Below are 57,671 nucleotides of genomic sequence, written 5' to 3' on the forward strand. Positions count from 1 at the left end.
CGCTTTCATTTATTTATTAACTTGTGGCCATATCACATTCATTTTTATATAACAGAGCTTCTTGCGCCCTTAATCATTAATAATTTCACATGATAGTTCATTAAATATTCTATACCCTCTAGCCATTTTTTCGCTTCTTCTGGCGTTTTTCCCCACACAATCATGCCGTAATTATGAACAAGAACTACTCCTCCACCTTCAATGAAATTCGGAACATTGCTTTCTAATAAATCAGCGAATTTTTTTTCATCTTCTACAATTGGAATGGTCATTTCTGTTATACCTTCTTTTCCGAAAACACGTTCCACACTGCGTTTATCGAACGTTACTTCTCCTTCTTCTCCATATAACTCTGATATTAAATGACTATCTACAGTCTGCACTTGTAAAATACATCCTGCACTACTTTTTTTATAAATATCCGCATGCATAAATGACTCTGCAGCTGGTTTTTCTTCATTTTCAAATACTGACTCGCACATGCAATTTACGACAATAAAATCTTCTTCCGAAAATAGCCCTTTATCTCTTCCCTCAACATTTACTAAAAATGTTAACGGCTCTTTTGACGTACATAGCGACAAACTAATTTTGGTACCATAAAACCAATCACGAAGTGCCAATTCAGATTTCACATCTTTTAATTCATTCCATTTCTTCAGAAAAAATAACATTTCGTCACCCCCGGCATAATATTCATATAAGGTTCGAATCCTTTCTATGTAAAAGGAATATTTTTTGATTATTCTAAAAATTTAATTGAATTATCACATGAGAATGCTTTTTTGTCAATATAGTTTCGCGGTTCTTCTTTAAAATAGGCTATTCATATGTCTATACTCCTATCTATTGCCTATTTCATTTTGTACATAAAAAAATGCACTATTCTTTAATTAAAGAATAGTGCATTTTCCTCACTTTTTATCCCGCTATTTGCTGGGCAGTAAGACCCCCACCTCAAAATGCAGCGAAAGCAAAGAAGTTAGGCGGGGATCGGGCTCTGCCCGTAAAAGCCCGATTGGTGAGGGCTAATAATCAGTGGGGGATAAACAAAACCCCCACTGATTAAAGTTTCATTTTATTTCTTTATTGCATTATATAAAAACTGTGCATATTGTTCACGTGTTACGAAATTATCTCCTAAAAAATTCCCTTCCCCGTCACCTTTTGATATTTTATTATCTACTAGAGCTTTCACATATCCTTTCGCCCAATGGCCATTTGGTATATCTTTGAAATTCTCTGCACTATTTTCATTTTCTTTTAACTGAAATACTCTTTGTAGTACTACTGACATTTCATATCGAGTTAATACTCCATCTGGACGGAATATATCATTTCCATACCCTGTCATAATACCAGCTTGAACCACTGCATCAATAGCCGTTTCATACATATTTCCTTTCGTATCTGTAAATGCCGTTTTTGGTTCTAGATTATTTTCTAATTTTAAATACCTTTGTATTAGAAGAGCTACTTGTCCACGAGTAATGTTATCACCAAATCCAAATTCACCATTTCCATAGCCTATAAATAACTTTTCTTTCGCTAAGTAATTAATTGCTTTTTCTGACCAATGTCCCTTTGGTACATCTTTAAATTCTACCACTTCTGTTTTCTCATCTTCTTTAGATGTATTACCGTCTTTACTTTCTACTACATTTTGAATAACAGACCCTGTAAAGAAGATTCCTGTATCCGCAAATGGATCTTTCACACCAAATTCATATACTTTCTCACCTGGTGTACTCCATTTCACTACACCATTACTATACGTACCGTTATCGCTCTTCAGACGAATTTTCGTAGAAATCTCACCATCTTTTTCATATATAGGTACTTTTACTTCTTTATTTACTTCTGTTTCCTCTAAAAATACTTTTTGGTTTTGGACATTGATATAAGCCGTCTTACTTAGTTCTATAACTGGTCGGACATCACGGATTTCATTTGCAACAAAACTTAGAAATACTAATTTTTTCAAATTGCTCACTGGTGATAAGTCTGTAATATAATTCGCTTCTAAATCAAGCTTTTGTAAGTTTACTAGACTTGATAATGGAGTAATATCTTTTAATTCATTATTAGGTAAATCTAATTCTGTAAGCTGAGTCATTTTAGCAAGTGGTGTCACATCTTTAATTTGATTTTTCCCGACAAATAATTTATTTAATTGATTCATTTGATCAATACCCGATAAATCTTTAACATTATTACGCGTTAATACTAAATCTTTTAAAGGTAATGAATATAACGGTCTAATATCTTCAATTTGATTACCTGCTAAAGTTAAGTATGTTACATTTTTTAAAGCACTTAATGGAGCAACGTTCTTAATTTTATTATTTGCTAAATTCAAGTAATCTAGTTGTTCCATTTTTGCTAATGCTGTTACATCTTCTATTTGGTTGCCTGATAGATATAAAGTTTTTACATTTTTCATTTCAGTTAGTGGTGCAACATTTGTAATTTTATTATTACTTAAATCAAGAGACTCTAAATTATTCATCTTAACAAGTGGCGTTACATCTGAAAATTCATTACCACGCAAAGCTAAATGATTTAATTGCTTTAGGTTCGCAAAGAACGACGGATCTTTTATCTTTGCATTCGCAACTGTTAAAGATTTTAAATTTGGCATATATTTTAATGCACTATAATCAAGTATCTCGTTTGTATTTAAAAACAAATCCTTTACTTGTAATAACTCTTCTTTCGTAATTGGTGTATTTAAATCTTTTCTATTAAATACTTTTTTATTAACAAGTTCTCTTAATTTGTTATCTGTTATCATGTTTTGATTATCAACTGGATTATCCGTTTCCGTATTGCCTGAATTAGAGTTATCATCTGGTTTCTCTGTTTCTTTGTTACCTACAGTTGGATCTTTAATTTCAAATTGAACTTGATATTTGTGATCATATCCAATAGCTGGAATAAGTATATGCATTTGCATATTGTGCTTCTTCTCAAACTCGCCAATTTCAAATTGAACTACTTTCGTTCCATTCTTCCTCTTATCTTCTGACAAAACTTTCACATCATGAAATACACCAGGCTGGTTTCTATCTTCTATTCTAAGATATTGAAAATAATCGCTATCTTGCATTGTTACAGTGACAATTTTTTTGCCAGCTGCAATTGTTACTTTAGGATCTTTTATATATTGAGAAACCATAGATGGCTCGTCTTTTTGATCCTTATATATTTTAATCTCAGTATCATACGTGCGATCACTCGCTGCTGCTACCGATTGATTTGCTTCAACTTTTAGTGCTGCTAATGCTGGAGTAGAGTACGTAGCAAATGGAATTGCTAATGTTGTCGCTACTACTAGCGCCTTCATATAATTTTTTTTCAAAATAATATCCCCTATCATATATAATTTTTATAATTGATAATACTTATCAATTATCCACAAATAAATGATAATGAATCTCATTATCATTGTCAATGAGAATATTACATTAAATTTATATTTTTAAAGATAAATAATAAAAAGCCCTTTATTCAAAGGGCTTTTTTACCTATCGTATGAAGAATTTCACTTTTTTCCTTCTCATTGATGACACCGATTTTTTGCAAAATATTCGCGTACAATACAAGTTTATTATATATTCGTTCTGACATGTTCTCCCTTCTTTCCTTCGACCAACTTTTTTTGTATTGGTAAATTATATGAAAGAGATGAGAAAATGTGTCCACTTTTTGCATAAATGCAAATCTTTTATTTTACGATTTACAGACAATAAAACTCCCTCCTAAAAATTAGGCGGGAGTTTAGGTACTTTCACTGTATTTAACAAACTGTCCACTGAATATTATGCTTCATAAGTTCTTCTTCAAAACTATATGGCATTTTTTTATCACAAATTACATGTTGAATACGTGAAAATGCTGCTATACGATAATTCCCTTTCACGCCTACCTTCGTATGATCACATAAAATATATGTTTTCTCAGCTAATTTCATCATCGCCTCTGACAATTTCGCTTTCTCTAATTCAAAGCTGGAAACTCCAAAACTAGGTAATAGCCCATCAATCGAAACGAACGCTTTATGAAAATGGAATTGCTGTATTACTTGCTGAGAAATAGACCCTGATACACGCGAATGCTTTGGAGATACTTTTCCACCTATAAATAAAACTTCACCGTGAAACATCTTTTTATTAATAGAAGAAATTAATTGTGTTGCGACTGGAAATGAACTTGTTACAATCGTTAAGTTTTTACGATGAACAAGGTATGGAACCATTTGAAGCGGTGTACTTCCATCATCAATTGCAATGACATCACCATCTTCTACAAATGTCGCTGCTTTATAACCAATTCTTTTCTTCTCTTCTATATGTAGCATTTCTCTTTCTAACATTGGTGCCTCTACCCCAGCGCCTGGAAGTTGAACAGCTCCACCATACACTTTTTTCAACTTCTTTTCACGATCTAATTCTTCTAAATATCGACGAATCGTTTCTGTTGATACAGCAAATTCTCTCGCTAATTCTGAAACCTTTACTTTCCCTTTAAATTCTACCTTTTCAAGAATGGTTCGCTTTCTTTCTTCTCCTACTACAGACATAGCTTCACCTCATTTATATCTCCCTCATAAACTTCCTTATTTATACAAGGTTGTAATTTTCTTTATAAGCAGAAACTTTTTCATGAATATGAATACCGCGCTTTGCTAGCTCATCAAAAATCAATTGTGGATTTTCAAAAGCTTCTTCAGGCGTAACAACACCCACCCTATTTACATTTCCATTTGCAATTAACTCTGCAGCAATCCCAAATGGAATACCGACGTTTCTCGTATAAGCTCTTAATTTTTCCCATCCTACAACAGAGCCATCAGATAACGGATGTGTATGATATAATACATGTCTTTGCTTCTCATTATTTTTCATACCTATTACTTCTACATGAAGTGCATAACCATAAACCTCTGTTTCTTGTCCTTCTTTCGATTGTAATAAATACTGCGAAATACAATCCATAATACCAATTTCTTTCCCATTTATTTCAATCTGATCATTACGCAATATGCCGTAATCATATAAAGCATGTACAAGTTGCATATTTTGCTTTGGCCAAGTTCCTCTCGTCTCTATCAGTTTGATACCTTTATTTTCTAGTGCCTTTGCTAACGTAATTGTTTCAGAATGCGGGATTATATACTGCGTTGTCTTACCATAAGGCGCTGGCAATTCTATTTCTCTTGGACGCGCAAACGGAAGTACTTGCTTAAATTCACCATCTTCATACACTGTACGCGATGGTAAATGTGGATCATATTCATATGTCGTTGTCTCTGTAATTGATGCAGAAAAAGCAATCGGACGATACGAACCGTGACTTACGCGGATCGTATCTACAGTATCCAGTTGATTTGCTGCATGCATTGCCATCATTTGCGTTACACCTGGCGTCATGCCAAATCCAGGTAAACATGTTTTTTCGTTTTGAACAAATATAGCATGCGATTCATTTTCTTCACCAAATCCATTTAAGTTCACACCGTGACACCCTGCTTCTGCAATACAGCGGGTCGACAATCCGTTTAGCTTTATCGTCGTACCGTCCATTACAATGTCATAACCAATCATTTTTGCAACCGTATCCTCATGATTCGTTACATCTACTTTTACAAAATCAACACGAGGATCGTTGAGCCATTCTACTACTTTACGGCCCTCTTCCTCGTTAAAATCAGCTACTGTAATCGTCTCAAAAGATGAAAATTGAACTAAATCCAAAATAGCTTCACGACAAATTTTACCTGCTCCACCTAAGCAAAATACTTTCATCCAATAACAGCTCCTTTAGCAATACTATCAACTAAGCGATTAATATCTTCTTCATGTACATCACCGATATTTCCAATGCGAAACGTATCTACTTTCGAAATTTTTCCAGGGTAAATAACAAATCCATAACGCTTTAATTCGTTATATAACTGTTGAAACTCGAACCCCTCTTTTGGATAAATGAAAGATGTAATAATAGGAGATTGATATTTCTCATCTACTAGTGGCTTAAATCCGATTTCTCCCATTCTATTCACTAGTAGTTTTTGATTGTTGTAATATCGATTGTAACGCGCTCTCACTCCCCCCTCTTTTTCTAGTTCAAGTAGTGCTTGATAAAAAGCATGTACAACATGTGTAGGTGAAGTAAAACGCCATTTCCCATTTTGTTTTTCCATCGTTTCCCATTGATCATATAAATCAAGAGATAAAGAACGTCCTTTTCCTTTACACTTCAATAATTCATCACGTTTTGCGATTACAAATCCGAATCCAGGAACCCCTTGAATACACTTATTTGCACTACTAATTAAAAAATCAATTTGTAAATCAGCAATGTCTATTTCAATCCCGCCGAAACTACTCATCGCATCAACAATTGTAACCTTTCCATACTGCTTTCCTAATTTACATACATCTACAATTGGATTTATAATACCTGTCGTTGTTTCACAATGAACAACTGCAATATGCGTAATCTCTTTATCTTCTTGCAATAACTTTTCTACTTCTACAATATTAGTAGGTTCCCACTCTTCTGTTTGACTGACCACTACATCAATCTGTAACATCTCTGCCATTTGCACGATGCGCTTACCGTACGCACCATTTGTACAAACGAGAAGCTTCCCATTTGCCGGAATAACAGAACCAATTACTGCTTCAACTGAAAACGTACCGCTTCCTTGCATTAACACTGTTGTATATTTCTCTTCTTCCTTCGTCGCTAACGATACAAGTTTAGCTCTTACTTCTTGCACCATCGTATTATATTCAACATCCCACGTACACCAATCGTATAGCATAACTTCTTTTACTGATTTTGTTGTCGTTAATGGTCCTGGTGTTAATAATAAATAGTGATTTTCATTCATGATCCAGTGCCCCTTTTATGAAATAATTAGTTCTTGTTTCTCGATATGTTCTATTATATTTTCGAGCTCCTGCATCGTTTCAATCGTAAAATGAGCCCCATTTTCAACAAACCGATTACGAACTACTTCTATTTTTTCACGAAGCTCTACCGAATCCATACTCTCCACTTCCTCTTCCGTTAAACCGAGCTCACTACTTCCAAGAATTACACCAACTGTCCACATTCCAGCATTTCTACCTTCTTTCATATCTGATACTGTGTCCCCTACTTTTATCATATGATTCATCGGATACACATCAAGTTCCATTGCATTTTTATAGCACATCCATGGATATGGACGGCCTGCTGGAACATCATCTGGCGTAACAAGAAAATCAGGTTTATATCCTTGTAACGCTGCTTCCTTTGCAACAATATCCATCATTTCTCTCGTATAACCAGTTGTTGAACCGATTTTAATGCCTCTCTCACGTAAAGAAGCGATTACTTCTTTTACCCCCTCAATCGGCGTAGCATAACTTGGCAAAATAGAAAAGAGAATTTCTTCAAACTCTTCATACATCTCATGAATGTCTACTTCTGTTGGTAATTGACCGAAGACACGCTTCCACTCATCCGCAATACGAGGCATTTCTGTTAGTGCCCTTACATGATCTATTTTTAATAATCCCATTGGCTTACGTGCTTCTTCTACTGTAATTTCAACGCCGCGTTTATGAAAAATCTTCATGAATACTTCTAGTGGTGCAAAACATCCGTAATCAACTGTCGTACCTGCCCAATCAAAAATAACTGCTTCAATTTTCATTCTGTCCATCACCCTTCTTATTTATCTTTTTTGCCATTGCGAAGTTCGGTTACGAAGTGTTTTCGTTCCCCATTCATATACAACTCTCACTACAATATTTGTAATAACAATAAGTACACTCATTGCAGCTGCTGGCGCTACATTTCCTGCATCATCCATATTTACGATTGATACGGCAGCTAGTTTAAAATCAGCTGCATATAAGAATACAACTGCTGACACAGTTACCATCGAATTTACGAAGTAGTACATCACCATTTCTAAAATTGCTGGTAAACACATTGGTACTGTTACTCTAAAGAATGTTTTATAAAACGGAATACCCATTGACTGCGAAACAAGCTCAAACTCTCGGTCTAATTTCTTTAAGGCAGTCATTGCCGTGACAAATGTTACAGAATAAAAATGAATGATATTTACTAGTACTAACACAGCGATTGTTCCGTATAAAGAATGAAACGGATTCGTTACTGATAGTCCCAGAATTTGAATCGTTGGTTGACTAAAGAAAAAGACATATCCTAATCCGAGTACTAAACCTGGTATCGCTAACGGCACTATAGAGAAAAAGTAACCTGTTTTTCTAAAAAATTGTAGCTGGTCTATTTTCTCAATTGCATATGCGAATACAAATGTTAAAATCGCCCCAATAACTGCTGTAACTGCTGAAACAATTACGCTATTTTTAAATGCTTCAAGTCCATCTCCTGTTAAACTCGAAAAATTAAAATGCTCAAATGTAAAACTCATATTATATGGCCATACTTTCACACTTGCAGCAATACCAACTGCAACAAATAATAGAATGATCATAAGTGTAATTACACTACAATATATGAATGAGATTACATCTCTTTTCTTATTAGCTATTATTCTGTATGGTACTGCTTTTGAAGATAAGAAATTCGCCTGCTTTCTTTGCGTAATACGATCAACTACAAATGCGAATATAGCTGGGATTAATAAAATCATTCCGACAGTTGCACCCATCGGCATATTTTGCTGTCCAATTACTTGTTTGTATACGTCAGTAGCAAGCACATTATATTGCCCACCAACAATTTTTGGTGCCCCAAAATCAGTAAAACTAAGTGTAAACACAACAAACATTGCACTAATTAATCCGTACTTTACACTAGGTAAAGTAACCGTGAAAAATTGCTTTGTTTTACTCGCCCCTAACATATTAGAAGCTTCATATAATCGATAATCAGATCCTTGAAAGGCAATTAGCAATATAAGAAATGCTTGCGGAAATGTATACATAACTTCAGCTATTACAATTCCTACTGGTCCATATAAAGGGATTTGTATACCTTCAAATAACCCAAACATCCCTTTCGTTACTAGCCCTTGATTACCAAATAAATATGTAAGTGCTATACCGTGCATCATCGTTGGTGCGAACAATGGTAATAACGCTACATACTGAAATACACGCTTTCCAAAAACATTCGTACGGGCAATTGCATATGCGTAAACGAATGCGATTGCAACTGAAATAATTGTTGTTGCGCCCGAAATCCATACTGTATTTTGTAAAGACTGAACTAAAGTTGGTGTTGTGGAATATTTACTGAAATTCGCTAAACCAATGAAAACTCCATCTTTATTATAAAAAGCTTGTGTAAATATTTGTAATAGCGGCAATACAAGTATGATAAGGAAGGAAAGGATCATACCGATAATTACGAGCCTTTGGATCCATTCCTCTTTCCCAATACTTCTCTTAATCTTTTTTTTCGTACTTTCTACCTTATAGTTTTCTAACATCTCCATCTATACAATGACCTTCTTTCCATATGACAACATATGATTTTCTGAGAAAGAGATTTGAATCGGCTTTCCTTTTCTAATAGCGGTTGCTTCTACTTCTGATGCTAATATATCCACTACAATTTTCTCATTATAAAGGTGTGTGTTTTCTTCTATGACTCGCACTTCCGTCCGATATACGGATCCGCGAAATTCCATACTTTCCACAACTGTTTTAATACCTTCCTTTTGTACAATTGTTACATGTTCAGGACGAATTGCATGTTCTTCGTTATTTTTCGAAAAGAAATTAATAGAACCAATAAAATCTGCCACAAACGGATTGGCTGGTCTTTGATAAATCTCCTCTGGTGTTCCAATCTGCATAATTTCCGCATGATTCATTACAACAATTTTATCAGCCATCGTTAATGCCTCTTCTTGATCATGCGTTACCATAATCGTCGTTATTCCTATTTCCTCTTGCAAATCACGCATTTCTCTACGTAATTTTTCACGCACTTTTGCATCTAAAGCTGATAACGGCTCATCGAGTAACAAAATATCTGGAGACAGAGCGAGCGCACGTGCAAGTGCTACTCGCTGCTGTTGTCCACCAGACATTTGAGCAGGATATTTATCTTTTACATTCAGCAAATCTACAAGTTTTAACGCATCTAGCGCTTTCTCTTTCACTTCTGCTTTCCCATATTTTTTTGTCTTTAAGCCGTATTCAATATTTTCAAGTGCTGTTAAATTCGGAAATAAAGCATACGATTGGAAAACCATTCCGAAGTTTCTCTTTCCAGGAGGCAATGCTGTAATATCTTTTCCATTCACAGCTATACTGCCAGTCGTTGGTTCCTCTAGTCCCGCTAAAATGCGAAGCAACGTCGTTTTCCCACAACCACTTGGGCCTAATAAACAAACAAACTCATTTTTGTTCACAGTAAAAGAAATATCTTTTAACGCTGTAAATGCATCAAACTGTTTTTGAATGTGTTGAATTGATAAATATTCGCTCATTTTTCTCTCTCCCACTCACTTACTTTTTCGGTTCTGCTTTTTGGCCAAACTCTTTTTCCCATTTTTCTAAAATTTTGTCACGATTTTCTGCTGCCCATTTAAAGTCATTCTTTTTATATAATTTTTCAGTAACATCTTTCGGGAATCCCTCTGGAAGTTTATAGTCATTTTTAATTGTCGCAAATCCATTTTTCTCAAAGTATAACTTCATTACATCATCAGTAATTGCCCAATCTAAAAATGCTTGCGCTAATTTATCATTTTTCGCATTATCTTTCTTAATAAGTGCGTTCGCTTCTACTTCCCATCCTAATCCTTCTTTCGGCAGTACAACTTCAACTGGGGCACCTTTTTGTTTTTCTTTTAAAGCACTATAAACCATTGATACACCGACTGGATATTCACCTGCTCCTGCTAATTTTGCTGGTTTTGATCCTGAATGCGTATAACTTGCCATATTATCATGAAGTTTCTTCATGTAATCCCAGCCTTTATCTTCACCCATGATTTGTAGCCATGCAGAAACTGTTAAAAACCCTGTTCCAGATGATGCTGGATGTGGCATAACAAGTGTTCCTTTATACTCTGGTTTCGTTAAATCTTCATATGATTCTGGCATCGGTAAATTTTTCTTCTTTAATTCTTCTTTATTTACAGCAATCCCCGTCATAAATGCAGTATTTCCTACCCATTTTTCAGGTTGCTTATCATCTTTAAATTGCGGAAGAACACGATCTGTTCCTTTTGGAGAGTATCCTTTTAACATATCTTTTTTATCTAAAGCTAATAGACTTGATGCCGCAGTTCCCCATACAACATCTGCTTGTGTATTTTTCCCTTCAGCTAGCAATTTCGCAGTAATAACTCCTGTTGAATCACGTACAATGTTTAATTTCACATCAGGATATTTCTTTTTAAAGGAATCAAGATAAATTGGTACAAGCTCTTCTTCAATTGCTGTGTAAACAGTTAATGATCCAGATAATTTTTCATCTTTCACTTTCGCTCCAGCACTTTCTTCCTTCTTTGCACCACACCCCATTAATAACGAAAATACCATTCCAGTCGCTACAGCTTTAAAGATTGTTTTTTTCACTGTTTCTCTCTCCTTTTACAAATCTTATGTACAACTCAAATATAAACAACTAGTGTAAAAGCAGTATTAAACCAACATTAATCTTTTGTTTGTTGTTTGTTTTTGTGTAATACGTTGCTACTTCTATGTTTTTTCGCATTTTTCTGCTAATAGAAAACACTAAATTTACAAATAATTAAAAAAACCTTTATAATCCCACAAAAAAATGAGGCGTTTGTAAAAACGCCTCATTTTTGTTTCCCTTTTTTTGAATTACGATTAGCATACTTTGCGCTATTTTCTCCTTCATACTCTAATGCAAATTCTGCATCCGGTAAGCTTTCTTTCGGAGTTTTATTATTATTGATTGCCGCATTTTGTTTTACTTTTCTTTTTACCAATACATTCACCTGCTCTCAAGAAATCACTTTCTACTCTAGTTTGAAACAATTTAAAATAATTATTACTGGCAAGTGTTAACAAGTACATAAGAGGCGTTCGATGGAAATACTACGTATGAAGAAATCATTATAAAAAGGAGCGATGATTTTGAAGAAAAAAGAAAAGATTCAATCACCAATTTTAGACGAAACGCTCCCGCATCAAATGAATTTTCCATCTTTTAAAGGAACAGGAAAAACGATGCAACAACCTTTTGTGAATCCATATGATGTTGTAATTGGAGACAGTAAATATAATTCCGAGAACAGTCCACTTAACAATTGGAGTGATGAAGTAGATCCTGCCATTATGGCTGGTGATGAGTGGATCCATCCTACAAATGATATTGGGTGGATTTCAGAAGAAAATCAAGAGTTGCTAAAAAACGAATCAGATAATAAAAATGAAGCTTTTATGCATCCACAATTTGGCATTAACGACTAAAAAACCATTCTACCTAACATAGGTAGAATGGTTTCATACTATCCAATAATAATCCGTTCTTTCGGGTATTTATAGCGAGGTGGTTGTTCCCTTCCACCACTAGCTAAAATAAATGTTAAAATACCAACGCGTCCGATAAACATAAGCACAATGAGTACAAGTTTCCCAATAGTTGTTAAATCAGGCGTAACACCTGTTGATAGTCCTGTCGTTCCGAAAGCAGAACAAACCTCAACAATTAAGCTCATAAGCGGTACATTTTCCGTAATAGATAAAACGAATAGCGCAGTAGCACATAACAAAATCCCCATCGTCATAACGACAGATGCTTTCAGTACATCCTCTTCATGTAACTGACGTTTGAAGACTCTAACTGTTCTACCGCCCCTTGCAAAGGTGTATAGTGACAATATACTAACAGCAAATGTTGTTGTACGTATTCCGCCCCCAACCGAACTTGGAGATGCCCCTATAAACATTAATATACTCATAAATAAAAGCGTCGGTTGTGACAATTCACGTATATCCATTGTAGCCAGTCCACCACTTCGCGTCGTCACAGATTGGAATAATGTATAGAAAACTGTTTCATGCCATGACTTTCCTGCTAAAAACTGATTTCGTTCTAGTAGAAAAATCATAATTGTTCCAACGATAACGAGTGCAAAAAATGTCGTTGTCGTCAATTTTGTAAATAACGAAAAGCGGAATAGTTGCTGTCGCCTTTTACTAAAGAATTGTTTTACTTCCATTAACACCGGGAAGCCAATCGCTCCTAAAATAATAAGCAACATATGAATCATTTGCACAATATAATCTTTTTTGTACGGAATTAGTGATTGTCCAGTTAAATCAAATCCTCCGTTCGTAGTTGCACTAACAGCGGCAAAGAAACCGTGGAAATAAGCTTCTTGCCAAGTTGGAAAATAAAGTAGAAATCTTGTACCTAATAGTATTGCTCCAATAAGTTCTATCGAAATAATTACAATTAAAATAGAACGCATCAATTCTACAAGGCCTGATAAATTCCCTTGATTATGATCTGCCATAATGAGTCTTCTTCTCTGCAAACCGATTTTTTTCCCCGTTATAATCCAAACAAACGTACCAAGTGCCATAATCCCTAAGCCGCCTAATTGTAAAATAAGGGCTAAAACAATAATTCCTGCTGTAGTAAACGTATCTGAAATCGTAATAACAGACAGTCCCGTAACACTTACCGCACTAACCGATGTAAAGAGGGCATCTATAAATGTCCATTTCACACCAGCCTTCGTAACAAACGGTAAACTAAGCAATATTACCGATACAACTACCGCTAATAAATAAAACAAAACGATGAGTTGTACAGGACGTAATTTTTGTAAAAACTTTTTTATATCTCTCATTCCATCACTTCGCTACCTTTTTTCTATCGATTAAATAAAGAAAAATCTTTACTTTCTTTATTTGTAAATAACTGCTCAAATAATTTGGCAAAGACCATTCCATATACAGTTCCATTACCTCCATACGGCAATGCGTAAAACAAATTATGTATCTTTTCGTCTTCTTTTAAAATGGGGAGACCATCATGAGTACCACCAAATGCGGCTGCCCAATAGTAGTCTGCCTGTATATTTTTATACTGCGGGAACAGTTCTTTTACAATATTAATAAGGATATCACGCTTATGCAATAATTTCGTATCACCGATTGTTTGAATTTGCATCGCTTCATCTAATCCGCCTACAATAATGCGGTTTCGATACGTTCGAAAATATAAGTAGGGCCGTGCCGTTTCCCAAATTAACGATCGCTCATGCCAGCCTTCAAACTGATCTATTTCATTTGTTACAATTGCATAAGAAGTTTCTACTGTTGTATTCTTTTCTTTCTTTCCAAAAAGCGCTTCATAACCTGTCGCCATAATAATATTCTTTGCTACAATTTGATTTCCTGTTTTCGTGTAACAAATTAAATCATTTTGGTGTTTTTTTATATGTATTGCCTCTGTATGTTCATATATATTAGCTCCCATTTGGTTTGCTTTATGCAAAAAACTATGCGCTAGTAAATACGGATTCACCTCAGCATCACCTTGCATATATAACGCTGCTTGTTTTGCAAAAGAATAACGTTTCTTAATATCAGCTTCTGTAAAATATTCAACTGGAAATCCATAATTCTGTAACGTATTATATTCCTCTTGTAAAAATGAGACATCCTCACTTTTACTTGCATAATATAAACTATTTCGCGGAATAAAATGGGGATCAATATCAAGAGTCGGTATAACCTCTTCCATTGTTCTTAGCGCTTCATAACAAAGCTTATATGCTCGTACCCCTTTTTCTTTACCAAATGTATGGATAAGAGAAGTTAACGATTTATCATGAAGAAATTGTAGTAAACCTGTATTAGCAGCTGTGCTACCACACGCAATTGCTCTTTTTTCAATAAGAGTAACACTCATACCAATTTTCGCTAACGAATGCGCTATATGAGCACCTGCTTCGCCACTTCCGACTACAAGTACATCACATATCATATCACTTTCTAACGGTGGATAACAAGGTACAGAAACTCCTGTATTCCAAAACAACTTACCGGTCATAAGTTTCATAATCATACTCCTAAAATATAAATTTCTCCTTTCTATGTTTTGTTATTTTCCATAAAAAAATCCAACTAACATAGGCTAGTTGGATTTTTTTATTTTTAATTAGAACGCTCTTCAAGCCAATTTCCAATCGTCGGATATGTTTGTTTTACAGCTGTTCCACCGTAAACAATAGACATATGCCCTGTCGGTAAACATACATATTGTTTATCTGTGCTAGAAATATGGTCTAGTAACGCTTCTACTTGACATGGCAAAGCGATATGATCACGTTTCCCGGAAATATTTAAGACATTCGCCTTAATATTTGCAAGGTCTACCTTTTGTCCGCGAATAACAAGTTCACCCTTAACCAGTTTATTATTTTGATAAAAATCACGAATCCACTGTCTGTATGATTCACCTGGGAACGGAATACCATCACCAACCCACTTTTGAACCAATCTCCAGCTTTCGACGAAGCGCTCATTCTCTGAACGATCTACTAAAGCAACATATGGACCAACAAAGTTCGTAATTGGTTTTAACATTTTGTTTCCGAAATCAATCATTTCTGGCGGAATATTTCCAAATGTATCAACCGCTTTATCTAAATTGAAGTATTTCTCATCTAATAAAGGACCATACAATCCTGTTTCAGAGAAATCAAAAGGACTTGTCATGAAAATTAAATTACGAATTGGCATGTGCGGATGAAGTGCTGCATAAATGGAAGTTAGCGTTCCACCCATGCAATAACCAAGTAAAGAAATCTCGTCCGCTTTTGCAGTTCGCATTACTTTTTTTACTGCTTTTGCAATATAATCAAACACGAAATCATCAAATTTCAAATGACTATCTTCTAAACCAAATGTGCCCCAATCAAGCATATACACATCAAAACCACGATCCACTAGATATTCCACTAAACTATTTCCAGGAGTTAAATCCATAATATATGGTTTATTAATAAGAGCATATATTAACAGAATTGGAACTCTTTGTGTTTTTTCTTGTTTTGGAATGTAGCGATAAAGCTTCGTCTTATTCTTCGTCCAAATAACCTCTTTCGGCGTTAATCCTACTTGCGGCTCTGGTTCACGTAATAAAATTTCACTCGCCCTTTTCACTCGGCGGTATGCTTTTCGGTACTCTTCTGGGTATAGCTCTAATTGCTTTTCCCATTCTGTTGCGAATGTAGTCATTTTCCTATCTCCTTTTTGGTCGATTTCCTTCTAAAAAAAGAAGTGCATTCCTGCTATGGATATGCACTTTTTTCTTACTTCATTACATATATAATCCGCCGTTAATGTTTAATTGCTGACCTGTGATATACGCACCGTCACGGCATAGGTATACTACACCTTTTGCAATTTCATCAGCTTGACCAAAACGTTTTTTCGGGATTTTTGCAACGATTTTTTGACGTACTTCTTCTGGTACTTCTGCTACCATTTCAGTATCAATAAATCCAGGGCAAATTGCATTTACAGTGACATTTGTTTTTGCAAGTTCTAACGCTAATGATTTTGTAAATCCTAACATACCCGCTTTTGCTGCTGAGTAGTTTGTTTGGCCAAATCCACCTGCTTGGCCAATAATAGAAGAAATGCTAATAATTCTTCCTTCTTCCGCTTCCGTTATGTATGGAAGAACCGCGCTTGTCGTATTAAATACGCTACTTAAATTCACGTCAATTACGCGCTCCCAATCTTCACGATTTAACTTTTTGAATGTACGATCTCTTGTAATACCAGCATTATTAACAAGAATATCAACTTTACCAAAATGATTCACAGCTTCTTCTACAAGTCGGTTTGCATCTTCTACTTTAGAAACATCCGCTTGCACTGCATAAACGTCATGTCCATCTTTTCCTAGTTCATTTACTAAATTTTCAGCTGCTTCTTTACTGCTATTATAGTTAATAACTACTTTCGCTCCCTCTTGTGCTAATGCTACTGTAATTGCTTTTCCAATCCCTTTTGCTCCACCTGTTACGATTGCTACTTTGCCATTTAATTGAACCATTTCTTTTCCCCCTTAAATGAATTTGTGAACGATTGTTATGAATCATTTTGGTACTCATACTGTAGAGTCCCTATATAATTATGTTTCGCCGTTTACACGTGAAAGAGATTCTCCCTCTCTCTTTTACCTGTTATAAACAAGCGCTTTTATCATTTTTTATTTTCCGGCTTATTCGCAGGCTTTATCTCTTCTTTTACAGGTACTTGTAGTTTAGCTAGTACTGCATTTTGCTTTTCTAGCAATTCTAAAATTTGATCTACTTTTGTTTCAAGCGTACGAATATCTTGTTTCACTTTCGTCACATCACGCTTTAATGTAGGAGCTTGTCCTAAAGAATCTACTTTCTCCTCTAGAAACTCCTCAATGTTATCTACTTTATTTTCTAAGTTAATAACAAGCGTAGCCACTCTTGCGATATCCTCTTTCGTCGGCACATTTACTTGTTCTAAATAGTTTTTTGTCGTATCATTTAATGCTTTTTGATAAAACAAATTCAAATCTAGAACGCTGCCCATCCAAGCAGAATATTCTTCTGTTTTAATTGTTTCATTGAGCGCTTTTCCCCAAAATGTTTCGGTTTGTTCATAAGCATTTTTCCATGCTTGTAGTGGATCGAATTTTTGATCAATCACTTTACCTACACTCCCTTTTTCGTTTTTGAAACAATTCAACCTATTCACTATTTTCTAATATTCTGAATAAAACTTCAAGTCTATATTTTATTTTTTTCTATTTTCTAACAAATGTGTTGACTTTAAAAACAGATAGGTGTAAATTGCACTTATAAGCAAAAAATTCCATCTAACTGATTCATGAGGTGATGCACAATCATGCTACAAAATGAACCAGAACAACGCGAAAGTTTGGAGAACAACCAAGCGAAACAACCAAACTCCATGCCAAAAAACTTCTTAGTTCCCTTCTTACTTCTCTGTCTAAAAGACTGGAGTCTTCATGGTTACAAACTTATTCAAATGCTAATGGATATCGGCTTTTCTTCTGTTGACCAAGGTAATGTTTATAGAACACTACGCAAATTAGAAAAAGAAAACCTTATTTCTTCTACTTGGGATACAAGCGATGGAGGGCCGGCAAAAAGAATTTATTCTTTAACTGAATATGGAGAGCAATATTTAACAACATGTGCGACTTCTTTTGAACATTATCAAAATATGTTGCGAACGTTTTTCACGTTATACACCAATGCATTCTTTCCATTTTCTACTTCTCCAGAAAAGGATGAAAAGGATTCTTCATCTTCACCTGGTGGTACAGCAGAGTAATCTGCGTTCACAATATGCAAAAAAACATTTGGGGGTCAAACAATGGAAACTAAACCATACGAATTAGTCGATGCATTTTGGAAAAACTGGTCTCAATCACTTTCCCTTTTCTCTTCAGCTGGGAAACAATTAGAGCAACTTACTTTAGAAACATTAAAACAACAACAAGACGCTTTGCATAAATTAACATCAGGAGTAGATGAACTAGAAAAAGAACTACAACAACTCACTGCTCAGTTCAATAACCAATATACAGATTACGTGAAACAATTAACTGGAAACTCCTTAAATGATCAAATTAACGAGTGGCAAGACAAGTGGAAGGAACTTTCTGCTCATATGCAGCAACTTACTGTTTCTCCTACAAAAACATCTTTGTCAATCCTTACACAAACAAGCGGTCAATTTGAAGAAACAACAAAACAATTTATTGAGCAACAACAATTACAACGTGAAGAGGCTCAAAAACAGTTAGAGGGTTTTTTGGAAGAGTTCAAGTCAAAACAGTTGGAACTCGCAAAAAAGTTCGAGGAAAATTCAAAAAATCTATTTACTTCCATCAAGTAAGAAAAATGTGGGAGCTAACTGCAGCACAAACAAAACTCTTTCTTCCTCCTACTACATCAAGATGGCTAGCATTTTTCGATATGGAAAAGAAGGAGGACAAAATGAATCCATTTCAAGAAGCACAAACTGTTCCGGAGCTTCGTTATGATGAGATTCAAGTCGGTGATCAAGCATCCCTTACAAAAACAATTACGGATGAAGATGTTATCAATTTTGCAAAATTGACTGGAGATGTGAATCCTATTCATATTTTAGATTCTTTTGCAAAAACAACAATGTTTAAAGAACGTATTGCTCACGGTATGCTCGTTTCGAGTTTTATTTCTACCATCCTTGGAACGAAACTCCCAGGCAAAAATACGATTTATTTATCCCAAAATGTTTCATTCCGTGCCCCTGTCAAAATCGGTGATACACTTCGTGTTGTGGCAGAGGTTATTAAGAAGCGTGACGATAAAAAAATCATTACGTTGCAAACAAACATATATAATCAATCAGATGATATTGTCGTGGAAGGAACAGCGACAATACTAAAAAAAGAGTAGCAAATTTGCTACTCTTTTTTCTATCCAAGAACTTCTAATCGCACCGATTACTTCCGCGTATGACTACGTCATTTCCACATAAAATAACGTTACCAGTTTAGATAAGAACTTAGCTGAACTGGACTACTCATAAGGATGTGTATCAACATGGTAAAAACAAACAAATTATTAGTTCCAGGTGCAGAGCAAGCGCTTGAACAATTTAAATATGAGATTGCACAAGAATTTGGTGTAAGCTTAGGGTCTAATACAGCATCTCGTTCTAACGGTTCAGTTGGCGGTGAAGTAACAAAACGTCTTGTTGCTTTAGCACAACAACAATTACGTGGATAATAATATAACATATGGCTTAGAGGCAGATATTCTCTGCCTCTTTCTATTTTCAACATACATAATAGTGCTTTTTCACATACTAATCAAAGCAAAATGAAAGGAGCGATATGTGAAATGAAACGGATTAATATTAGCATGAGCCCTCCCCGCGTTCTTACTTTATCTTTTCTTCTATTATCAGTTGTCGGCACATGCTTATTAAAACTGCCCATCGCTACGACAACGTCCATTTCATGGCTCGATGCCTTATTTACAACCGTTTCCGCTTGTACTGTTACTGGGCTTGGTGTTGTAGATACCGGAAAAATGTTTACTTTATTTGGACAATGTGTCATTTTAGCGCTTATACAAGTTGGCGGGCTTGGCATTATGAGCTTTGCTGTCTTAATTGCGATTATGCTCGGAAGAAAAATCGGTCTTCAAAACCGTATTTTATTACAACAAGCATTAAATCAAACGAATATCGGCGGCGTCATCCGTCTTGCCAAATCGTTATTTTTATTCTCTTTTACAGTCGAATGTATCGCTACTTTAATTCTTTCTTTTGAGTGGGTACCAAAATATGGGGTTACCAAAGGGATCTATTATAGTTTTTTCCATTCAATCTCAGCCTTTAACAATGCTGGTTTTTCTGTGTGGAGCGATAATTTAATGTCCCATTCTCATAGCATTCTTGTCAATTTCGTCATTTCCTCTCTCATCATTTTAGGTGGAATAGGTTTTACAGTAATCGTAGACATAAAAAGAAAGAAAAACTTTAAAAACCTTACACTACATTCAAAACTTATGCTTTCTTCTACTCTAATCGTCAACATTATTGCTACCCTTTTTATTTTTATATTCGAGTTCCATAACTCCCTTTCTATGAGAGGTTTTACCCCATTTGAAGAAGGAATAGCCTCTTATTTTCAAGCAATTTCAACGCGAACTGCCGGGTTTAATACAGTTGATATTTCTACATTGTCAAAACCTTCCCTCCTATTAATGATGCTCCTTATGTTTATTGGTGCTGGTAGCGCTTCAACGGGTGGTGGGATTAAGTTAACAACATTTTTAATCATATTTTTTGGCGTATTTAAATTTCTACAAGAACAAGAGGATATTGTCGTATTTAAAAAGTCCATTAAAGATACTCTCATTGTCAAATCATTAACTATTACTATTATTTCCATTTCATTTATCTTTTTTGCTATTTTAATTTTGAGTATTACTGAGCGAGTTCCTCTATTGATGAGTGCTTTCGAAGTATTTTCAGCATTTGGGACTGTTGGCCTCAGTATGAACTTAACACCCCACTTAACTATAATCGGAAAAGCTATTATTATCTTTATGATGTTTTTTGGGAAAATGGGTCCTTTAACATTGGCTTTTTCATTTGCTCGTAAAAAGAACCGGAAAATAAAATATCCGAATGAAGATATTTTAACAGGTTGACAACCGTAGAAATTATCCATATAATGAGAATACAATAGCATATCTCCAAAGGGGAGTAGCGTCCAAGAAAATTTCTTGGAAACAAAGTCGTCATTACGTAGAACTTAGTTCTTCCGGCTTTGTTGGCATTTTCATTACATATGTCTAGCAAGACCTTTGCCTATTAACGGCAGAGGTCTTTTTTGTATTCATTTCCAGATTCTTCCAAAGTTAATAGGCAGGAGTATGGGGAAACTAAATAGTGGGGAAATTCTTCACTTATTTAGAACTTATAGAAATGAGAGGAGAATGTACATGGATGTATCATTATTATTGGAGTATGGTTGGGTATTACTCATCCTAATTGCACTTGAAGGAATTTTAGCGGCTGATAACGCTCTTGTTCTTGCAATTATGGTAAAACATTTACCAGAAGAAAAACGAAAGAAAGCACTATTTTATGGATTAGCGGGGGCATTTGTTTTCCGATTCGGATCGTTATTTATGATTTCGTTCTTAGTCGATGTATGGCAAGTGCAAGCAATCGGTGCCATCTACCTTATGTTTATCGCTGGTAATCACTTATTTAAAACGTATGTTAAAAAGAATACGGATGAAGAAACTGAAGAAAAAGAAGCAAAGAAAAAACAAGAGAACTTTTGGTGGACTGTATTTAAAGTTGAGGTTGCTGATATCGCCTTCGCAGTTGATTCAATTTTAGCTGCTGTTGCACTAGCAATGACTTTACCAAAAACAGGATTAGGTACAATTGGTAGTCTTGATACTGGGCAATTCGTTGTTATCTTTGTGGGTGGACTTATCGGATTAATCATTATGCGATTTGCAGCAACTGCTTTCGTACAAATCTTAAAACGTAAACCAGGACTTGAAACTGCAGCATTCTTAATTGTAGGTTGGGTTGGTGTAAAGCTAGCAGTTTATACATTAGCACACCCTGCATTAAATGTAATTCCACATTCATTCCCAGAATCCACTCCGTGGAAGCTTACATTCTGGATTGTATTAGTCGGAATCGCAGTTGGTGGTTGGTTCTTCTCAAAAGAAGTAGAAGTAAAAGTAGAAAAGAATTTAGACGAAAAAGCGCTGTAATTACAGCGCTTTTTCTTTTTGCTTTCTTCCTCTCAATATCCAGAAAAAATTCCATTATACTATCTTTTGCAAACGCTTTCTCAATATATGTATGTCCTTTTTGTGAAACATTGCACAAACTTATTGAAAGTGAGAACAATTCCATGTACTTTATTCATATAAGGAGTATTTATAGAAGATTTACTAAAGGAGCGTATTACTCATGCTAGAACAAGGACTAGATTATGTTGTCAAACTGGCTAAAAGCAAAAAGAAAATGCTAGATATAAACCCAATGCAATATTTCATTCGTGCTGCACTTGCGGGTATTTATATCGGTTTTATTATTGTACTATGTTTTAAATTAGGTAATTTTTTTCACATTGCAGATTCACCAGCAACTTATTTAGCTGCTTCTATGTTTTTCGGGATTGCTCTCGTACTTATTATATATGGTGGTGCTGAATTGTTTACTGGAAACACAATGTACTTTACTGTAGCAACTTTAAGAAAGGAAACAACGATTTCTGATACACTGCGTAACTGGGTTGCTTGTTACGCAGGTAACTTAGGTGGCGCGTTATTCTTTGCCTTACTATTTTACGCAACTGGAATTTTTGAAGCAATTGATCACGGTCACTTAATGAGTAAAGTCGTTGAAGGAAAGATGAACACACCTACAATGCAGTTATTCTTTAAAGCCATTTTATGTAACTGGCTCGTATGTCTTGCTTGCTTCTTACCTTCTCAGGTCAAAGGTGACACAGCAAAAATAATGGTCATGATGCTACTTGTTTTCACATTCTTCTTATCTGGTTACGAACATAGTATTGCAAACTTATCACTCTTTGCTTTATCTTTAGTTTCACCGCATCCTGAGACAATTTCTTTTTCAGGTGCTATTCATAACTTAATTCCTGTTACAATCGGTAACATTATTGGCGGATCAGTATTTGTCGGTATGGTATACCACTACTTAACTAAGAAAACACCTGACGTTCAACAGGAAGAAACTGAAATCGCAGCAGCTCAACAAGAAGAGATTATTCCTTTACAAGCACATATGAAACATTAAAAACTCCAAAGTTTTACTTTGGAGTTTTTAGCTTCCCACATATTTAACAACAAGGTGAGGATTAATTTCTCCTTCTTCCTTTCCCTTATCCAATCTTTGTTTCATCTTATGCATACCGATGATATCATTCGTATGAAGGTGAATTTCATTTACATATAACCCTTCTGTACAAAAGGCTTCTACAAAATCTAGTCCACTTTTTTCTCCCCATCCCATATTAAAATCAAGGGAAAGAATATTCACACCATAATCCCGAACCATTTGTAAGGTACATTCTACTGTAGTTGCCGGCACATACCCGAACGGACAACTTCTTTGATCATCCATATATACGTTCATTTTCTATTCCCTCTCTACTTTGAATATGCGACCAATACATAACATATTGCCCCAAGGCTAATAAAAGGACCAAATGGAATGGGCTTTCGTACTTCTATACGCTTTAATACGATCCCAATCCCGAAAAAACAAAGACTAAAACAAGATGCTAAAAATAAAATGATAAAAACTCCCTTCACTCCTACTATAAACCCAAGCAACGAAAGTAGTTTTATATCTCCACCGCCAAGCCCTTCTGGATACATCTTTTGCATGCAATATAACAAAATGAATATAACACCACTACCAACTATACTATCTGTCCAAGTAACTAATTGTACAAAAACACTTTCGAGAATGAGTAAAACGGCAAATGAAATTAAAATACAATCAGGAATTAACATATATAAGTAATCTGTAAGTGAAATAATAAGAAGTAGCGAAAAAAGGGATAAAATGATAATAAGCTCTCGTTCTATTCCAATCATATACACGGTAAGAAGAAATATACTTCCTGTTATACATTCAAATGCTACATACATAATCGGAATTTGCCTCTTACAATTCGTACAACAGCCTCTTTGTATATAAAATGAAATGATGGGGATTAGTTCTTTTGGCCTTAGCACATATTTACAATAATGACAATGTGAACGCGGGGTAATGATAGACTCCCCTAATGGAACCCTCATCGCAACTAACATAAAAAATGAACCAAACACCATCCCTGCTAACAGTGCATATAAATAAGTGAACATCCCTTCCTCTCCTTTCCCAAAAAACATAGCAAAAAAAGGAGAGAACTTCTACTTCATATTATCCATTATTCTACTAAAAAAGCAGGCCATTTTCTGGCCTGCTTTCCCCTCTTTTATACGATGAAATATATTGCTTTTAATGGTCCATGTACTCCGACAACAAGATTCATCTCAATGTCAGCCGAGTTACTTGGTCCTGTAATAAAGTTAATACAAGATGCCGCTGTCTCGCCATCTTCTACACGTGAGTTCATATCCTGAACTGCTTGTGTAATACGAGGCACAAGTGTTTCACGTGGAATAATAGCTAAATATACAGTCGGTAAAAAATGTAAAGAACGTCCTTGTCCTTTATGACTTTGTACAACAATTGTACCAGATTCAGCTAATGTATAATCACTAAATGCAATACCAATATTCGCTTTTTCAGCTAAACGCATATTTCCGTCTTTTCTCTCTGGATCCCATACGTTTACTTCAACGTCTCGCTTTGGAAGTTCTTCTTTAAATAAAGATGTTAAACCATATGCATCAAAACGCTCATCCGCTGATAATAAAATAGGTCCTCCGCCGTTTTCCATGATTACTTGTTGAAGGTCTTCACGTAAACGTTCATTTGTCGTTTCTACTACAGTTGTATGAATGTTTGTACATTGATTTTTAAACACTTCTAGTAATTCTTCTTGTGAATAATCTTTTAACGTTTCTATATTCACATTACTTTTCCATACTGGACGCTCTACACCTTCTGTTTTACGCGCGCGCCCAAGTTCTTTTGCAATGTTATCTAGAAAGGCATCACGGTTTTGAATTAATCCTGTCATTATTTATCCCCGCCTTTCTTATGATCTTTATACCAATCACGGAATCGTTCTTTACTTGGAGCTGGGAATTCACGAATATCCGTCCAGTTTTTAAGTGGCCCAACACCTTTTGATACACGATTACCAGATGTAAATGGACTCATTGCCGCTGGTGCCATTTTTGAACCCATTTTATATAAAGCAGCTGAAGAAGCACCCATACTAAACATTTTCATCGCTAGTTTTTCTGCAAGTGGTGCACGACCTTCTTGCTCAACGATGACTTGACGATGTTTTAATAATAAATCATGCAATGGAATTTTTACTGGACAAGCTTCTGTACATGCTCCGCATAAACTAGATGCATAAGGAAGCTCTTTATAATCATCATATCCACCTAGAAGCGGTGTTAATACCGCGCCGATTGGTCCTGAATAAATCGATCCATATGAATGTCCACCAACGTGACGATATACAGGACATACGTTAACACAAGCAGCGCAACGAATACATTGTAATACTGAACGGAATTCAGATCCAAGAATTTGAGAGCGACCATTATCAACAACAACTAAATGGAATTCTTCAGGTCCATCAACTTCCTCTTCTTGAATTGGTCCTGCTACTGTTACATAACTTGTTAATTTTTGACCTACTGCACTACGACATAGTAAACCAACTAAAACATCTAATTCTTCCATTGTCGGAACCATACGTTCCATACCCATTACTGCAATTTGTGTTTTCGGAATTGACATAACAAGATCTGCATTACCTTCATTCGTTACTAAACAAAGGGAGCCCGTATTTGCAACAGCAAAGTTACAACCAGTTACACCAATTTCTGCATCCATAAATTTCTCACGAAGTTGTTTACGAACAAACTTTGTCATTTCATACGGGTCATCAGAATTTTCATAGCCTAGCTTTTCTTTAAATACATCGCGAATTTGCGTTCTATTTTTATGAAGTGCAGGTGCAATAATATGTGAAGGTGGATCGTTATCTACTTGCAAGATATACTCTCCTAAATCACTCTCTAACACTTCACAGCCAATCTCTTCAAGCGCATGGTTCATACTGATTTCTTCTGTTACCATCGACTTTGATTTTACTACTTTTTTCGCTTGTTTCTTTTTGGCGACGTCTTGAATATACTTTGCTGCTTCCTCTTTCGTCTTCGCAAAGTACACGTGTCCGCCTCTTTTTGATACATTTTCACTTAACTGCATTAAGTAATAATCAAGATTTTCTAACGTATGTTGACGGATTTGTTCACCTAGTTCACGCCACTCTTCCCAGTTTCCTAATTCATCTGCGGCTTTTAAGCGATTCGTATATAAGCGCGTTTGTGCCGAAGATACTGCTCCGCGCATAAACGAATCTTGAATTCCATCACCAACGCGATCATTAAATTTTTTCTCACTGATTTTCATAGACATAGCTTATGTTCCCCCTTCATGAGCGACTATTCAGTACCTCAGCAATATGCATTACTTTTACTTCTTTTCCTAAACGCTCAATACGTCCGCCAATGTTTAACAAACACCCACAATCTGCACCGATTAAATAATCTGCACCTGTTTCCATTACACTATCTACTTTTTCATCTACCATTTGCTCAGAGATTGGAGTCATCTTAACTGAAAACGTTCCCCCAAACCCACAACAATTTTGCACGTTTGGCAAATCTCTCACAGTTAATCCTTTTACATTTGATAATAAAATCCCTGGTGCTTCTTTTACTCCGAGCATACGTGTCATATGACATGATTTATGAATAGTAGCTATCCCTGATAAACTTGCACCAACATCTGTAACTTTTAAAACATCTACAATAAACTGTGTAAATTCATAAGTTTTATCAGCAACTTTTTGTGCACGTTTAGCCCACTTTGGATCATCTTTGAAAACATGCGGATACTCATGAAACATTGTCGCACACGAGCCAGATGGTGTAACAATATATTCTGCATCTTCAAAAGTTTCAATCATATGTTTCATCGCTTCTTTTGCTGCTTCTACATGGCCGCTATTATAAGCAGGCTGACCACAACAAACTTGTGCTTCTGGAAATTCAATTTCACAACCTAAACGCTCCAACACTTCAACTGTTGCTTTACCGACATTTGTTTCAAACATATCGACTAAACAAGTAACAAATAAAGTAACTTTCATAACTATTACTCCCCCTTTTTACAACTTCGCCAACAAACATATGGTCATCAGATGACTGAGTAGAGAAGAAATAGGCTCAACCATGGCCTATCCTCTCCCTCTCCTAAAGAAAACGCTTACTTAATCTTTCTCTATTTTATCAGAAAATTAAATTTTTAAAAGATTAAATTACGAATTTATATCGTTTTTACCTGTGACAATATGTTCTACATTTGTTAAATGATCTAGCATTGCTTGCTGCGCTAATTCTACATCTTGTTTTAACACCGCATCATATATAACTTGATGCTCTTCTATAAGTCGTTCTGATGTCGTTTGTTCACCATATAAAATAATGCGTCTTGATTCACCAATTGTTTCAGCAATCATCTCTGAAACATGATTCATGAGTTCAAGCAAAATGTTATTATGCGAAGACTCTGCAATTCCCATATGAAATTGAAAATCAGCTTTTTCGCCAGCCTTTTCATCTCCAATGCTCTTTGCCATTTCATCTAACCAATGTTTCATATTTTGTAAATTATCTTCCGTACGTTTTGCCGCCGCTACTCGAACTGCCCCCACTTCAAGCACCTTTCGTACTTCTAATAAATTCAAAATATCTTCTTTCTTCATTAATAATCTATTGTTTAATGATTTTGTTAATGAAGAAGAATCGAAGTTCTTCACATATGTACCTTCTCCTTGTTTCATCTCAATTAAGCCCATCGCTCTTAGCGCACTTAGCGCTTCACGAACAGCAGATCTGCCAACTTGAAACTGCTCAGCTAATTGATGCACAGGGAGTAGTTTGTCACCAGGTTTTAACGTACCATTTTTAATCATTGTTAAAATAGCTTCAGATACTTCTTCGTAAATTTTTTTCGGTTTAATAGATTTGTACTCCAGTTAAATCACCTCAGTATCTTCCAAACAACAATTGAAACGATTTATAAGAACTTTGCATCATAACTATTTTAGACCGAATTGATAAGAAGTACAAATGTTTTGTTCATAAAATAGTCAAATTTCCGATATTTATTACATATTAATTTATATTTTTACGTATAAAGTGAAACTTTAATCAGTAGGTTTTTTTTCATCCCCCACCTAACTTCTTTGCTTCCGCTGAATTTTGAGGTGGGGGGCTTACTGCCCGGCAAATAGCGAGATAAATATTCCCTTCAATATAAAGAACATGTCCTAAAAATTAGAACATGCCCACCTCATCCTGTACATTCAGTTTAATAATAACCGTTGTTCCCTTATCTTTTTCACTTTTAATTTTCCACTGTCCACCATGTATATGAACAATTTGTCTCACAATAGCAAGGCCTAAACCTGTTCCACCATGTTGACGACTTCTCGCTTTATCAACTCGGTAAAAGCGCTCGCCAAGATTTTCTAAATGCTCTATATCAATGCCAATTCCTGTATCTTTTATTTTTAATTCACAGTAATCATCGATTTGCTCTAAAGTTATAACGATATTTCCTTTTTGATTTGTATATCGTATCGCATTATCTAACACATTATGAAGCACTTGTTGCATACGATCCTCATCAATCATGACAATGACCTCTGGATTTAAATTGGTTGAAATATGAATTTCCTTTTCTATAAACTTAATCTCATACGTATCTAATACGTCTTCAATCAGCTGTGAAAAAACGATAGGTTGCTTCTTTAACGGAAAGTGCTCACCTTCTAATTGTGCTAAGTCTAACAAGTCATGAACGAGACGCTGCATACGACCTGCTTCTTTATGAATTAGCTGGGTTACTTTTTCCTGCTGAGCTCCCTTTGCAACACCATCTAAAATAGCCTCGCTATACCCTTTTATATAACTAAGTGGTGTTCTAAGTTCATGCGAAACATTTGCTAAAAATTCCTTACGCTTTACATCTTCTGTTTCTAATGAATTTGCCATTTTATTAAATGCTTTTCCTAATCGTCCAATTTCATCCTCTGAAGAAACTGTAATCCGCTCCGAAAAATCTCCCGTAGCCAAATGATTTGCAACCCGCTCCATTTGCGAAAGTGGCTTCGTAATTGCAATTATAATTTTTCTTCCAACCCATATCGTAATTAAAATCATAGCAATTGCTAGTGGTGCTAAAATAAGACCCATATCATATATTAAGTCTTTTATACTTTTTAAAGGAATATAAGAATATACAATTCCGACTAATTTTTTATTTTCCAATACAGGGATGACAACCCCCATAATATTACGTTCAAAATGTTCTTCATATCCTATCTTTGTCACAGTTTTCCCATCTAATAGCGTTTGCCTATCTCCTTCACTTATAAGAGAATGATGATGCACATCAAAAGGTAAACATGCACTTAAATCACGCGGATTAGACACGAAAAGAACGTCTGAACTAGATATTTGATCAAATGATCTTACTTTCCCTTCAAAAATTGATATTCCTTCGCGCTTATCATACTGAGCAGCAAGATTTTTCCCTTCCATTACTAATGAACCTTTTAAATTATCAACGTATAGTTTTTCATATGAGTATAAAGATACGAAATAAAGAAAGGACACTGTTACACATACTGCACACACTACTGTAAGCCAAAGTTTTTGTACCATCGTAAACATACGTTACACCTCGAATTTATAGCCTACACCCCAAACAGTTTGAATGTAGTTTCCACTTTCTCCAAGCTTCAAGCGCATCGTTTTCACGTGCGTATCTACTGTTCTTGTACTTCCCGCATAATCATATCCCCATACCTTTTCAAGTAATTGTTCCCGGCTAAATACTTGTCCTGTATGCTGACAAAGAAAATATAGTAAATCAAACTCTTTTACTGTAAGAGAAATCGGCTCACCATCCGCCTCTATTCGTCTACTTTTTTCATTGATAAGAATTGGTCCAAATTGAATCTCTTCTTGCTGTTCTTGCTTTGTATATCTTCTTAACACAGCTTCCATACGGGCAACCAATTCACCAGGACTAAACGGTTTTACAATATAATCATCCGCTCCCATACGTAAGCCGTTCACCCTATTCCACTCTTCACCTTTTGCGGTTAAAAATATAATCGGCACATCTGACGTTTTTCTAATTTCTTTACAAACTGAAAGTCCATCCATTTCTGGCATCATAATATCTAATACAACGAAATCATAATGATCTGTTTCTAGTTTTTTAAGAGCCTCTTTTCCATTTTCAGCTTCTCCCCACTCATATCCGAAGTTGTCCAAATACATTCCAACAAGCTGCCTCATATCACTTTCATCATCTACAACTAGCACTCTATATTTATTCATTATCCTTTCCTTCCCTCTCTATGAGTTGAAACGGTCCTTTTCCGACTTTAATTGTTTGTTTTATTTTCAAATTCTTCATATCCATAACGCACACTTCATCACTATCATAACTTGCTACATATCCTTCTGCTCCGCTCTCCAAAAATGCAAATGGATTCGATCCTACTTCTACAGAAGCTATTTCTTTATATGTGCTAATATCAAACTTTCTAAGTGTGTTCGAACCATGACTTAGTGCATATACGTACTTACTATCCTTCGTTATATTCACAGGCATAAATGGAGCGTGTAAAGAGCGCACCATTTCTCCCCCCTGTAAAGAATACACTAACACTTTCTCATTTACTTGATTTCCATCACCATGTCCGCCAATCCATATTTCTTTCCCATCAGGACTAATCGTTGCTCCGGTTGATGCTGGCGGAATCATAAAGGATTGAACAACTTCTTTTTTCTTCGTATCAATTGTCGTTAGTTTCGTATCATAAAAGTTTAGTACAGATAACCGATTATGATACTCTACCATCGTTATAGGACCTTTTCCTGTTGAAACATTTCCTGTCTCTTTCCCATTTATCGTAAAGAACCTTACCTTTTGAACATTTTGATCGGCAGCAAATAATTGCTTTTTATCTTCTGATACGACCACATTTACAATGCCCTTTCCAGTTTTATATTTTTCCACTTGCCTTCCTTCCGCCAATGAATATACATACATATATTCTAATTGCTTACCGTATACAAGGATTTCCTCACCGTTTGGAAGCAGTGTGATTCCGGCCATTGGCTCATTTAGTTCCCATGTCGTGATTAACTTTTTATTTTTTTTATCAATAAAACTAATGCTGCCTTCTTTTATATTCGTTGTTATAATAACATTTTTATCTTTAGCAATTGGTGTATATGAACTTCCTTGACACCCTACTAATAGAAATAAAAAACAGAGAAGAAAAACATACTTTCTCAAAAGATTCCCTCCATCTTCGGATGATTTCGTTATAATTGTAAAATAACAAATAAATGTGTGGAAAGTGTGAAATTTTCCTTTCTTACTCAATTTACATATATAATGTACAACAAATAGAATTTGAGGTGTGTCAATTATGCTATTTCCTGATTTAGCGAATAAAATTGTACGAGAAGTACGCAGACTAATTACAGAGAATATTATTATTATTAATATACAAGGCGTTATTATTGCAAGTACAGATACAGAAAGAATTGGTCAATTTCATGAAGGTGCACTCCGCTGCGCTAACCAAAAGAAAACTGTCATCATTACAACAGAAGATGAAAGGCAGTTGCAAGGTGTAAAGGCTGGAATGAATCTTCCTTTATTATTTCATGACGAAGTAATTGGTGTTATTGGAATTACAGGAGAACCTGAAAATATTTCACGCTATGGAGAAATATTGCGTAAGATGACCGAGTTATTAATTCATGAAAACTACTTTTTAGAGCAACTAGAACTTGAGCACCGTTCTTATGAAGCTTTCGTCTTTGATTGGCTTCAAAATACAGAATGGTCTCCAAGTTTTCTCGATCGCGCCAAAACACTTGGCATTGATTTATATAAGAAGAAACAACTTATTTTGTTTTCTATTGGAAAAAATGACACGATGCTCCAGCGTAAAATATGGCAACATATACGCAATATATTAACAAAAGAGCATCTATTTGTTCGGTGGGGAAATGATCGTTTTATTTTATTTACAGCGATGAGCTCCAACGAGCAAACATACCAATTTTTAAAACGATTAAAACAAGAATGCGAAGCTTTATTTTCTATTCCTTTATATATCGGGATTGGACAAACAGTTACCCCAAACAATATGAACATATCTTACGAACAAGCATTACGTGCTCTTTCTGTATCATTGGAAACGAAACAAATTGTATTTAATGAAGATTTACGTTTAGAAATGTGTTTACAAGATATTTCTGCCGAAACGCGTGAACAATTTCTAGAGCGTACCATCGAAAACTTACTATCATCTCCTGAGCTTATGCACACCTTACGCTTATTTATCGATTATAACCAATCTTATAAACAGACAGCTAAACAATTACATATACACATTAACACATTACATTACAGGCTAAAAAAGATTGAAGAGCATACAGGACTTGATCCAAAACAATTCAAAGACTTAAACGTTTTATACTTCGCACTCCTCCTATTAGATAATCATACAAAAAAGAACGATAAAACAGATTAATCTTTAGATGATTACACATAGAAAGAATCCCTTTACTTTTTTATCATTATAATGAAAGCACTGTTACCACGTTGTTTATTATAACTAAACACGTTAACAGTTTGAGGGGGATTTCCAATGTTAGAAAAGCAAATTATTCATTCATTCGTATCTATTGTTGGCGAAGATAATGTAGATACATCCAATATGGGGCGTTTAACTTATAGTTATGATGCCACTCCAAACTTCCAAGCAATGCCTGATGCAGTCATTGCCCCACGTAATACAAATGAAGTAGCTGAAGTGTTAAAGGTATGTAACACTCACAAAATTCCTGTGTATGTTCGTGGGTCTGGAACAAATCTTTGCGCAGGAACATGTCCACTTGAAGGCGGTATCGTCCTTATTTTCCGCCATATGAACAATATTTTAGAAATTGATGAAGAAAACTTAACAATTACTGTACAAGCTGGTGTCATTACACTTGATATTATTAAAGCAGTAGAAGAAAAAGGTTTATTTTATCCGCCAGATCCAAGTTCGATGAAGATTTCTACAATCGGCGGCAATATTAATGAAAATTCAGGTGGGTTACGCGGCTTGAAATATGGCGTAACACGTGATTATGTAATGGGGCTTGAACTTGTCTTACCAAATGGTGATATTATTCGTACTGGCGGCAAATTAGCAAAAGATGTAGCTGGTTACGATTTAACTCGTTTATTTATCGGCTCTGAAGGAACACTTGGCGTGGTAACAGAAGCGATATTAAAACTTGTTCCTATGCCCGAAACAAAGAAAACAATGCTTGCACTCTATGAAGATATTAATGAAGCTGCACGTGCTGTTTCTTCTATTATTGCAAATAAAATTATTCCAGCAACTCTGGAATTTTTAGACCAACCGACAATTGAAGTAGTAGAAGAGTTTGCACAAATCGGTTTACCTACAGATGTAAAAGCAATTTTATTAATCGAACAAGACGGCCCGCCCGAAGTAGTCAATCGAGATATTGAAAACATGGCTAACGTTTGCCGCTCTATGAATGCAGTTGATGTTCGCATTGCAAAAGATGAAACGGAAGCAGATGCACTTCGTACCGCTCGCCGTAGTGCACTATCAGCGCTCGCACGATTAAAACCTACTACAATATTAGAAGATGCAACTGTACCACGTTCACAAATCGCTCCGATGGTTGAAGCTATTAATGCCATTGCAAAAAAATATAATATTCCTATTTGTACGTTTGGACACGCTGGTGACGGTAACTTACATCCAACTTGTATGACAGACGCTCGTAATGCAGAAGAAATGCACCGAGCTGAACAAGCTTTTGCTGAAATATTTACGAAAGCAATTGAACTTGGTGGCACAATTACTGGTGAACATGGTGTTGGTGCGATGAAAGCTCCATATTTAGAAATGAAATTAGGTAAAGAAGGTATTGCAGCTATGCAAGGAATAAAGCAAGCTTTCGATCCAAATAACATTATGAATCCTGGAAAAATGTTCGCGAAAGACACTCGAAAAAGAGTGGTGGTTGAGCGATGACCACATTAAATAAAGAAAATATTCAAAAAGAATTTAAAGAACGATTAAGTGAAGATGAATTACTAAACTGTATGCGATGCGGTTTTTGTTTACCTACTTGTCCTACCTACATTCAATCCGGATATAAAGAGTCACATTCACCGCGCGGACGTATCGCATTAATGAAAGCTATCGTTGATGGTTTAATCGAACCAGATGAAGATGTTGAAAATACATTAAACGTTTGTCTTGGTTGCCGTGCTTGTGAGCCTGTTTGTCCATCTGGTGTAAATTATGGACATTTATTAGAAGAAGCTCGTGATATTATTAATCAAAATAAAAAATTCTCAATGCCAGTGAAAGCTGTTCGAAAAGTCGTTTTTGAAGGATTGTTCCCCCATCAAAATCGAATGAGAACATTAACAGGACTAATTGGATTTTATCAACGTTCTGGTTTACAAACACTAACACATAAAACAGGTATTATGAAGTTATTCCCTGAAACACTTGCAACGATGGATCTCATTTTGCCAAAAGTGCCAAAAATGAAAGCAATGAAAGATCGTCCTTCATTTTTACCTGCAGAAAGTACAAAGAAAAAACAAGTTGCATTCTTCACAGGCTGCTTAATGGATACTATGTTTTTAGAAACAAATAACGCAACGATGAAACTTCTTCAATTAGCTGGTTGTGATATCGTTATTCCGAAAACACAAAGTTGCTGCGGTGCATTGCATGGACATGCTGGTGAAAAGAGTGGAGCAAAAGAATTAGCAAAGCGAAATATAAAGGCATTCGAAGATTTAAACATCGACTATATTATTACGAATGCAGGTGGTTGCGGAGCTTACCTCGTAGACTATGATTATCTTTTAAAGGATGATCCAGAGTGGGCTGAACGTGCTAAGCAGTTTGTTTCTAAGATTAAAGATATTACTGCTATACTAGTAGAACTAGACTTCCATAAGCGAACTGATTTACGACTCACGCAGCAAATTATTACGTATCAAGACTCTTGTCATTTACGCAATGTTATGCGCACAGCTTCTGAACCTCGTATGTTACTAGAGGCTATCCAAGGTGCAACATATCGTGAAATGAAAGATGCGGACCGCTGCTGTGGCTCTGCTGGTATTTACAATATTGTTCATTCAGAGTTATCAATGGAATTTCTAGATTACAAAATGGACCGTGTGCATGAAACAGACGCAGCAACCATTGTTACTGCAAATCCAGGTTGTTTATTACAAATGAAATTAGGAATTGAGCGAGAAGGGCTTTCTCATAAAATGAGAGGAATTCACATTGTAGATTTATTATTAGAAGCAATTGAAACTAACTCGTAACATACGTAATAATAGGAAAACGGCTATCTCCTTCGTCTATGTAAAGAGATAGCCGCTTTTTTGTCTGCTACAACATTAAAAATATGTTACTTTATTATAAAAAAGAACAACAGAAACATTACAGTTTTGTAAAAATCAATCCATTATATTCCTCAAAAAATCGCTCAAACCATTGATACAATAGGATTCTTTATTTTCTCTTTAGGTAAATTTATCCAAAAACCCCTCTTAAAATCAAGTATAAAAACACTATAAATTCCTTTTATACTCTATATTTCTCTTATTTTTGCTCACTTCTTCTCTTAGGATAAATTAGGTAATTTTAAAGTCTATGAATTTTTTTCCATCTTTTTTCTCGCAAATTGTATGCTACGATGAATTTGTCAGTCAGACAGGCTGTCAAAAACAAATCGTGTGAAAACAAATTAAAACTTTATATAGGGGGACACACATCATGAAAAAGCGTGTTTTATTATCTGTAGCTGCTGCAACAGCTCTTACTTTAGGAGTATCTTCTCTAGATGCACAAGCTGCAACAGTACAACCATCTAACATTAAGGTTCAAAATATTCAGCATTCAAAAGTAATGATGAAACAAATGAACCAACAAGAATTACAAGCATTCTTACAATCTATGGGCGTTGAGTCATTAGCGCAATGGCAACAAGGAAACTTCCAACCAAATTGCATTATTCCTGGTCAACAACCTACTGAAAATGTTGTAACTGAGCAACCAACAGCTAAGCCAGAAACTCAAAAGCCTGCTGAGCAAAAGCCTGCTGAAGAAGTTCAAAAACCAGAAGCTCAAAAGCCTGCTGAAAACAACAATACTCAAAAACCTGCTGAACAAAAACCTGCTGAGCAAAAGCCTGCTGAAGAAGCAAAATCTTTAAGCGAGTTCGAACAACGTGTTGTTGAATTAACAAACGCTGAGCGTACAAAGCAAGGCTTACCAGCACTAAAAATCGATACTGAATTAAGCAAAGTAGCACGTATTAAGTCTGAAGACATGCAAAAAAACAACTACTTTGATCATAACAGCCCTACATACGGGTCTCCGTTTGACATGATGAAGAAATTTGGTATTTCTTATACATCTGCAGGTGAAAACATCGCTCAAGGCCAACGTACACCTGAAGAAGTAGTACAAGCTTGGATGAACAGCGCTGGACACCGTGCAAACATCTTAAATAACGGCTTCACTCACATCGGTGTTGGTTATGTAGAAAGCGGCAACTACTGGACACAACAATTTATTACAAAGTAAATAGATTAAAAGAGTCTTCTCATAATGAGAAGACTCTTTTTCAAGTTTCATAGCTTTCTATTATGTATGAATAGAAAATATAGAACATAAACAACATAGATCCACAGCTTATTACACTAAGCAATATATAAAATCCCCACTCTAAGTTCAAAAACAATGAAAACAATATGCCACATGCCATCACTTGAAAAATCCGTCTACTTACTAAACGAATTTTTTGTAATTTAATTGGATCTTTTTCTTTGCCTTTTATTTTCTTAAATTCTTTACTCAGCATAAAAAGAAACATACTAATCCCAATCGTTAATCCTGTTTGAAAGAATATAAAATCTCCAAAATTAATCAAGAGAATAAGCATATGAATAAACAACATAAATAATGTAATTTTCTTTATAAATCCGCCTATAATACAATGCTCTCTTTCATTAAACTTAAATATATTATGTGAAATAATATACAAAAATCCATATGAAAAAATAATAAAACAAGGAATAAATGCTACAACAACTTGTTTACTCATAAACTCGTTTGGCTCACCATTTACGTTCCAATGTACTGCCATACGATTTGGTAAATAGGGGTAAAGACATAGAGTAACTAAAAGACAAGCGAAAAATATCCCAAGTACATACTTATATTTGATCAAGTAATTCTCACCTCTCTTTTCTCTTAACGGCTTCGCTTCTTTTAGAGAAATCCCTGCAAAAATCTACTTTTTTCAAATTAAAACTTATACTTTACGCATTTTCTTTTTGAAATTCTTTTATTTTATTATTTAATTTTGTAGGAAACGGCACATCAACTTCAATCGCTTCTTTCGTAATTGGATGCAAGAAATTTATCTTCATCGCATGTAATGCTTGACTGGACATATATTTTGTTTGCCCACCATATAATACATCCCCAACTAGTGGATTACCATTATGACTCATATGAACACGAATTTGATGCGTTCTACCCGTTTCTAATTGTAACGTTACGAAAGTCGTGTTTTGCTTCTTAAAATACTTTTCTACTTTATAATATGTGATAGCTTGGTCACCTTTTGGAGAAATACGACGCCTTGTAGCATGATGGCGATCCCTTCCGATAGCAGCATCAATCGTTCCTTGTTTCTTCTTTACTTTCCCTTCAACGAGCGCTGCGTACGTTCTTTTAATTTTTCGTTCCATTAATAAACGATCCATAATTGCACCAGCAATTCTATGCTTAGCAAACACGACACCACCTGTCGTATCTTTATCTAAACGATGAATATGACGAACCTTCGTCTCTAAACCTTGCATTTGAAAATGAAAAGCAACAAGATTTGCAAGCGTCCTGTTTCCACCTTTTTCAGCAGGATGTGTGTCCATTTGCTCTGGTTTATTTACGATGAGTACGTGATCATCTTCGTATACTACATGTAATTCACCATATTCTGGATCTACACCGTACTCTTCCTCCGCAAACATATGAACTTGTAACTTATCGTTCTCTTTTAAAAGCTCATTCCATCTTCTTTGTTCCCCGTTAACCGTAACACCTTTTTCCATACGAAGCTGATGTAATAGCTTTTTCGGTATTTCCCATTCTACTTTTAATACCGATTCAATACTTATACCATTCCATTTAGCTGGAATGGTAATTTCACACCATTCGCCCTTTTTCTTTGTTTCCATACTGTTTATCACCTTATTTCTATTGATTCTCTCATTGTAACGGAAAACACACTTTGATGCACCGTCAAAAATAGAGGACAGTCTTATAATAGACTGCCCCTCAAGCTCTAAGCCTTTTCATTTCTAACAATACTTCTTCAGCTTTTTGTTCATACGATAAATCTTTAAAGAAATCTGCCAACCTTTTATAATCATTGTAAGCATCTAATAAATCGTCCATCCTTTCTATTTTCATCACTTGTTGTTTTTGTTTCATTTTTACTGGATAACGATAACCTGATACTTCTTGTATTTTGTAATACTCATCCTCTACTTGAACGACCTTTACAAGTTCTTCCTCCTCTGCATCCATCGTATACCCGTCAAATTCTCTAAGTAGTTCATAAATGATATGAGTCCATTCATCTTTTGGATAAAATCCCTTTTCTAACCGATAACCGACAATGCGATACATATGCCCATCGTTTTCTGCAAACTGTACTGTATCATTTAACTTAAACTTAAAATAACGAAACATTGCCTTCACCTACTTGTATGTAATGTTCTTATCACATACTATTTGCAAAATGTAGGTCTTGCTATTCATAAAAAAATGCTCATCAATATGATGAGCATTTTTTTATGATGACTTTTCTCGTTTTTTTCGAAATGGCAACCACCAGTTCCAGTCTCCAAATAACTTCATTAAGCTTGGTACGAGCATAAGACGAATAATTGTTGCATCAAGAAATATTGCTAATGCGACGCCAAGCCCCATCTGCTTTACTGGTAAAATATCAGTAAATGCGAATGCACCCGTTACAACAATCATTATTAAAGCAGCTGATGTAATGATTCTACTTGTTGAAACGAGCCCTTCTAACGTTGCTTGATCGTTATCTCCTGTTTCTTCATAGAGCTCATAAATGCGTGAAATAAGAAATACTTCATAATCCATACTAAGCCCAAATACGAGGCCAAAAATGAAGATTGGTAAGACAAACAGAACCGGACTCGCTTCTAAACCGAAATGACCACCTTCAAATAACCAAACAACAATTCCAATAGTTGCACTTAAACTAAGTATATTCATAATAATTGCCTTAATTGGAATGAGTATAGATCGGAATGCAAATAATAATATAACAAAGGTCGATCCAAATATAACAGACATACCAATTACAACTTTATCTTTAATTTCATCTTCTAATTCTTGTTGAAACGTCGTCATTCCGCCTAGATAATACGTAACATCCGTTTCTTTATAGTTCTTTTTAAAGTCACGCACCCACTGTTTTGCAGTCTCTGTACGTGGTTTTGTTTTCAAAAAGACTTCTATCGTCGTCTTATTCCCTTTCGTGTATGCTTCAAATACAGGAGTTAGTTTCGCTGACTCTGGCGACTGCAATATTCCAACAACTTGATCTGCTTTCATTCCAGTTAACCCGTCGTATAAACTTCTTACTTCATGTACTTTCTTATCATCTTTTAACTTTTGAACGAATTCTTCTATCTTTTGTAGACTTTCTTTTTCTTTCATATCTTCTTTCGTCTCTACAACTAACATAACATCAGCGTGTGTTTTGACAGTTTCATTAAATGCTTCTTCATACTTTTCATATGCAATCCTTGTATCACTCTTTTCAGGTAAAGCTTCAACACCAGGGAACTGCAAATTAGCTGTACGTAACGGCAATAAGCAAATAACAATAAATGTTGTAACAACAATAATCATTGCGATTGGATGTTTCATTACAAATTGTGCAAATTTACGCCATGCTTTTGCCGGCGTATGTGCTACTTGATTCTTTTTTAATATTCTTTTACCTATTAACGATAATAGCGCTGGAAGAAGTGTGAGTGAGAATAAAATACTCATAATCACAACAATCATTCCGCTAATCGCGACAGATTGAATATAATCTATCTTAAAGAAAAACAAACCTGACAACCCAACAAATACGCATAATCCTGAAAATACAATTGCACGTCCTGCCGTCTGATATGTAATTGCTATCGCTTCTTTTACCGTTCGTTTAGCAACTTCCTCTCGAAAACGGTTCACAAATAATAGCGCAAAATCAATAGATAGTGCAAGTCCAATCATCGGTGCAACGTTTAACACGAAAATAGAAAGTTCTTTATCCACACCGATAAAATACAATATACCCATCGTGCTAATAACACTAAGCGCCCCATTCAAAATCGGTAAAATTGATGCCAAAAGGCTACCAAACGAAAATAGTAATACAAGAAACGCAATTGGTAATCCAATCATTTCTGCTACTTTTAAATCATTTTGCGTTCTTTCATTAATCTCTTGATTAATTTTCGGAAATCCTGTAGGTGTTACTTTTAATGCTACATTACTTTCTTTCTCAATCTCATCAGCAAATTGTAATGTCTTTTCCATTCTTTCTTTATTTGTTTTCCCGGAAAATAAAATTGTCGCATAACCGATATCACCTTGTAGCATTTCTTTATTTTGGATTGGGTGATGGAAAGATTCATAGTTCTCTTTCTCTTGAACATTCTTTACAATTTCATCTATTCGTTTTTTAAATTCCTCATGCGAAGCATCTTTATTTTTCTCAAAAACGAGCAGAAGCGTATCTTGAGACCTCTTAAAATCTTTATCTAAAATTTCTTTTGTTTTTTGATAGTCGCCTTCCGTTTGGAAACCGTCACCACCTAATACTCCCGGTAGCTTTGGAGCAAAAATCCCAAGTGCGATTGCGAGCAACAGTAACGCTACAATTACTGTATAACGAAATTGATACAAAAAAGCTCCTAACTTGCCCCACTTATCAACTTTATGAACATTTGTCTTCACACATTTTCACCTACTTTAAATAATTCAATTGTCACTTATACTGTATCATATCTTTATACAAACAAAAAACGCCTAGGAACACTATAATGATAGTTTTTCCAGGCGTTTTTTCTATCTCTCTTTATTAAACCCCAATCTCTCAGTAAGTAAACGATGATAGTAAATAGCGATAACTAACAAAATACCACCTACGCAGTAACCAGCTAAAATATCAGTTGGGTAATGTACATTTAAAATGACTCTACTTAATCCAATCGATAGAATTACTGTGCCCATCAAAATCGTTGTGACACATTTCCCAGCTATGCTTTTCAAATTAGCAGCAATGATATAAGCAAGAAATCCAAATGTCATAATTGATAGCATTGCATGTCCACTAGGAAAACTATATCCAAGTGCATCTAGCGCTTCATTTAATGACGGACGTTCTCTCTGTACAATCTCTTTTATCCCTTTATTCACAAGATGTGTTATTAAAATTCCCAGTGGATACACAATCATCGTAGCATAATAACGCTTCTTCCAAAAAACAAGCAAACTTATAACGAGCGTAGCGACTATCCCAATTGCTGATCCCAATTTTGTAAAGTACGAGAAAAATGTAAGGGAACTCTCCGTTTGTAGCCCTTTTACTAATCCACGGACATATGTATCCATCACGGTAACGCCACCTGCATGTACGCGCCAAGCAACAATACCAAATACAGCAAATAATAAAGCAATACACATTATCTCATATTGATGTAACTTCTTCTTCAAACGATTTCCTCCTACTATGAAAAAATGCGATTTCTACTTTAGAAACCGCATTTCCTTACTTATTTACCTTTTGTTTTTAGCTCTGTCCAGTAACGATCATAGTCTTTTAACTTATCATCTACATCAACAAGCCATTCTGTACGATCTAACTCTTCTTTCGTTAAGAAAATCATGTGATTATCACGGTATTCTTTACTATGAAGAGGATGAGCTTTTTCATTTGGATTACTGTAACCAATTGACTCGTAGTTTTTCACACTTACTTTTTCATCTAGTAAGTAGTTCATAAATTTCTCAGCAAGCTCTTTATGTTTTGCACCTTTTGGAATTGCTAACGTATCAGCCCAAATTGTGCCGCCTTCTTTTGGTACAACGTATTCTACATCTTTATTATCTTTTGCGATAAATGCTGCATCTCCAGACCAAACTGTTCCGATCCAAGCATCTTCTGTAATGAATTTTTGTTTAATGTTGTCTGTATCAAATGCTAATAAGTTTGGAAGCAGCTTCTTTAAATCATCTGCTGCTGTCTTTAACTCTGCATCTTCTTTCGTACTGTTTGAGAAACCGTGCTTCTTAAGACCCATTCCTAATACTTCACGAGAATCGTTTAGTAACGTTACATGTCCTTTATATTTCTCATTCCATAAGTCAGCCCAGCTTGTAGGTGCTTCTTTCACATACTTTTTATTGTATGCAATCCCTGTTACACCCCAAGTGTACACTAAAGAATATTTATTCTCTGGATCAAACGCCGGTGTTTTGAAATTAGAAACCATGTTTTCGATATTTGGGATATTCTTTTTATCTAACGGCGCTAATAAATCCATTTTCGCCATTGTTTTAACCATGTAATCAGATGGCTGAATTAAATCATACTTTGCGCCACCAGCTTGTAATTTCGCAAGCATTTCTTCGTTACTTGCGTACTTATCATAGTTAATTTTCACATTATATTTCTTTTCAAAATCTCTTAGCACTTGCTCATCAAAATTGTCAGCCCAGCTATAAATATTTAATTCTTCTTTTTTTTCACCACAACCAGCAAGTACACCAGCAACAAGGCTAAAGCTAATTGCTGCGCCAGCTATTCTTTTCATTAATTTCATCGGTTTATTACCCCCTCGTACTTTCTATATCATTCGTATTATAAAGGAAGGTGTCCTCCAGAGTTTTCTTCACCATCTGCACCTTTGTTACGAAAGATTTCAGATAGAACCATTAATCCTACGATAGCAACAATTAAAATTGTAGAAAGAGCATTAATTTCTGGTGATACTCCGCGCTTAACCATACTGTAAATGTATAATGGCAATGTTGTTGATCCTGGTCCTGATACGAAGAAACTAATTACAAAATCATCAATTGATAATGTGAATGTTAATAATGCTGCCGAAATAACTCCCGGTGCAATTGCTGGGAACGTTACATAACGAAACGTTTGCCAAGGCGTTGCTCCTAAATCATTTGCAGCTTCTTCTAAGTCACGTCCCATACTTGAAAGACGCGCAGCTAAAATAACAACAACAAACGAAATACTAAATGTAATATGTGCAATAATAATCGTTGTTTGTCCAAGTTCCATTCCTAACTGACTGAAAAGAATTAGTAAAGATAATCCCATTAAAATATCAGGAATTAAAATTGGTAAATATACAAGGCCATTAATAGCCCCTTCGAAACGATATTTATAACGATGTAAAGCAATCGCAAAGAATACGCCAAGTACCGTTGTCACAATCGTTGTTATAACTGCAATCGTAATACTATTTACAAATGCATCAATAACATCTTGTTTTTGAAATAAATCTGTATACCAATGGAATGTAAAACCTTCCCACTCCGCATTAATGCGAGAGTCGTTGAAAGAATAGACCATTAAAACCATCATTGGAAAATACAAGAATAACAAAATTAACCAAGAATAAGAAACTAAAAACTTCTTCATCTTTGCCTATTCCCCTCCGTTCTCATTATATTTATATACTTTCGTTGCACGATAATATAAGTAAATTAACAGAACAGAGAATAGAACAACGATAATCGATAACGCAGATCCAAACGGCCAGTCACGTGCACCTAAGAATTGGTTTTGAATAACGTTTCCGATTAATGCTACTTTCGATCCGCCCATCACGTCTGATACAACAAACATTCCGATAGAAGAAACGAATACTAAAATAGAACCAGTCGCAATTCCTGACATTGTCATCGGCACTGTTATATTCCAAAATGCCTTTATTGGTGTTGCTCCTAAATCATAAGCCGCTTCTAGCTTACGCTTATCTAGCTGCTCAATTGCTGCATACACTGGTAAGATCATAAATGGTAATAAAGAATAGACCATTCCGAGTATTACAGAAGGGGTATTATATAATAAATTTAACGGTTCACTAATAATACCAAGCTTTAATAACAACGTATTCACAAGGCCTTGTGAACGTAAAATAACAATCCATGCGTATGAACGAACAAGAAAGTTAATCCAAAACGGGATCGTTGCCAATAATAAAAGAATAGAACGATATTTGCGGTCAACAATTGTAATTGTATACGCAAATGGATAACCAATTAATAAACATATTACTGTAGTAATAACTGCGATTTTAACAGTTTCCCATAATGTCCCTAAGTACAATGGATCAAACACACGGGATATATTCTCCAGCGTAAATTGCATTTCTACTGTCCCGTAAGCTCCGCGCTGCATGAAGGCGAATCCTAATACGAATACGAGCGGGATTAGGAAGAAAATTAATAACCACGCGACTGTAGGTAGTGCGAGTAATTTCCCTTTTTTCAATTTAAGGTCACCTCGTCCTCTTGCTCCCAGCCTACATATACATTATCTCCAATGCTCCACTGCGCTGCCTCTTCAGCAGTTTGATATGCCATTAGTAATTCTGATGTTTTCTCATCACGTACATAAAGCTTCTCCATATTTCCGACAAACTCTATATCTTCAATATGTCCAAGATGGTATTCTTTTAAAATTGGTTCTTCAACCGAACGTACTTTTACATTTTCAGGGCGAATTGCTACATAGCCTTCCCCGTTTTTCACAATATTATTTTCACCGATGAATGTCGCAACGAACAACGTTTTCGGCTTATTATAAATTTCTTTCGGCGTTCCGATTTGTTCGATATGTCCTTTATTCATAACCACGATACGATCGCTCATGCTCATTGCTTCTTCTTGATCGTGCGTTACGTATATGAACGTAATTCCTAAATTACGTTGTAAGTTTTTCAATTCACGTTGCAAGTCTTTTCGTAACTTAAAGTCAAGCGCTCCAAGTGGCTCATCTAATAGTAATACACGCGGATTATTTACAATTGCTCTTGCAATTGCAACACGCTGCTGTTGTCCACCAGAAAGCTTCGCAGGTTTACGATTACGGAACTCAAGTAACTGCGTTAAACGCATTGCCTCTTCAGCACGCTCTTTCTGCTCTGCTGCTGATACTTTCTGCATTTTCATACCAAAACAAATATTCTTCTCCACTGTCATATGTGGGAATAGTGCGTAATGTTGGAACACTAGGTTCATATGACGCTTATATGGCGGTAAATCGTTAATTCTTTCATCATCTAATAAAAGATTCCCTTTAGTTGGAGTTTCAAATCCTGCGATCATACGAAGTAAAGTCGTTTTCCCGCAGCCACTCGGCCCTAAAATTGTTAAAAACTCTCCCTCTTTAATATCTAAAGAAAGAGGTGGGATAATCACTTGATTTCCAAAATGTTTTTCAACTGCTTCAACTTTAATAATCTTTTTCATTTTCCCGTCCTATCTACCTTAAATTTTAAATTTTTATATTCATGAATAAATATTTATGTTCTATAGACTATTTTTTGTTTCGATCCAAACAAAAATGGTTATTTAGCAAGCGTTCGTTTCTATTCTTTATGTAGTATGTTTGATTCATTTTCGCATGATACATAACGTCGAACAGAAAAACCCCTTCCATTGCGAAGGGGCTATTATCATACGGCTGCGCCTACTGATAAACACCATCATCATTTTAACAACTTTCGTATGAATTTTAAAGCACTTTTTGTAGAAGAGTAACGAATTTTCATGTCGAATGCTGTAGATTGGGCTAAAATGCTTTTATAATGTGAAAAAGTCCGAAAACTTTCTTTCCCATGATAACCCCCTAATCCACTACTTCCAACACCCCCAAAAGGTAAATATGGCGTGGCAAGATGATAGACAACATCATTAATACAGCCTCCACCATATGAAATATTACTCGTCACTTTCTTTTGTACTTCTTTATCTTCAGAAAATACATATAACGCTAACGGCTTCGGATGTTGCTGAATTGTGCCAATTACATCTTCTATATTGTCGTACTCTATGATTGGTAAAATCGGGCCAAAAATTTCATCTTCCATAACAGCATCTTGCCATGTAGTATCCGCTAGTACTGTCGGCTCAATATGTAATGTATCTTTCTTATAGTTTCCACCAATTACGACTTGACCATCTTGTAAAAATCGACATAATCGTTCAAAATGACGCTCACTTACAATACGCACGTAATTTTCATTTTGCAAAGGTTCTTTACTATACTGCTCTGTAATTTCATGTCGCATTGCCTCAATTAGCTTTTCTTTCACGGAAGAATGCACGTACATATAATCAGGCGCTACACACGTCTGCCCTGCATTTAAAAACTTACCCCAAACAATTCTTCTTGCTGTCATCTCTATCTTTGCATCTTTATGTACAATACAAGGACTTTTCCCGCCAAGTTCTAACGTAAGCGGCGTCAACTGTTTCGCTGCTGCTTCCATTACAACTTTTCCAACGCCAACACTACCAGTAAAGAAAATATAATCAATCGGTTCCCTCAGCAAAGATGTACTCTCTTCAACGCCACCTTCTACTACCGCTACAAGCTCTTCTGGGAATAACTCACCTAACATTCTCTTAAGCACTTTTGAAACGCTTGGCGTTAACTCTGACGGCTTTAAAACGATTGTATTTCCAGCTGCCAGTGCTCCTACAAGTGGTGCAATTGCTAATTGGAACGGATAGTTCCACGGTGCAATAATAAGCGTAACACCATACGGTTCTGGCACTACTTTTCCTTTTGATCCAAAATGAGTCAGTGCTGTTCGAACTCGCTTTGGTTTACTCCACGATGACATATGTTTCAATTGAAAAGAAATTTCTTTTAATACATATCCAACTTCCGTTGTAAACGACTCGTGAACTGACTTATTTAAATCTAATTTCAATGCCTGAAATATTTCTTCTTCAAAACGCTGAATGCCTTCATAAAGCCTCTTCAAATTATTCTTTCTCATTTCGATGCTTCTCGTATGCCCTTTTAAAAAATATTCCTTTTGCCTACTTACAATAGAGGAAATACTCATTCACTCACCTTCTCCCACTATTTTTATCCAGTTCTTTCATTATTTATATAGACTTCATATATAATAAATTTCTATTCTTAAAGTTACATTATATATGACTTTTTCAACTATATAAAATTCATTGCTCACAAAAAAACTACCGAAAGAAAATCTCTCGGTAGTTTCACAGTATTAACGATATAAACGAACAGCACCTGCAGAATTATCATCAGCTTGTCCTACTACTTCAAACTTCAGACCAAGCTTCGGTAAAATACGTCCTGCATCTGGAATCTGTTGATTAATATACGTTTTCGAATCATCAAACTTCGCTACACCCGCTAAGCCATCATACGTATACGTTCCACGCGTTGGAGATACAACTTTCCAAGCTGGCGTTTTATCGAATGAGAATGCCGCATCAGCGATTTGGAATCGTGTACTACTATCAATTGTTGGTTTACCATTTAAAGTTCCTACAATTGCTTCTGGATGAGAATCAACTACACCAAGGAAACCATGTCCTGGATGTAAACCAACCCAGTTATCTGCGTAAGCTGAGTCTGCATACCATACAACCATACCTGAGTTATATTCTGGACCGCGAGCAAATTTCAATGCGCTATCTGATCCAGTATGGTTTCTCCACTCTACGTAGTAGTTATGTTTTTTCTTCTCTGTTCCGCTAGATACAACGAAACCATCTAATTTTAATTGTGGTGTACCTTCAGCATCATCTGAGAATGTAACTTTACCATCTACTGTTAATGACGCATTATCAAGTAGGAAACCATTTAATGCTAAACCACCATCCGTAATGTACTCAAACGTTAATTTTACTTTTTTACCTTTGAATTGACTTAAATCATATGATTTGTCAATCCATTTTCCATTTGTCGAATCTGCATTTCCACTATTTGCTTTCTCGCCAAGTCTTTCAATTAACGTTTTTTGACCATCTTCTGTTACAGCATGTACTTCAAGGAAATCATACTCTGCTTCGATTTCATATAACGATTTGAAATCAAATTTCGCATTCGTTGCATTCGTTAAATCGAACAGTGGTGTTTCTAACGTTGTATGAAGATTATCACCTTTTGTGCTGTAGTAATACTGCTTACCAAATGCTGGTGCAATTGTTTTTACATCTTTATCTGGTAAGTTAACACGAATCATACCTGGACGGTTAGATTTCGTAACACTTTGGTCTAAATATGTTGCTAGACCGATACCTTTATTTAATTTCTCGTAATCTACTTCTACGATATTTGCCCAGTTACCACCAATTGTTTTTTGGAAAAACTCTTTATTTTGTGGTGAGAAACTCGTTGGTGTTGTTCCAGCGATTTTACCAGCCCAGCTGCCGCCACTCATAACAGACCAAGCTTGAATTGGCTCACCATGACCCGTATAGTCTGTATCATACTCATCTGGTAAACCTAAATCATGGCCATATTCATGCGCGAATACACCAACTGCGCCATCTTCTGGTTCAATTGTGTAGTCGAATGCTGCCATCTTTCCGCCCCAATACGGAACTTTCGCTTGTGTGCCTTCAATTGCGAATGGTTTTGGTCCAACTGTCCAGCGATGTGACCAAATTGCATCATCACCTAATTTACCACCGCCAGCTTCTTGTCCAACACCCGCATGAATAATCATTAAGTGATCGATTAAACCGTCTGGTTGATTTTGATTTCCATCACCATTTACATCGTATTGATCGAACTGATCAAACTGTGATAAATCAAGACCGCTATCTACAGCTGCTTTTAATGCATCTTTTACTAGATCACGTGGTCCTTTTGGTCCTTTATTATCATGACCTGTAGCAGCATCTGCACCATAATCAGCAGCTTTACCAGGAACTGTTAACCATTTTGTAACTGTTCCGTCCACTGTGTAACTACCACCGGATTGCTCTTCGTAATATTGTTTAAATGTTTCGATTTTGCTTCCATCCTCTAACGCGAATGGCTCATCACCGAATAACATTTTTTCATAGTGTTCTTTGTTAAAGTCTTCCGAATACATATAACCAGGTTCTTTATCGATGTTGTTATGTTTAAAATCAGCGTACTCTACAAGTAAAACAAGTACCTTATCTTTACGAACATCGCCGTTATATGCTTTTTGTTTTGCTGGAGAAGTTGGTACTTTACCATTTAGTCCGCCTTTAACTGGTCCTGTCGCTGCAGGTGTCCCTGTTGCTGGCTGATTTAGTTTTTCTTTCGTATCTGCTTTCGCATCTTTCACTTTCTTTAAAAAGTCAGATGCTTCTTTCGTAAGTTGATCCCCATTTGTTGCTTCTTTCCCAGGATTTTCACCCTTTTTGTCCTCTACATACTTTTCAACAGCTTTCTTTGTTTCTTTCTCTGAAGCTGAAGAATCAATTACCCCACGTTTTTTCAGTGCATCTGCTAAACGCTCTTCTGGAATTAAATGATCATCCACTGGGCTCGTAGCTGTTTTATTCACAGGTGTTTCAGCATATGCCGATTGAGTGCCAGCTCCGAATGAAAGGCCTAATACAGCTGTCAAAGCGATTGATGACAAAACTTTGAACGGTTTCTTGTTCATCCCTTATTTCCTCCCCTAATAAATAATATGTATTACAAATTAAATTTTATTAAAAATTCAATATTTTTTCAATATTTAGTCATATTATGTAATGTTTTTAATATATTTGTAAAAATTTCATAGTTAGCATACGGATATATCACAATTCAACAATGTTTTCTGAAAATATTGAAAGTTTTTATCGAACAATTTATAATTTCCATAGAGGGAGTTTAATGGGGATTTTATCTTTGTTTCATCTACAAAGTATTTGATAATTCACTATATAAAACACAAAGTCCGATTGCATTATCATGTATTCTGTAGCAGCAATTATGACCGATAATTAGGGAGGAATTACATTTGTACAAAGATAAGACAGACGCACTGGATCAAGAATGGATTGATTTAATACTTGAAGCTCTAGATGCTGGTATCGCCATGCAAGACATCGAGCAATTTTTCCAACGTATGAAGCCATCCAGTCAGGCTCAATAGGTTTGTTCTTTTTAACGAAGTTTATGTTATAATAATGACATCATAAGACAACTACATATTGATAGAAAGGTGCGCAAATATGATTGGAGAACGTATAAAACGCCTTCGTTTACAAAAAGGTATTTCATTAACTGAACTTGCCGAAAAAGCTGGCGTTGCTAAATCTTACATTAGTTCTATAGAACGAAATTTACAAAAAAACCCTTCCATTCAGTTTCTTGAAAAAATCGCAGCAGTTCTACAAATTCCAGTTGATACTTTACTTCATGATGAAACAACAAAGGCAACTAACCTAGACTCCGAATGGACACAACTCGTTAAAGATGCAATGAACTCTGGTGTCTCCAAAGAACAATTTCGTGAATTTCTTGAATTTACAAAGTGGAAGCAAAATCAAAAATAATAATAGAAAGAAGTGCTTACAACCAGCACTTCTTTTTCTTTATAAAAAAAAGCGGGAATACCCGCTTTTTTATTATTTTTCTTCCCCAGCTTCTTGGTTAGCATTGAATGTCCATTCTAAATTCAATGTATCACCTTGGAAGATATTTTGGTCTTTTCCATCATCTACAAATTCAAATTGTACCCATAGATAATCCTCTGTACCAGCTGCTAATCCACCCTTTTCTCCCCACTCAGGAGCAAAGATGTCTTTAGCTAAAAGATCTGGATCAACTTTTTGTAAGTCTGCTAAAGTTGTTTCGTATACAGGCTCACTTTGTTTATCCCAGTTCCAAAGGAATTTTACTTTAACGTGCTTACCAAAGTCTTCACCAGCATTATCACCTTTTGCATCTTTAACAGTATACTTTGTTGCTAATTTAACGTCTTTAATAGTTAACGAACCGCTGTTTTGTAATAAGAACTCTTTCTTAACAGAATCCCCTGGTTTTAAATCTTTAATATCTACAAGCGTCTTAGGGTTTAATGTAAGGTCTAACGTCCCAGCTGCAAATGTATTGTTTGATACTTCTTTATCGCTAAAGAATGCAAATGTTCCTCCACCAATTAAAGCTAACCCCAATGCTGCTGATGCAACTCCCATACCTAATTTCTTTTTCAGACTCACAATCAATTCCCCCTAGCTTTTTTTTATATTTTTATCACTTATTTTTCAATAAGAGATGTAAAGAAAACTATATTAGCTTAGCTAATATGTGTTCTTTTTTAAAAACCTTATGTTCATTATAACGAACAACCCTATATAAACACAACACATATTTATTAATATTTTCAGTTATTTTTATTTCTCAATATTATTTAGATTTTTCAGAAAAAAAGAATGATGATTTATAACTTTTTTCACACTCAAATGCATTTAATACTATAAGAAAAAAGAAAAACAAAGAGGTGAGGGCTAACGTTCCCTCACACTCATATAAATATTACTAGTTTTGCTTATTCGTTCATTATCTCTTGCACCACATTCTTGTTTTCCAGCCGTTTCACTACAGCAGTTACTCCGCTTTTTTCTGTTCTTCTGCTTTCTTTTGCTCTTCTACTTTCTTTTGCTCTTCTACTTTCTTTTGCTCTTCTATTTTCTTCTGTTCCTCTACTTTCTTCTGTTCTTCTGCTTTCTTCTGTTCTTCTACTTTCTTTTGTTCTTCTGCTTTCTTTTGTTCTTCCGCTTTCTTCTGTTCTTCCGCTTTCTTCTGTTCTTCTACTTTCTTTTGTTCTTCTGCTTTCTTTTGTCCTTCCGCTTCAATTGCAACGTTTAATTGTTGCTGAAGAGCCTGAATTTGCTCATCAATAGCTTTCAAGCTAATTTCTTTCTCAATATAGTCATGTTTCTCTTTGATACTGCGAAAGCCTTCATTTACATATACGGACACTTGCTGCATCGACTCATCTTTATTTACCTTTAATTCTTCTTGTATTTGATTGTAAGGAGCCTCTATTTCAGTATATACATTTTGCAGAGCTTCCTTCTCAGCAACAATTTTCTCACGCCCTTGTTGCCATACAGAAATCGCCTGTTTTATTTCTTCAATAGAAGTTGCTTTCGATTTCCCCTTCATCGTTCCATACTCACGCTCAATAAACTGTTTATGTTTCTCAGATTGCTCTTTTAACGTATTAACTGTTTTCGGAAATATAATTGCTGTAGAAAGCGTCGCTTCCACTTTCGTTTCATGAATGAACGCCGCTTCTGTATACGTCATAATTTGAGATCCTAAATAAAACGTAATAGAACACATACACGGCAATATAAGCATCTTTTTAAAATTCCGCGGTCTTTTCAGCATCTTAATCTCCCCCATCGAACATTACGTTCTTTATACAGAACATTATCTATATTATAGTAAAGAACTATTAAAATTGATAGACAAATACTAGAAAAATAGAAAAAGGGCTATCCATGTGATAGCCCTTTTTGTTATTATCTTTCTTCACCTGCTGTTTGTTGTGCATCAAACGTCCAATTTAATTGTAACTTATCGCCTTGGAATTGATTTTGATCTTTTCCATTATCAACGAACTCAAATTTCACTTTGAATTTATCAGATTTACCTGCTGAAATACCTTTTTCATCCCAGAACCAAGCCGATAAATCATTATCTACAGCTGTAAGTGTGTCACCTTTTAATTTATCTAAAGTAGTTTGTTTCACAATTGTCTCATGCTTATCTACATTTTTTAAGAATGTTACTTTAATATGTTTACCAAAATCATCTTTATTATCTTTCTTTACATCTTCTACATTATAATCTGTTTTCAGTAGAACCTTTTTAATATCTAAAGAGCCTTTATTTTCTAGTTTAAATTCTTTTTCAATTGTATCCCCAGGTTTTAAATTCGATACGTTAACAACTGTTGATGGATTTAATGCTAAATCCAGTGTCCCAGCCGCAAATGTATTGTTTGACACTTCTTTATCACTGAAAAACGCAAATGTTCCTCCACCAACTAACGCTGCTCCTAGTACTGCTGATGTAATACCCATTCCTAATTTTTTCTTTAAAGTCATGTCCATATCCCCTTAATATATATTTGTTAACTTCCTAAACGGAAAGTATAACCAAACGAACTAGACGGATTGTTCTACTTTTTTATCTTTCTTTTCTCCGTCAATACTACGAATAGCACCAAAAATAGAAATCGCGGAATAACCAAGTAAAAAGACTCCTGGAATAATAAGAAGTAATGCTGCTCCCGCTTTTGAATTCGCATAATTCAGTAAATACCCAACATACGGAACTGTAATATCTGCATACTTTCCAACTACATTTTCTGCAAGTACTGGCTCTAAATCTGGTCCGTTGTTGTTATCCCCTTTTGTTTCATACACTACTTTTCCATTTGTATCTTTTACACCGATAATACGGTGAGTGATAATTTTTTGATCTTTCTCTTTAAAGGTAATAACATCACCTTTTTGATATTTAGAACCATCTTTGTTTGGTTCTATTGCAATGATTGATCCTGTTAAAAACGTTGGCTCCATTGATCCTGAAAGAACGCTCTTAAATTGATATCCCATCACTGTGGGATCACCACCGCTCGCTTTTGAAGAAATAACTACAAAAGCTAAAAACACCATCAATGCAAATAAAACAAATGAGATCGCGTTGCTAATTACCTTCCAAATTAATTTCATCGACTCTCTCCCTCTCCGTTGTTTTATATTATTTGAAGTATGCAATGTTCATTGCGTTCTTTAACAAGAACACAAGTAAATGATATAACGAACTTTAGGTTATTGCAATAAGAAAATTTACAATTATTAGTTAAAAGTATTTTTAGCATAGAAAAAGACTGTGATAAAATCTCCACAGCCTTTTTACTAATACGTTATTTTTCTTCTGTTTTCATTCCTTTTGTATTTCGGCGTAGCACTACATATAAAATGGCTCCAAATAGTACAAGTGCGCCTACCCCAACACTTATTACTTTCACATTTGACTCTTTTTCTTCTGATACAATTGTATCTTTTTTAGGCATCGCAAAAGTGACATCTTCTGTTGAAAGAACATTTACCGTCGCAATTGTTTGATTATTTTTCGTAATATCAACTGCACCAACTACCTCACCACGATGAATTCCTTTATGATACAAAGATTCTTTATCTAATGAAGCTGCCCGGAAAATAGTTTTCACATTTTTCCCTTCATCTTTCTTAAGCATAAGTTCTGCACTTTTTTCAAGTTCACTATTAATATCTTTATTTAAATATGTTGTTTTTTGATGCCAACTATGTTTATCTAGTACAGTTTGCTTCACAAATTGACCAAAAGAATAGTCCGCCATCTGCTTCAAATCTTCATAAATTTCAGGTCTTTGAGAAGCCATTACTACATTTATAATACGATTTCCATCTTTCTCATTTAATAAAACAAGTGTATTACGCGCTTCATTCGTAAACCCTGTCTTACCGCCAATGCTATATGGATTTTCAAAAAAATTAGATTTATTAAAAATAGACACCGTCTGCCTAGACGTCGTAACTGTCGTTCTTTTCGTATTCATCGCTTGTAAAATTTCAGGATAATTTTGCACACCTTTCGTAATCATAGCCATATCATATGGCGTCGTATAATGATTCGGATTATGCAATCCATTCGGTGTTACAAAGTGACTATCTCTCGCTCCTAATTGCTTCGCTTTCTCATTCATCATATTGGCGAAATTTTCAACACTCCCGCCAATCCGCTCCGCAATCGCATACGACACATCATTCGCACTCAGCACCATTAAAATCATAAGCGCAGTATTTCTATTAATTGTCTCTCCAGGTTGAAACTCAATTTGATAATTACTCTTCTCTTGATCTAATGCTAATTGTGAAAATGTAAATTGATCCTCTGGCTTTGTATGCTCCATGAGTAGAATCGCTGTTAACACTTTCGTCGTACTAGCAGGATATGCGCGGTGATATGCGTTTTTGTCATACAAAACATCTCCTGTTTTCGCATCAATTGTCGTTGCAAACTGACTAAAAACATTTGGTCCTTCCGCAGGTGGTGGTGCAACTTGTTCTGGATTTACTCCAATATTCGTCTCAGCACGCAATGTCATAGGTGTCAACAAAAACAAACAAATAACTGTAATAAAAACCAAAATTTTCTTAAAATTTACCATATGACTCTCCCTTTTCCATTTAATCCCTTAACAAAATAATATATCTACCAATCATATGTAATTTGTATTAAACTGGAAGAATTTTCACTATTTTTTACTATATCATATTTTTACGATAAAGAACATAAATATACAATAAAAATAAGAAGGAATTACTCTTTCTTATCCTTCTCATCAATCAACGAATCTATTAACTTTTGACTAGCTTCCTCGGGCGTAATCTCATCCGTTATCCCCATAAACGACCAACCTTTAGAATCAACCCACTCAACAAACTCTTGTAAAAATTCATCATGTGTAACATCCACATCAAGAATCGATCCATTAATCGAAATCGTTCTATTTCTAGACACGCGCATCTTGAACGTTTTTCTTACCATTACAACTTTTCTCCCTCTACTCCTGAATATTTATAAAATAATCTTGTATCTCTGTTATACATGATTTTCAGTAAATTGTAAAAAGGATATATTGGCCAATTTAAATAGTAAAAATGAAAATCTCTTACCTACGTAAACGTAATACGGCATACAATTGCTCATAAATTATTAAATAAATTCATAAAAACATACAGTTTAAAACATAATTGAGTAAGCCATTCTAGTGTTTTGGAAGATATTATCTAAAATAGTATACTAAACGGATAAAGGATATTTGAATACAGAAACTGAGGCTTTCTATTTAGCTGGACTCTTAAGTGGTAGACTTAGAGACTGATGCCGAAATTCATATTTAATTTCTATTTCTGTACATAATATTGTAAGAAAGAAGGTAGTACTGTGAAAACAACAGAAAATTTTACTGACAGGGCCGATATATATGCACAATATCGTCCTAGTTATCCTAATGAATATATTGATTACTTACTTTCAGCTAACCAACTGAAAGGAAATCCGATTGTAGCTGATATTGGTTCAGGTACGGGTACGGGGATATTTAGCCGCCAGCTGCTTGAAAGTGGTTTACATGTTATTGGAGTTGAGCCAAATGATGATATGAGGAAGATGACTGAGCAATCGTCAAAACTATATTCTCGTTTTCAATCCATAAAAGCAACTGCTGAAAATACCACTTTAAAAGAAAATAGTGTAGATTTAGTAACTGTTACCCAAGCATTTCATTGGTTTGATAAAGAGGCTTTCAAAATCAAATGCCAACGAATTTTAAAACAAAAAGCAAACGTTGCTCTTGTTTGGAATAGTAGAGATTTAACTAGTCCACTTATTAAAGAGAACGCAGAAATTTGCCACATCAAATTCAAATGACTTTCGTACAATAAAGTAGAATATATTAGAAAACACCTTAAAATGAGGAGGAACTCAATGGCGCGTTGTACGTATTGTAAAACGAAGTGGAAAGTAAAAGACGTATGGTCGCTTCTCATAACATTTGAAAAAGATTGTCCGTATTGTTTTGGAAGACAATATATGTCTAATGATACTTTTCATCAAGCTAACGCCGCTTTACCACTGTTATTTTTATGCCCTTTAATTGTTGATTTAAGCGATGAAAATCCTTTAGATAAATACCGGAAATAATATAACGGCTACATTCAAAAACTACTTTTCACTGAATTTTCTTCTTATCATTATCCCTTCATACATTACTAGCATAATCGCTTATACTTTCCCTTTTGAAGATTCCGTAGCCCAGCAGGAATAGCGTCCTCTGAACAAGGTTTATCAATTATGACTAAAAAACAGTGATATATGTATACTGTTAAACATAAAAAATTAGCATTAGGTTCCAATCAAATATTAATTGAAACTCAGCACCGCTTGTATTCTGTAATTCAGAATACAAGCAGTGTTTTTTATTATGCATTTTTGCATACAGTATGATTTTCTCTTGTAAATAGATAATAATGGTATATAATAAAATCAACGTTTTACCAATAAAAGG

General features: G+C 35.2%; 56 protein-coding genes, 1 pseudogene and 1 riboswitch. Of the genes and pseudogenes, 16 read left to right on the plus strand and 41 right to left on the minus strand.

Going from position 1 to position 57,671, the window contains the following annotated elements; genetic code table 11:
* Positions 1 to 44: 44 nt before the first annotated feature.
* From N2V92_RS28160 to N2V92_RS28205, 10 genes are all read right to left on the minus strand, one after another.
* Positions 45 to 674: a class II aldolase/adducin family protein gene (locus N2V92_RS28160; RefSeq protein WP_000896006.1), complete on the minus strand. Its 630-nt coding sequence runs from the start codon at positions 672 to 674 to the stop codon at positions 45 to 47.
* 404 nt (positions 675 to 1,078) lie between these two features.
* A complete protein-coding gene (locus N2V92_RS28165) occupies positions 1,079 to 3,361 on the minus strand; it encodes an NEAT domain-containing leucine-rich repeat protein (RefSeq protein WP_042597418.1) in 2,283 nt (760 codons plus the stop codon).
* A 438-nt stretch (positions 3,362 to 3,799) separates the two neighbouring features.
* Positions 3,800 to 4,582 (minus strand): DeoR/GlpR family DNA-binding transcription regulator, encoded by a 783-nt coding sequence (locus N2V92_RS28170; RefSeq protein ID WP_000117666.1) that lies wholly within the window; start codon positions 4,580 to 4,582, stop codon positions 3,800 to 3,802.
* A 40-nt stretch (positions 4,583 to 4,622) separates the two neighbouring features.
* On the minus strand, positions 4,623 to 5,807 hold the full coding sequence (locus tag N2V92_RS28175; RefSeq protein WP_000862157.1) for a saccharopine dehydrogenase family protein: 1,185 nt from the start codon (positions 5,805 to 5,807) through the stop codon (positions 4,623 to 4,625).
* A complete protein-coding gene (gene phnW, locus N2V92_RS28180; RefSeq protein WP_001004779.1) occupies positions 5,804 to 6,901 on the minus strand; it encodes a 2-aminoethylphosphonate--pyruvate transaminase in 1,098 nt (365 codons plus the stop codon). Before phnW ends, N2V92_RS28175 begins: the two co-directional genes overlap by 4 nt.
* Before the next feature lie 15 nt (positions 6,902 to 6,916).
* Positions 6,917 to 7,711, minus strand: a complete 795-nt coding sequence (phnX, locus tag N2V92_RS28185) for a phosphonoacetaldehyde hydrolase (protein WP_000687386.1) — start codon at positions 7,709 to 7,711, stop codon at positions 6,917 to 6,919.
* 21 nt (positions 7,712 to 7,732) lie between these two features.
* Positions 7,733 to 9,490 (minus strand): putative 2-aminoethylphosphonate ABC transporter permease subunit, encoded by a 1,758-nt coding sequence (locus tag N2V92_RS28190; protein WP_042597414.1) that lies wholly within the window; start codon positions 9,488 to 9,490, stop codon positions 7,733 to 7,735.
* Positions 9,491 to 10,492, minus strand: coding sequence for a putative 2-aminoethylphosphonate ABC transporter ATP-binding protein (locus tag N2V92_RS28195; RefSeq protein WP_000006195.1), 1,002 nt, complete (start codon positions 10,490 to 10,492; stop codon positions 9,491 to 9,493).
* Between the two features lie 19 nt (positions 10,493 to 10,511).
* Positions 10,512 to 11,588, minus strand: a complete 1,077-nt coding sequence (locus N2V92_RS28200) for a putative 2-aminoethylphosphonate ABC transporter substrate-binding protein (protein WP_000750915.1) — start codon at positions 11,586 to 11,588, stop codon at positions 10,512 to 10,514.
* A gap of 227 nt (positions 11,589 to 11,815) precedes the next feature.
* A complete protein-coding gene (locus N2V92_RS28205) occupies positions 11,816 to 11,968 on the minus strand; it encodes a hypothetical protein (RefSeq protein WP_000240799.1) in 153 nt (50 codons plus the stop codon).
* 148 nt (positions 11,969 to 12,116) lie between these two features.
* Between N2V92_RS28205 and N2V92_RS28210 the strand changes: the two genes are divergently transcribed.
* Complete coding sequence (locus tag N2V92_RS28210) at positions 12,117 to 12,452, plus strand: DUF3905 domain-containing protein (protein WP_000726020.1); 336 nt, start codon at positions 12,117 to 12,119, stop codon at positions 12,450 to 12,452.
* 38 nt (positions 12,453 to 12,490) lie between these two features.
* On the opposite strand, the gene N2V92_RS28215 is transcribed toward N2V92_RS28210, so the two are convergent.
* The 5 genes from N2V92_RS28215 to phaR all read right to left on the minus strand — a co-directional run bounded on the left by N2V92_RS28215 (position 12,491) and on the right by phaR (position 17,696).
* Positions 12,491 to 13,840 (minus strand): TrkH family potassium uptake protein, encoded by a 1,350-nt coding sequence (locus N2V92_RS28215; RefSeq protein ID WP_016077949.1) that lies wholly within the window; start codon positions 13,838 to 13,840, stop codon positions 12,491 to 12,493.
* A 23-nt stretch (positions 13,841 to 13,863) separates the two neighbouring features.
* Positions 13,864 to 15,057, minus strand: a complete 1,194-nt coding sequence (locus tag N2V92_RS28220; protein WP_000772566.1) for an NAD(P)/FAD-dependent oxidoreductase — start codon at positions 15,055 to 15,057, stop codon at positions 13,864 to 13,866.
* 95 nt (positions 15,058 to 15,152) lie between these two features.
* Positions 15,153 to 16,238, minus strand: a complete 1,086-nt coding sequence (gene phaC, locus N2V92_RS28225; RefSeq protein ID WP_000206331.1) for a class III poly(R)-hydroxyalkanoic acid synthase subunit PhaC — start codon at positions 16,236 to 16,238, stop codon at positions 15,153 to 15,155.
* An 82-nt stretch (positions 16,239 to 16,320) separates the two neighbouring features.
* Positions 16,321 to 17,064, minus strand: a complete 744-nt coding sequence (locus N2V92_RS28230; RefSeq protein ID WP_000250407.1) for an acetoacetyl-CoA reductase — start codon at positions 17,062 to 17,064, stop codon at positions 16,321 to 16,323.
* A 149-nt stretch (positions 17,065 to 17,213) separates the two neighbouring features.
* Positions 17,214 to 17,696 (minus strand): polyhydroxyalkanoic acid synthase subunit PhaR, encoded by a 483-nt coding sequence (gene phaR / locus N2V92_RS28235; RefSeq protein ID WP_000566941.1) that lies wholly within the window; start codon positions 17,694 to 17,696, stop codon positions 17,214 to 17,216.
* Between the two features lie 198 nt (positions 17,697 to 17,894).
* Here phaR and phaQ point away from each other — a divergent pair, with 198 nt between their 5' ends.
* The 7 genes from phaQ to N2V92_RS28270 all read left to right on the plus strand — a co-directional run bounded on the left by phaQ (position 17,895) and on the right by N2V92_RS28270 (position 23,369).
* Complete coding sequence (gene phaQ / locus N2V92_RS28240; RefSeq protein WP_000939954.1) at positions 17,895 to 18,347, plus strand: poly-beta-hydroxybutyrate-responsive repressor; 453 nt, start codon at positions 17,895 to 17,897, stop codon at positions 18,345 to 18,347.
* Between the two features lie 42 nt (positions 18,348 to 18,389).
* Positions 18,390 to 18,914 carry a polyhydroxyalkanoic acid inclusion protein PhaP gene (phaP, locus tag N2V92_RS28245; protein WP_000448596.1) on the plus strand — a complete coding sequence of 175 codons (525 nt, stop codon included), beginning with the start codon at positions 18,390 to 18,392 and terminating at the stop codon, positions 18,912 to 18,914.
* 101 nt (positions 18,915 to 19,015) lie between these two features.
* A complete protein-coding gene (locus tag N2V92_RS28250; protein ID WP_001067916.1) occupies positions 19,016 to 19,459 on the plus strand; it encodes a MaoC family dehydratase in 444 nt (147 codons plus the stop codon).
* A 147-nt stretch (positions 19,460 to 19,606) separates the two neighbouring features.
* On the plus strand, positions 19,607 to 19,792 hold the full coding sequence (locus N2V92_RS28255; RefSeq protein WP_000241212.1) for an alpha/beta-type small acid-soluble spore protein: 186 nt from the start codon (positions 19,607 to 19,609) through the stop codon (positions 19,790 to 19,792).
* Positions 19,793 to 19,906: 114 nt separating this feature from the next.
* Positions 19,907 to 21,226 carry a TrkH family potassium uptake protein gene (locus tag N2V92_RS28260; protein WP_000822358.1) on the plus strand — a complete coding sequence of 440 codons (1,320 nt, stop codon included), beginning with the start codon at positions 19,907 to 19,909 and terminating at the stop codon, positions 21,224 to 21,226.
* Positions 21,227 to 21,264: 38 nt separating this feature from the next.
* Positions 21,265 to 21,438: riboswitch (yybP-ykoY riboswitch) on the plus strand.
* 82 nt (positions 21,439 to 21,520) lie between these two features.
* Positions 21,521 to 22,315 carry a TerC family protein gene (locus N2V92_RS28265; protein ID WP_000383326.1) on the plus strand — a complete coding sequence of 265 codons (795 nt, stop codon included), beginning with the start codon at positions 21,521 to 21,523 and terminating at the stop codon, positions 22,313 to 22,315.
* Positions 22,316 to 22,517: 202 nt separating this feature from the next.
* Positions 22,518 to 23,369: a formate/nitrite transporter family protein gene (locus N2V92_RS28270; protein WP_016077951.1), complete on the plus strand. Its 852-nt coding sequence runs from the start codon at positions 22,518 to 22,520 to the stop codon at positions 23,367 to 23,369.
* Between the two features lie 27 nt (positions 23,370 to 23,396).
* Here N2V92_RS28270 and N2V92_RS28275 read toward each other — a convergent pair whose 3' ends face one another.
* From N2V92_RS28275 to N2V92_RS28315, 9 genes are all read right to left on the minus strand, one after another.
* Positions 23,397 to 23,708, minus strand: coding sequence for a cyclic-phosphate processing receiver domain-containing protein (locus tag N2V92_RS28275; RefSeq protein ID WP_001103766.1), 312 nt, complete (start codon positions 23,706 to 23,708; stop codon positions 23,397 to 23,399).
* Between the two features lie 14 nt (positions 23,709 to 23,722).
* Positions 23,723 to 24,445 carry a prepilin peptidase gene (locus N2V92_RS28280; RefSeq protein ID WP_016077952.1) on the minus strand — a complete coding sequence of 241 codons (723 nt, stop codon included), beginning with the start codon at positions 24,443 to 24,445 and terminating at the stop codon, positions 23,723 to 23,725.
* Between the two features lie 113 nt (positions 24,446 to 24,558).
* Entirely contained in the window at positions 24,559 to 25,269 is a 711-nt protein-coding gene (locus N2V92_RS28285) for a LutC/YkgG family protein (RefSeq protein ID WP_000147194.1), read from the minus strand.
* A complete protein-coding gene (locus tag N2V92_RS28290) occupies positions 25,269 to 26,690 on the minus strand; it encodes a LutB/LldF family L-lactate oxidation iron-sulfur protein (RefSeq protein ID WP_000061930.1) in 1,422 nt (473 codons plus the stop codon). Before N2V92_RS28290 ends, N2V92_RS28285 begins: the two co-directional genes overlap by 1 nt.
* Before the next feature lie 16 nt (positions 26,691 to 26,706).
* Positions 26,707 to 27,426 (minus strand): (Fe-S)-binding protein, encoded by a 720-nt coding sequence (locus tag N2V92_RS28295; protein ID WP_000869152.1) that lies wholly within the window; start codon positions 27,424 to 27,426, stop codon positions 26,707 to 26,709.
* A gap of 168 nt (positions 27,427 to 27,594) precedes the next feature.
* Positions 27,595 to 28,284, minus strand: coding sequence for a FadR/GntR family transcriptional regulator (locus tag N2V92_RS28300; RefSeq protein ID WP_254904515.1), 690 nt, complete (start codon positions 28,282 to 28,284; stop codon positions 27,595 to 27,597).
* A gap of 331 nt (positions 28,285 to 28,615) precedes the next feature.
* Positions 28,616 to 30,016 carry a sensor histidine kinase gene (locus N2V92_RS28305; RefSeq protein ID WP_016077953.1) on the minus strand — a complete coding sequence of 467 codons (1,401 nt, stop codon included), beginning with the start codon at positions 30,014 to 30,016 and terminating at the stop codon, positions 28,616 to 28,618.
* A gap of 3 nt (positions 30,017 to 30,019) precedes the next feature.
* Positions 30,020 to 30,691 (minus strand): response regulator transcription factor, encoded by a 672-nt coding sequence (locus tag N2V92_RS28310; RefSeq protein WP_001046396.1) that lies wholly within the window; start codon positions 30,689 to 30,691, stop codon positions 30,020 to 30,022.
* On the minus strand, positions 30,684 to 31,658 hold the full coding sequence (locus N2V92_RS28315; RefSeq protein WP_001234158.1) for a YncE family protein: 975 nt from the start codon (positions 31,656 to 31,658) through the stop codon (positions 30,684 to 30,686). Before N2V92_RS28315 ends, N2V92_RS28310 begins: the two co-directional genes overlap by 8 nt.
* 127 nt (positions 31,659 to 31,785) lie before the next feature.
* Here N2V92_RS28315 and N2V92_RS28320 point away from each other — a divergent pair, with 127 nt between their 5' ends.
* From N2V92_RS28320 to N2V92_RS28335, 4 genes are all read left to right on the plus strand, one after another.
* The gene (locus N2V92_RS28320; RefSeq protein WP_074789367.1) at positions 31,786 to 32,910 is read left to right on the plus strand and encodes a CdaR family transcriptional regulator; all 1,125 of its coding nucleotides are present in this window, start codon (positions 31,786 to 31,788) and stop codon (positions 32,908 to 32,910) included.
* Between the two features lie 117 nt (positions 32,911 to 33,027).
* Positions 33,028 to 34,440, plus strand: coding sequence for a glycolate oxidase subunit GlcD (gene glcD, locus N2V92_RS28325; RefSeq protein ID WP_000890758.1), 1,413 nt, complete (start codon positions 33,028 to 33,030; stop codon positions 34,438 to 34,440).
* Positions 34,437 to 35,765, plus strand: coding sequence for a (Fe-S)-binding protein (locus N2V92_RS28330; RefSeq protein ID WP_000209615.1), 1,329 nt, complete (start codon positions 34,437 to 34,439; stop codon positions 35,763 to 35,765). Before glcD ends, N2V92_RS28330 begins: the two co-directional genes overlap by 4 nt.
* 454 nt (positions 35,766 to 36,219) lie before the next feature.
* Positions 36,220 to 37,032: a CAP domain-containing protein gene (locus tag N2V92_RS28335; RefSeq protein ID WP_000747571.1), complete on the plus strand. Its 813-nt coding sequence runs from the start codon at positions 36,220 to 36,222 to the stop codon at positions 37,030 to 37,032.
* 40 nt (positions 37,033 to 37,072) lie between these two features.
* Here the strand turns inward: N2V92_RS28335 and N2V92_RS28340 are convergent, their stop codons facing one another.
* The 11 genes from N2V92_RS28340 to inhA1 form a co-directional block, all read right to left on the minus strand.
* Positions 37,073 to 37,678 (minus strand): DUF1648 domain-containing protein, encoded by a 606-nt coding sequence (locus N2V92_RS28340; RefSeq protein ID WP_000599007.1) that lies wholly within the window; start codon positions 37,676 to 37,678, stop codon positions 37,073 to 37,075.
* 91 nt (positions 37,679 to 37,769) lie between these two features.
* Entirely contained in the window at positions 37,770 to 38,693 is a 924-nt protein-coding gene (locus tag N2V92_RS28345) for an RluA family pseudouridine synthase (RefSeq protein WP_000448328.1), read from the minus strand.
* 100 nt (positions 38,694 to 38,793) lie between these two features.
* Positions 38,794 to 39,210 carry a hypothetical protein gene (locus tag N2V92_RS28350; protein WP_000490302.1) on the minus strand — a complete coding sequence of 139 codons (417 nt, stop codon included), beginning with the start codon at positions 39,208 to 39,210 and terminating at the stop codon, positions 38,794 to 38,796.
* 102 nt (positions 39,211 to 39,312) lie between these two features.
* Positions 39,313 to 41,505 (minus strand): MMPL family transporter, encoded by a 2,193-nt coding sequence (locus N2V92_RS28355; RefSeq protein ID WP_000856413.1) that lies wholly within the window; start codon positions 41,503 to 41,505, stop codon positions 39,313 to 39,315.
* A gap of 111 nt (positions 41,506 to 41,616) precedes the next feature.
* Complete coding sequence (locus N2V92_RS28360) at positions 41,617 to 42,264, minus strand: phosphatase PAP2 family protein (RefSeq protein ID WP_000727779.1); 648 nt, start codon at positions 42,262 to 42,264, stop codon at positions 41,617 to 41,619.
* A 59-nt stretch (positions 42,265 to 42,323) separates the two neighbouring features.
* On the minus strand, positions 42,324 to 43,373 hold the full coding sequence (gene potD / locus N2V92_RS28365) for a spermidine/putrescine ABC transporter substrate-binding protein PotD (protein WP_000772489.1): 1,050 nt from the start codon (positions 43,371 to 43,373) through the stop codon (positions 42,324 to 42,326).
* A 38-nt stretch (positions 43,374 to 43,411) separates the two neighbouring features.
* Positions 43,412 to 44,212: a spermidine/putrescine ABC transporter permease PotC gene (gene potC / locus N2V92_RS28370; RefSeq protein WP_000714192.1), complete on the minus strand. Its 801-nt coding sequence runs from the start codon at positions 44,210 to 44,212 to the stop codon at positions 43,412 to 43,414.
* Positions 44,213 to 44,218: 6 nt separating this feature from the next.
* A complete protein-coding gene (potB, locus tag N2V92_RS28375; protein WP_000715500.1) occupies positions 44,219 to 45,067 on the minus strand; it encodes a spermidine/putrescine ABC transporter permease PotB in 849 nt (282 codons plus the stop codon).
* Entirely contained in the window at positions 45,064 to 46,047 is a 984-nt protein-coding gene (gene potA / locus N2V92_RS28380) for a spermidine/putrescine ABC transporter ATP-binding protein PotA (protein WP_000720333.1), read from the minus strand. The genes potB and potA overlap by 4 nt, the downstream gene beginning before the upstream one ends.
* 239 nt (positions 46,048 to 46,286) lie before the next feature.
* Positions 46,287 to 47,654, minus strand: coding sequence for an aldehyde dehydrogenase (locus N2V92_RS28385; protein ID WP_000028385.1), 1,368 nt, complete (start codon positions 47,652 to 47,654; stop codon positions 46,287 to 46,289).
* Positions 47,655 to 47,825: 171 nt separating this feature from the next.
* Positions 47,826 to 50,213, minus strand: a complete 2,388-nt coding sequence (inhA1, locus tag N2V92_RS28390) for a M6 family metalloprotease immune inhibitor InhA1 (RefSeq protein WP_001035950.1) — start codon at positions 50,211 to 50,213, stop codon at positions 47,826 to 47,828.
* Positions 50,214 to 50,555: 342 nt separating this feature from the next.
* Here inhA1 and N2V92_RS28395 point away from each other — a divergent pair, with 342 nt between their 5' ends.
* On the plus strand, positions 50,556 to 50,690 hold the full coding sequence (locus N2V92_RS28395; protein ID WP_000276219.1) for an anti-repressor SinI family protein: 135 nt from the start codon (positions 50,556 to 50,558) through the stop codon (positions 50,688 to 50,690).
* Positions 50,691 to 50,769: 79 nt separating this feature from the next.
* Positions 50,770 to 51,093 (plus strand): helix-turn-helix domain-containing protein, encoded by a 324-nt coding sequence (locus tag N2V92_RS28400; RefSeq protein WP_000578875.1) that lies wholly within the window; start codon positions 50,770 to 50,772, stop codon positions 51,091 to 51,093.
* Between the two features lie 72 nt (positions 51,094 to 51,165).
* On the opposite strand, the gene calY is transcribed toward N2V92_RS28400, so the two are convergent.
* The 6 genes from calY to N2V92_RS28430 all read right to left on the minus strand — a co-directional run bounded on the left by calY (position 51,166) and on the right by N2V92_RS28430 (position 56,149).
* The gene (calY, locus tag N2V92_RS28405; RefSeq protein ID WP_000053713.1) at positions 51,166 to 51,759 is read right to left on the minus strand and encodes a biofilm matrix protein CalY; all 594 of its coding nucleotides are present in this window, start codon (positions 51,757 to 51,759) and stop codon (positions 51,166 to 51,168) included.
* A gap of 388 nt (positions 51,760 to 52,147) precedes the next feature.
* Positions 52,148 to 52,936, minus strand: a complete 789-nt coding sequence (locus N2V92_RS28410; RefSeq protein WP_016077956.1) for a DUF4047 domain-containing protein — start codon at positions 52,934 to 52,936, stop codon at positions 52,148 to 52,150.
* Between the two features lie 134 nt (positions 52,937 to 53,070).
* A complete protein-coding gene (locus N2V92_RS28415; protein WP_000172852.1) occupies positions 53,071 to 53,658 on the minus strand; it encodes a CalY family protein in 588 nt (195 codons plus the stop codon).
* A gap of 60 nt (positions 53,659 to 53,718) precedes the next feature.
* Entirely contained in the window at positions 53,719 to 54,288 is a 570-nt protein-coding gene (gene sipW / locus N2V92_RS28420) for a signal peptidase I SipW (protein WP_000767804.1), read from the minus strand.
* Between the two features lie 194 nt (positions 54,289 to 54,482).
* Complete coding sequence (locus tag N2V92_RS28425) at positions 54,483 to 55,769, minus strand: D-alanyl-D-alanine carboxypeptidase family protein (protein ID WP_000247025.1); 1,287 nt, start codon at positions 55,767 to 55,769, stop codon at positions 54,483 to 54,485.
* Between the two features lie 152 nt (positions 55,770 to 55,921).
* The gene (locus tag N2V92_RS28430; protein ID WP_000251862.1) at positions 55,922 to 56,149 is read right to left on the minus strand and encodes a hypothetical protein; all 228 of its coding nucleotides are present in this window, start codon (positions 56,147 to 56,149) and stop codon (positions 55,922 to 55,924) included.
* 399 nt (positions 56,150 to 56,548) lie between these two features.
* Between N2V92_RS28430 and N2V92_RS28435 the strand changes: the two are divergent.
* Together N2V92_RS28435 and N2V92_RS28440 are read left to right on the plus strand one after the other, a co-directional pair.
* A pseudogene (locus tag N2V92_RS28435) lies at positions 56,549 to 57,016 on the plus strand (class I SAM-dependent methyltransferase); the annotation flags it as partial.
* Positions 57,017 to 57,091: 75 nt separating this feature from the next.
* Positions 57,092 to 57,307, plus strand: a complete 216-nt coding sequence (locus tag N2V92_RS28440) for a hypothetical protein (protein ID WP_000090226.1) — start codon at positions 57,092 to 57,094, stop codon at positions 57,305 to 57,307.
* The last annotated feature ends 364 nt before the right edge of the window (positions 57,308 to 57,671 follow it).

The organism is Bacillus sp. CH_48, from assembly GCF_038008465.1.
Lineage (GTDB): Bacteria > Bacillota > Bacilli > Bacillales > Bacillaceae_G > Bacillus_A > Bacillus_A thuringiensis_S.

Bases quoted from the DNA above. Each gene is read 5' to 3' on its own strand.
- N2V92_RS28160 (WP_000896006.1), bottom strand. From the start codon at position 674: ATGTTATTTTTTCTGAAGAAATGGAATGAATTAAAAGATGTGAAATCT.
- N2V92_RS28170 (WP_000117666.1), bottom strand. From the start codon at position 4,582: ATGTCTGTAGTAGGAGAAGAAAGAAAGCGAACCATTCTTGAAAAGGTA.
- N2V92_RS28175 (WP_000862157.1), bottom strand. From the start codon at position 5,807: ATGAAAGTATTTTGCTTAGGTGGAGCAGGTAAAATTTGTCGTGAAGCT.
- phnW (WP_001004779.1), bottom strand. From the start codon at position 6,901: ATGAATGAAAATCACTATTTATTATTAACACCAGGACCATTAACGACA.
- phnX (WP_000687386.1), bottom strand. From the start codon at position 7,711: ATGAAAATTGAAGCAGTTATTTTTGATTGGGCAGGTACGACAGTTGAT.
- N2V92_RS28190 (WP_042597414.1), bottom strand. From the start codon at position 9,490: ATGGAGATGTTAGAAAACTATAAGGTAGAAAGTACGAAAAAAAAGATT.
- N2V92_RS28195 (WP_000006195.1), bottom strand. From the start codon at position 10,492: ATGAGCGAATATTTATCAATTCAACACATTCAAAAACAGTTTGATGCA.
- N2V92_RS28215 (WP_016077949.1), bottom strand. From the start codon at position 13,840: ATGAGAGATATAAAAAAGTTTTTACAAAAATTACGTCCTGTACAACTC.
- N2V92_RS28220 (WP_000772566.1), bottom strand. From the start codon at position 15,057: ATGAAACTTATGACCGGTAAGTTGTTTTGGAATACAGGAGTTTCTGTA.
- phaC (WP_000206331.1), bottom strand. From the start codon at position 16,238: ATGACTACATTCGCAACAGAATGGGAAAAGCAATTAGAGCTATACCCA.
- N2V92_RS28230 (WP_000250407.1), bottom strand. From the start codon at position 17,064: ATGGTTCAATTAAATGGCAAAGTAGCAATCGTAACAGGTGGAGCAAAA.
- phaQ (WP_000939954.1), top strand. From the start codon at position 17,895: ATGCTACAAAATGAACCAGAACAACGCGAAAGTTTGGAGAACAACCAA.
- phaP (WP_000448596.1), top strand. From the start codon at position 18,390: ATGGAAACTAAACCATACGAATTAGTCGATGCATTTTGGAAAAACTGG.
- N2V92_RS28250 (WP_001067916.1), top strand. From the start codon at position 19,016: ATGAATCCATTTCAAGAAGCACAAACTGTTCCGGAGCTTCGTTATGAT.
- N2V92_RS28255 (WP_000241212.1), top strand. From the start codon at position 19,607: ATGGTAAAAACAAACAAATTATTAGTTCCAGGTGCAGAGCAAGCGCTT.
- N2V92_RS28260 (WP_000822358.1), top strand. From the start codon at position 19,907: ATGAAACGGATTAATATTAGCATGAGCCCTCCCCGCGTTCTTACTTTA.
- N2V92_RS28265 (WP_000383326.1), top strand. From the start codon at position 21,521: ATGGATGTATCATTATTATTGGAGTATGGTTGGGTATTACTCATCCTA.
- N2V92_RS28270 (WP_016077951.1), top strand. From the start codon at position 22,518: ATGCTAGAACAAGGACTAGATTATGTTGTCAAACTGGCTAAAAGCAAA.
- N2V92_RS28275 (WP_001103766.1), bottom strand. From the start codon at position 23,708: ATGAACGTATATATGGATGATCAAAGAAGTTGTCCGTTCGGGTATGTG.
- N2V92_RS28280 (WP_016077952.1), bottom strand. From the start codon at position 24,445: ATGTTCACTTATTTATATGCACTGTTAGCAGGGATGGTGTTTGGTTCA.
- N2V92_RS28285 (WP_000147194.1), bottom strand. From the start codon at position 25,269: ATGACAGGATTAATTCAAAACCGTGATGCCTTTCTAGATAACATTGCA.
- N2V92_RS28290 (WP_000061930.1), bottom strand. From the start codon at position 26,690: ATGTCTATGAAAATCAGTGAGAAAAAATTTAATGATCGCGTTGGTGAT.
- N2V92_RS28295 (WP_000869152.1), bottom strand. From the start codon at position 27,426: ATGAAAGTTACTTTATTTGTTACTTGTTTAGTCGATATGTTTGAAACA.
- N2V92_RS28305 (WP_016077953.1), bottom strand. From the start codon at position 30,016: ATGTTTACGATGGTACAAAAACTTTGGCTTACAGTAGTGTGTGCAGTA.
- N2V92_RS28310 (WP_001046396.1), bottom strand. From the start codon at position 30,691: ATGAATAAATATAGAGTGCTAGTTGTAGATGATGAAAGTGATATGAGG.
- glcD (WP_000890758.1), top strand. From the start codon at position 33,028: ATGTTAGAAAAGCAAATTATTCATTCATTCGTATCTATTGTTGGCGAA.
- N2V92_RS28330 (WP_000209615.1), top strand. From the start codon at position 34,437: ATGACCACATTAAATAAAGAAAATATTCAAAAAGAATTTAAAGAACGA.
- N2V92_RS28335 (WP_000747571.1), top strand. From the start codon at position 36,220: ATGAAAAAGCGTGTTTTATTATCTGTAGCTGCTGCAACAGCTCTTACT.
- N2V92_RS28345 (WP_000448328.1), bottom strand. From the start codon at position 38,693: ATGGAAACAAAGAAAAAGGGCGAATGGTGTGAAATTACCATTCCAGCT.
- N2V92_RS28350 (WP_000490302.1), bottom strand. From the start codon at position 39,210: ATGTTTCGTTATTTTAAGTTTAAGTTAAATGATACAGTACAGTTTGCA.
- potD (WP_000772489.1), bottom strand. From the start codon at position 43,373: ATGAAATTAATGAAAAGAATAGCTGGCGCAGCAATTAGCTTTAGCCTT.
- potC (WP_000714192.1), bottom strand. From the start codon at position 44,212: ATGAAGAAGTTTTTAGTTTCTTATTCTTGGTTAATTTTGTTATTCTTG.
- potA (WP_000720333.1), bottom strand. From the start codon at position 46,047: ATGAAAAAGATTATTAAAGTTGAAGCAGTTGAAAAACATTTTGGAAAT.
- N2V92_RS28385 (WP_000028385.1), bottom strand. From the start codon at position 47,654: ATGAGTATTTCCTCTATTGTAAGTAGGCAAAAGGAATATTTTTTAAAA.
- inhA1 (WP_001035950.1), bottom strand. From the start codon at position 50,213: ATGAACAAGAAACCGTTCAAAGTTTTGTCATCAATCGCTTTGACAGCT.
- N2V92_RS28400 (WP_000578875.1), top strand. From the start codon at position 50,770: ATGATTGGAGAACGTATAAAACGCCTTCGTTTACAAAAAGGTATTTCA.
- N2V92_RS28410 (WP_016077956.1), bottom strand. From the start codon at position 52,936: ATGCTGAAAAGACCGCGGAATTTTAAAAAGATGCTTATATTGCCGTGT.
- N2V92_RS28415 (WP_000172852.1), bottom strand. From the start codon at position 53,658: ATGACTTTAAAGAAAAAATTAGGAATGGGTATTACATCAGCAGTACTA.
- sipW (WP_000767804.1), bottom strand. From the start codon at position 54,288: ATGAAATTAATTTGGAAGGTAATTAGCAACGCGATCTCATTTGTTTTA.
- N2V92_RS28425 (WP_000247025.1), bottom strand. From the start codon at position 55,769: ATGGTAAATTTTAAGAAAATTTTGGTTTTTATTACAGTTATTTGTTTG.
- N2V92_RS28430 (WP_000251862.1), bottom strand. From the start codon at position 56,149: ATGGTAAGAAAAACGTTCAAGATGCGCGTGTCTAGAAATAGAACGATT.
- N2V92_RS28440 (WP_000090226.1), top strand. From the start codon at position 57,092: ATGGCGCGTTGTACGTATTGTAAAACGAAGTGGAAAGTAAAAGACGTA.